52 protein-coding genes (2 of these 52 only partly in view) are annotated in these 57671 nt (G+C 64.6%); 22 read left to right on the top strand and 30 right to left on the bottom strand.

Going from position 1 to position 57671, the window contains the following annotated elements; all coding sequences use genetic code 11:
* Positions 1-407, bottom strand: partial view of a carbon-nitrogen hydrolase family protein gene (locus FHG09_RS11595; RefSeq protein WP_152347823.1) — the 5' portion only. The gene continues 391 nt to the left of window position 1, outside the view; 407 of the gene's 798 nt are visible here — the first part of the coding sequence; its start codon is at positions 405-407; its stop codon lies beyond the left edge, outside the window.
* Positions 408-613: 206 nt separating this feature from the next.
* Entirely contained in the window at positions 614-1810 is a 1197-nt protein-coding gene (locus tag FHG09_RS11590; protein WP_152347822.1) for an MFS transporter, read from the bottom strand.
* Positions 1811-1928: 118 nt separating this feature from the next.
* Between FHG09_RS11590 and FHG09_RS11585 the strand changes: the two genes are divergently transcribed.
* Positions 1929-3605, top strand: a complete 1677-nt coding sequence (locus FHG09_RS11585; protein ID WP_152347821.1) for a DUF885 domain-containing protein — start codon at positions 1929-1931, stop codon at positions 3603-3605.
* A 13-nt stretch (positions 3606-3618) separates the two neighbouring features.
* Positions 3619-4341 carry a GntR family transcriptional regulator gene (locus tag FHG09_RS11580; protein ID WP_152347820.1) on the top strand — a complete coding sequence of 241 codons (723 nt, stop codon included), beginning with the start codon at positions 3619-3621 and terminating at the stop codon, positions 4339-4341.
* Here FHG09_RS11580 and FHG09_RS11575 read toward each other — a convergent pair.
* The 5 genes from FHG09_RS11575 to FHG09_RS11555 form a co-directional block, all read right to left on the bottom strand.
* Entirely contained in the window at positions 4284-5057 is a 774-nt protein-coding gene (locus tag FHG09_RS11575) for an aspartate/glutamate racemase family protein (RefSeq protein WP_152347819.1), read from the bottom strand. The genes FHG09_RS11580 and FHG09_RS11575 overlap by 58 nt on opposite strands.
* Before the next feature lie 13 nt (positions 5058-5070).
* Positions 5071-6588: an NCS1 family nucleobase:cation symporter-1 gene (locus tag FHG09_RS11570; RefSeq protein WP_152347818.1), complete on the bottom strand. Its 1518-nt coding sequence runs from the start codon at positions 6586-6588 to the stop codon at positions 5071-5073.
* 300 nt (positions 6589-6888) lie between these two features.
* The gene (locus FHG09_RS11565; RefSeq protein WP_227492722.1) at positions 6889-8373 is read right to left on the bottom strand and encodes an MFS transporter; all 1485 of its coding nucleotides are present in this window, start codon (positions 8371-8373) and stop codon (positions 6889-6891) included.
* Between the two features lie 151 nt (positions 8374-8524).
* Positions 8525-9904, bottom strand: coding sequence for an LLM class flavin-dependent oxidoreductase (locus tag FHG09_RS11560; RefSeq protein ID WP_152347816.1), 1380 nt, complete (start codon positions 9902-9904; stop codon positions 8525-8527).
* Between the two features lie 58 nt (positions 9905-9962).
* On the bottom strand, positions 9963-11291 hold the full coding sequence (locus FHG09_RS11555) for an MFS transporter (RefSeq protein WP_152347815.1): 1329 nt from the start codon (positions 11289-11291) through the stop codon (positions 9963-9965).
* A gap of 287 nt (positions 11292-11578) precedes the next feature.
* Here FHG09_RS11555 and FHG09_RS11550 point away from each other — a divergent pair, with 287 nt between their 5' ends.
* The 3 genes from FHG09_RS11550 to FHG09_RS11540 all read left to right on the top strand — a co-directional run bounded on the left by FHG09_RS11550 (position 11579) and on the right by FHG09_RS11540 (position 14026).
* A complete protein-coding gene (locus FHG09_RS11550) occupies positions 11579-12109 on the top strand; it encodes a flavin reductase family protein (RefSeq protein WP_152347814.1) in 531 nt (176 codons plus the stop codon).
* 62 nt (positions 12110-12171) lie between these two features.
* Positions 12172-13248 (top strand): Rv2578c family radical SAM protein, encoded by a 1077-nt coding sequence (locus FHG09_RS11545; protein WP_152347813.1) that lies wholly within the window; start codon positions 12172-12174, stop codon positions 13246-13248.
* A 46-nt stretch (positions 13249-13294) separates the two neighbouring features.
* On the top strand, positions 13295-14026 hold the full coding sequence (locus tag FHG09_RS11540; protein ID WP_152347812.1) for a DsbA family protein: 732 nt from the start codon (positions 13295-13297) through the stop codon (positions 14024-14026).
* A 114-nt stretch (positions 14027-14140) separates the two neighbouring features.
* Here the strand turns inward: FHG09_RS11540 and FHG09_RS11535 are convergent, their stop codons facing one another.
* Complete coding sequence (locus tag FHG09_RS11535) at positions 14141-14797, bottom strand: TetR/AcrR family transcriptional regulator (protein ID WP_152347811.1); 657 nt, start codon at positions 14795-14797, stop codon at positions 14141-14143.
* Positions 14798-14930: 133 nt separating this feature from the next.
* Between FHG09_RS11535 and FHG09_RS11530 the strand changes: the two genes are divergently transcribed.
* Both FHG09_RS11530 and FHG09_RS11525 read left to right on the top strand, forming a co-directional pair.
* A complete protein-coding gene (locus FHG09_RS11530; protein WP_193627369.1) occupies positions 14931-17312 on the top strand; it encodes an ABC transporter permease in 2382 nt (793 codons plus the stop codon).
* 118 nt (positions 17313-17430) lie between these two features.
* The gene (locus FHG09_RS11525; RefSeq protein WP_152347810.1) at positions 17431-18177 is read left to right on the top strand and encodes an MgtC/SapB family protein; all 747 of its coding nucleotides are present in this window, start codon (positions 17431-17433) and stop codon (positions 18175-18177) included.
* A gap of 13 nt (positions 18178-18190) precedes the next feature.
* Here the strand turns inward: FHG09_RS11525 and FHG09_RS19835 are convergent, their stop codons facing one another.
* A complete protein-coding gene (locus tag FHG09_RS19835) occupies positions 18191-18760 on the bottom strand; it encodes a TetR/AcrR family transcriptional regulator (protein ID WP_193627368.1) in 570 nt (189 codons plus the stop codon).
* 124 nt (positions 18761-18884) lie between these two features.
* Between FHG09_RS19835 and FHG09_RS11515 the strand changes: the two genes are divergently transcribed.
* On the top strand, positions 18885-20084 hold the full coding sequence (locus FHG09_RS11515; RefSeq protein ID WP_152347809.1) for an ABC transporter permease: 1200 nt from the start codon (positions 18885-18887) through the stop codon (positions 20082-20084).
* 95 nt (positions 20085-20179) lie between these two features.
* On the top strand, positions 20180-21007 hold the full coding sequence (locus tag FHG09_RS11510; protein WP_152347808.1) for a hydrolase: 828 nt from the start codon (positions 20180-20182) through the stop codon (positions 21005-21007).
* Positions 21008-21050: 43 nt separating this feature from the next.
* Here the strand turns inward: FHG09_RS11510 and FHG09_RS11505 are convergent, their stop codons facing one another.
* The 4 genes from FHG09_RS11505 to FHG09_RS11490 form a co-directional block, all read right to left on the bottom strand.
* Entirely contained in the window at positions 21051-22226 is a 1176-nt protein-coding gene (locus FHG09_RS11505; RefSeq protein WP_227492721.1) for a fatty acid desaturase family protein, read from the bottom strand.
* A gap of 104 nt (positions 22227-22330) precedes the next feature.
* On the bottom strand, positions 22331-22981 hold the full coding sequence (locus FHG09_RS11500) for a response regulator (protein WP_152347807.1): 651 nt from the start codon (positions 22979-22981) through the stop codon (positions 22331-22333).
* Positions 22978-24270: a sensor histidine kinase gene (locus FHG09_RS11495; protein WP_152347806.1), complete on the bottom strand. Its 1293-nt coding sequence runs from the start codon at positions 24268-24270 to the stop codon at positions 22978-22980. The genes FHG09_RS11500 and FHG09_RS11495 overlap by 4 nt, the downstream gene beginning before the upstream one ends.
* A 122-nt stretch (positions 24271-24392) precedes the next feature.
* Complete coding sequence (locus FHG09_RS11490) at positions 24393-25766, bottom strand: purine-cytosine permease family protein (RefSeq protein ID WP_227492720.1); 1374 nt, start codon at positions 25764-25766, stop codon at positions 24393-24395.
* 306 nt (positions 25767-26072) lie between these two features.
* On the opposite strand from FHG09_RS11490, the gene FHG09_RS11485 reads away from it, so the two are divergent.
* Positions 26073-27338 (top strand): SLC13 family permease, encoded by a 1266-nt coding sequence (locus tag FHG09_RS11485; protein WP_152347805.1) that lies wholly within the window; start codon positions 26073-26075, stop codon positions 27336-27338.
* A gap of 104 nt (positions 27339-27442) precedes the next feature.
* Here the strand turns inward: FHG09_RS11485 and FHG09_RS11480 are convergent, their stop codons facing one another.
* Together FHG09_RS11480 and FHG09_RS11475 are read right to left on the bottom strand one after the other, a co-directional pair.
* Entirely contained in the window at positions 27443-28948 is a 1506-nt protein-coding gene (locus FHG09_RS11480) for an acetyl-CoA hydrolase/transferase family protein (protein ID WP_152347804.1), read from the bottom strand.
* 10 nt (positions 28949-28958) lie between these two features.
* Complete coding sequence (locus FHG09_RS11475) at positions 28959-30308, bottom strand: MFS transporter (protein WP_193627366.1); 1350 nt, start codon at positions 30306-30308, stop codon at positions 28959-28961.
* A 177-nt stretch (positions 30309-30485) separates the two neighbouring features.
* On the opposite strand from FHG09_RS11475, the gene FHG09_RS11470 reads away from it, so the two are divergent.
* The gene (locus FHG09_RS11470) at positions 30486-31418 is read left to right on the top strand and encodes a LysR family transcriptional regulator (RefSeq protein ID WP_152347802.1); all 933 of its coding nucleotides are present in this window, start codon (positions 30486-30488) and stop codon (positions 31416-31418) included.
* A gap of 2 nt (positions 31419-31420) precedes the next feature.
* Here FHG09_RS11470 and FHG09_RS11465 read toward each other — a convergent pair whose 3' ends face one another.
* Together FHG09_RS11465 and FHG09_RS19830 are read right to left on the bottom strand one after the other, a co-directional pair.
* Positions 31421-32431 carry a formylglycine-generating enzyme family protein gene (locus tag FHG09_RS11465; RefSeq protein ID WP_152347801.1) on the bottom strand — a complete coding sequence of 337 codons (1011 nt, stop codon included), beginning with the start codon at positions 32429-32431 and terminating at the stop codon, positions 31421-31423.
* A gap of 102 nt (positions 32432-32533) precedes the next feature.
* The gene (locus FHG09_RS19830; RefSeq protein WP_167443931.1) at positions 32534-32677 is read right to left on the bottom strand and encodes a GPGG-motif small membrane protein; all 144 of its coding nucleotides are present in this window, start codon (positions 32675-32677) and stop codon (positions 32534-32536) included.
* Positions 32678-32895: 218 nt separating this feature from the next.
* Here FHG09_RS19830 and FHG09_RS11460 point away from each other — a divergent pair, with 218 nt between their 5' ends.
* Positions 32896-33639, top strand: coding sequence for a 3-keto-5-aminohexanoate cleavage protein (locus FHG09_RS11460; protein WP_152347800.1), 744 nt, complete (start codon positions 32896-32898; stop codon positions 33637-33639).
* Positions 33640-33684: 45 nt separating this feature from the next.
* Positions 33685-34476, top strand: coding sequence for a fructosamine kinase family protein (locus FHG09_RS11455; protein ID WP_152347799.1), 792 nt, complete (start codon positions 33685-33687; stop codon positions 34474-34476).
* 2 nt (positions 34477-34478) lie between these two features.
* Here the strand turns inward: FHG09_RS11455 and FHG09_RS11450 are convergent, their stop codons facing one another.
* Complete coding sequence (locus FHG09_RS11450; RefSeq protein WP_152347798.1) at positions 34479-35273, bottom strand: DUF4352 domain-containing protein; 795 nt, start codon at positions 35271-35273, stop codon at positions 34479-34481.
* Between the two features lie 160 nt (positions 35274-35433).
* On the opposite strand from FHG09_RS11450, the gene FHG09_RS11445 reads away from it, so the two are divergent.
* From FHG09_RS11445 to FHG09_RS11435, 3 genes are all read left to right on the top strand, one after another.
* Positions 35434-36855 (top strand): sensor histidine kinase, encoded by a 1422-nt coding sequence (locus tag FHG09_RS11445; protein WP_227492719.1) that lies wholly within the window; start codon positions 35434-35436, stop codon positions 36853-36855.
* 100 nt (positions 36856-36955) lie between these two features.
* Positions 36956-37621: a response regulator transcription factor gene (locus tag FHG09_RS11440; protein ID WP_152347797.1), complete on the top strand. Its 666-nt coding sequence runs from the start codon at positions 36956-36958 to the stop codon at positions 37619-37621.
* 107 nt (positions 37622-37728) lie between these two features.
* Positions 37729-38463, top strand: coding sequence for a phosphatase PAP2 family protein (locus FHG09_RS11435; RefSeq protein WP_227492718.1), 735 nt, complete (start codon positions 37729-37731; stop codon positions 38461-38463).
* Positions 38464-38554: 91 nt separating this feature from the next.
* Here FHG09_RS11435 and FHG09_RS11430 read toward each other — a convergent pair whose 3' ends face one another.
* Positions 38555-40405, bottom strand: coding sequence for an acyl-CoA dehydrogenase (locus FHG09_RS11430; RefSeq protein WP_152347795.1), 1851 nt, complete (start codon positions 40403-40405; stop codon positions 38555-38557).
* 136 nt (positions 40406-40541) lie between these two features.
* Here FHG09_RS11430 and FHG09_RS11425 point away from each other — a divergent pair, with 136 nt between their 5' ends.
* From FHG09_RS11425 to rraA, 5 genes are all read left to right on the top strand, one after another.
* Entirely contained in the window at positions 40542-40811 is a 270-nt protein-coding gene (locus tag FHG09_RS11425) for a hypothetical protein (RefSeq protein ID WP_152347794.1), read from the top strand.
* A 139-nt stretch (positions 40812-40950) separates the two neighbouring features.
* Positions 40951-42258, top strand: coding sequence for a dicarboxylate/amino acid:cation symporter (locus FHG09_RS11420; RefSeq protein WP_152347793.1), 1308 nt, complete (start codon positions 40951-40953; stop codon positions 42256-42258).
* A 210-nt stretch (positions 42259-42468) separates the two neighbouring features.
* Entirely contained in the window at positions 42469-42909 is a 441-nt protein-coding gene (locus FHG09_RS11415; protein ID WP_152347792.1) for a hypothetical protein, read from the top strand.
* An 83-nt stretch (positions 42910-42992) separates the two neighbouring features.
* Positions 42993-44015, top strand: coding sequence for a D-cysteine desulfhydrase (locus FHG09_RS11410; RefSeq protein ID WP_152347791.1), 1023 nt, complete (start codon positions 42993-42995; stop codon positions 44013-44015).
* 37 nt (positions 44016-44052) lie between these two features.
* A complete protein-coding gene (gene rraA / locus FHG09_RS11405; protein WP_152347790.1) occupies positions 44053-44520 on the top strand; it encodes a ribonuclease E activity regulator RraA in 468 nt (155 codons plus the stop codon).
* 12 nt (positions 44521-44532) lie between these two features.
* On the opposite strand, the gene FHG09_RS11400 is transcribed toward rraA, so the two are convergent.
* The 10 genes from FHG09_RS11400 to FHG09_RS11355 all read right to left on the bottom strand — a co-directional run bounded on the left by FHG09_RS11400 (position 44533) and on the right by FHG09_RS11355 (position 55142).
* Complete coding sequence (locus FHG09_RS11400) at positions 44533-45048, bottom strand: hypothetical protein (protein ID WP_152347789.1); 516 nt, start codon at positions 45046-45048, stop codon at positions 44533-44535.
* Positions 45049-45126: 78 nt separating this feature from the next.
* Entirely contained in the window at positions 45127-46644 is a 1518-nt protein-coding gene (locus FHG09_RS11395) for an aldehyde dehydrogenase family protein (RefSeq protein WP_152347788.1), read from the bottom strand.
* Positions 46641-47402 carry an HD domain-containing protein gene (locus tag FHG09_RS11390; RefSeq protein ID WP_152347787.1) on the bottom strand — a complete coding sequence of 254 codons (762 nt, stop codon included), beginning with the start codon at positions 47400-47402 and terminating at the stop codon, positions 46641-46643. Before FHG09_RS11390 ends, FHG09_RS11395 begins: the two co-directional genes overlap by 4 nt.
* The gene (locus tag FHG09_RS11385; protein WP_152347786.1) at positions 47399-48715 is read right to left on the bottom strand and encodes an NAD(P)/FAD-dependent oxidoreductase; all 1317 of its coding nucleotides are present in this window, start codon (positions 48713-48715) and stop codon (positions 47399-47401) included. Before FHG09_RS11385 ends, FHG09_RS11390 begins: the two co-directional genes overlap by 4 nt.
* Before the next feature lies 1 nt (position 48716).
* A complete protein-coding gene (locus FHG09_RS11380; RefSeq protein WP_152347785.1) occupies positions 48717-49037 on the bottom strand; it encodes a 2Fe-2S iron-sulfur cluster-binding protein in 321 nt (106 codons plus the stop codon).
* Between the two features lie 63 nt (positions 49038-49100).
* Entirely contained in the window at positions 49101-49847 is a 747-nt protein-coding gene (locus FHG09_RS11375; protein ID WP_152347784.1) for an SDR family NAD(P)-dependent oxidoreductase, read from the bottom strand.
* 3 nt (positions 49848-49850) lie between these two features.
* Entirely contained in the window at positions 49851-51737 is a 1887-nt protein-coding gene (locus FHG09_RS11370; protein ID WP_152347783.1) for a PEP-utilizing enzyme, read from the bottom strand.
* A gap of 64 nt (positions 51738-51801) precedes the next feature.
* Entirely contained in the window at positions 51802-52896 is a 1095-nt protein-coding gene (locus tag FHG09_RS11365) for a PEP/pyruvate-binding domain-containing protein (protein WP_152347782.1), read from the bottom strand.
* 11 nt (positions 52897-52907) lie between these two features.
* Complete coding sequence (locus FHG09_RS11360) at positions 52908-54176, bottom strand: cytochrome P450 (RefSeq protein ID WP_152347781.1); 1269 nt, start codon at positions 54174-54176, stop codon at positions 52908-52910.
* A gap of 171 nt (positions 54177-54347) precedes the next feature.
* Positions 54348-55142, bottom strand: a complete 795-nt coding sequence (locus FHG09_RS11355; protein ID WP_152347780.1) for an IclR family transcriptional regulator — start codon at positions 55140-55142, stop codon at positions 54348-54350.
* A 160-nt stretch (positions 55143-55302) separates the two neighbouring features.
* On the opposite strand from FHG09_RS11355, the gene FHG09_RS11350 reads away from it, so the two are divergent.
* Complete coding sequence (locus FHG09_RS11350; protein WP_152347779.1) at positions 55303-56262, top strand: VOC family protein; 960 nt, start codon at positions 55303-55305, stop codon at positions 56260-56262.
* Between the two features lie 91 nt (positions 56263-56353).
* Here FHG09_RS11350 and FHG09_RS11345 read toward each other — a convergent pair whose 3' ends face one another.
* Positions 56354-57671, bottom strand: the 3' portion of a protein-coding gene (locus FHG09_RS11345) for a heavy metal translocating P-type ATPase (protein ID WP_152347778.1). Its footprint extends 860 nt past the window's final position; 1318 of the gene's 2178 nt are visible here — the last part of the coding sequence; its start codon lies beyond the right edge, outside the window; the stop codon is at positions 56354-56356.

The following is a 57671-nucleotide window of genomic DNA, read 5'->3' as shown; positions in this document are numbered from 1 at the left end:
TCCTCGCCGTCGATGGTGAAGAGCACCGGCTCCTCCCCTGCCTCGACGGTGTCGGATTCCTTGAATCCGAAGGCGTCGTAGAGGTGGATCTTCGCATACTCGCTGCGCTCACCGGTGGGAGTGTAGACGGCGAGCAGGTTGATGACCCTGGCTGAGGTGGTCGCGAACTCGCCGACGACGACGGTGATTCCGGTCTCGACGGCCAGCTCACTCAGCGCGGTCCGCCATGACTCGGTGTGCTCCTCGGCGATGGTGCGCAGTCCTGATCCGAACGCCGACATCGTGGCTTCCGGGAAGACGACGAACCGAGCTCCTGCCGCGGCCGCGTCCCGAGTATAGGCGCGGACCTTCGCGAGGTTGTCGGCGACCTCGGTGGTGGTGTTGATCTGAGCGAGCGCGAACTTCATTCTCATCCTCCGGCGGCAGACACTGGGACGGAGGACGGCGGTGCCGAACCTCCGGTCGATCCTCTCAAGGCTATCGCGATCACGCCGAACCCAAAACCGCCCTCTTGCTACCCGACGGCGGCCCAGCAACCTCGCGCGAGGTTGCTGGGCCTCCGTCGGGTAGTTCTGGGAGGGTGGGTGCCGCTTCCGCGTCCGCGACCGGAGCCTCAGCCGAGGAATTCTCCGCCGGGGCGACCGCCGCGGCGACGTCCGTGCACCACGACGTACACGCCGATGGCGACCACGACGAGTCCGGCGCAGACCAGGAACATTCCGTTTCCGCCGGTGAAGGGGTAGAGGAAGCCGAGGACGACGGGGCCGATGCCGGAACCTGCGTCGAGGAGGAGGAAGAACGACGCGGTGGCGACGGGGACACGGCTCATCGGCACGGATTTGACGGTGATGGCCTGCATGCACGGCATCAGCGAGCCGAACCCGAGGCCGATGAGCACTCCGGCCAGGACGATCCCCGTCATCGTCGGCCACAATGCCAGCAGGACATTGCCGGCGATATCGGCGATGAAGACGGGGAAGATCACCGCATTGTCACCGAGGGTGTCCTGCAGCCTGCCGACGAACAGGCGGGCGAACAGGGACGCCACAGCGAAGGCGACGAAGAACAGGGACGCAGCAGAGGCGACGCCGTGTTCGGCCGCATAGCCGGCGAGGAAGACGAGCGCTGCCGCATACGCGGTGCCGGCCAGGAGCATGACCGAGCCGATCCGCAGCCCGTCCCGGTCGACGAGCGTGCCGAGTTTGAGATGCCATTTCGTCCGCCGCTGATAGTCGCTGATCTCCTGCGCCGGCAGTCGGATGAGGAGGCAGCAGATGAGAGCGAGGACGGACATGAACGCCGAGGCTGCGAAGAGCATGACGAAGTCGAACTCACGGGGCAGGACGACTCCCAGATACGGTCCGAGCGCGGTCGACAGGGTCGTCGCGGTGCCGAAGTATCCGGTGCCCTCGCCCCGTCGGGAAGCGGGGATGATGCTCTGGATGGCGGTCATGATCGCCGTGTTCCCGGCACCGAAGGCGATTCCGTGGACGATGCGCAGAGTCAGCAGCAGGGTGAGGTCGGCTGCGGCGATATAGGCCAGGGAGGCGAGAACGGAAACCGCCATGGTGATGATGAGCAGCTTGCGCCGACCGATGAAGTCGAGATACTTCCCGGTGAGCACACGGGCGACGACGGCACCGACGACGAATGACGAGGAAGCGAAGCCGGCAGCGGCCTCACCGGCGGAGAACCGTGCCACTGCGTATCCGGCCATCGATGTCATGAGCAGGTAGAAGACCATCGACATCGAGAGGTTGAGCCCGATTCCGACGATGAAGTCCTTCGTCCACAGCTTCGCTCGTGCCACTGGAGATCGGTCTCGCTTTCTGCTGTCTGCGGGGAACAGTGACACATTAGCGGGTTCGCCGCGATTGCGTGGTCTGGTCCACCGCCGATGTGACCCAGCTCGCGATAGGGTGGTCACCATGACTGAGAAGAGAACCCCAACCGCCGTCGATGCGGTCGCTGAAGACTACGTCGATGACATGCTCGCCCTCTCCCCCTCTCTCGCCCTCTACCTCGGACTCGACGGTGCGCAGGGCTTCGATGATTTCTCACCGGCCGGACTCTCCGCGCTCAACGATGTCACCGTTCGGACTCTGGCCCGCCTCGATGAGGTCGCGGACCGCTCCGACCTCGACGAGGTCGACCTCGTGACCATCGATGCGATGCGTGATCGCCTCGGAGTCGACCGTGATCACTTCGCCGCCGGGATCAAGCACGCCAGCCTCAACGTCATCGAATCCCCGCTGCAGCAGGTCCGAGATGCCTTCGACCTCATGCCCACGGAGACTGCGGCTGATTGGGAGACGATCTCGACCACTCTGGCCGCTGTGCCCGGCTCGCTCGCCGGCTACCAGGAGTCCCTGGCGATGGCGCGCGACGACGGTCGCGTCGCCGCCCGCATCCAGGTCGAGAAGGTCATCGAACAGGCCCGTGCCCTGGCCGAACCCGGGAGCAACTTCGATCGCCTCGTCGCCGGTGCGACCGACGTTCCCGACACCCTCCGCTCGGATCTCGACACCCACGCCGAGGCGGCCCGTGAGTCCGCGGCGGGACTGGCCGATTTCCTCGGTGAACACCTGCTGCCCGCAGCCGGAGAGGACGAAGCCTGCGGTCGCGACGCCTATGCTCTGCATTCCCGGGACTTCCTCGGCGCCGAGATCGACTTCGACGAAACCTATGCCTGGGGTCTCGAAGAACTCGAACGCATCGACGCCGAACAGCGCGAGGTCGCGGCGAAGATCATCCCCGGTGCTGACCTGTTCGAGGTCATGGACGCCCTGAACAACGACCCGGACCGCACTCTCAGGGGAACCGAGGCTCTGCGCGAATGGATGCAGGGTGTGGCGGATGAGGCGATCCGCGAACTCGGCAAGTCCCATTTCGACATTCCCGAACCCGTCCGCACGATCGAGTGCATGATCGCCCCCTCGGCCACCGGCGGCATCTACTACACCGGTCCGACCGATGACTTCTCCCGCCCCGGCCGCATGTGGTGGTCGGTGCCGGAAGGTGTCACGGATTTCGCGACCTGGCAGGAGAAGACGACCGTCTACCACGAGGGGGTGCCCGGCCACCATCTGCAGATCGGTCAGGCCACCTATGTCTCCGAAACCCTCAACCGCTGGCGACGCCTCATGTGCTGGGTCTCCGGCCACGGTGAAGGCTGGGCGCTGTACGCCGAGAAGCTCATGGCCGATCTCGGATTCCTCGACGATCCCGGCGATTATCTGGGCATGCTCGATTCGCAGCGGCTGCGTGCCGCCCGCGTCGTCCTCGACATCGGCTTCCACTTGCGCCTCGAGGCTCCGCAGAGTCTCGGCGGCGGAATCTGGAACCGCGAGAAGGCCTGGCAGTTCCTCACCGACAATGTGGCCATGGACCGATCGTTCCTGGCCTTCGAACTCGACCGCTACCTCGGTTGGCCCGGACAGGCACCGAGCTACAAGATCGGCCAGCGTCTGTGGGAGCAGTACCGTGACGAGGCGAAGTCGGCGGCAGGAGCCGATTTCGACCTCAAGGACTTCCACACCCGGGCCCTGGGCCTCGGCTCGGTCGGGCTCGACACTCTGGGCCGTGCGATGAGGCGCTCACAATGAGGCAAGGGACCGAATGAAATCCGGTGAGAGCCCCCAGTCGGAGACCATGCGGGTCACCGAGGCGCTGCGCAATGAGATCATCGAAGGCCATCGTCGACCGGGCGCACGGCTTGTCGAACGCAATCTCGCCACCGAGCTCGGAGTCTCCCGAGTGCCCATCCGCGAGGCGCTGAAGAAGTTGGCTTCGGAAGGCCTGGTGACGAACCGGCCGAACACCTGGTCGACGGTCAGGGAGTTCTCCCCCAGCGACATCGCCGACCTCAACGAGGTGCGCACGGTCTTCGATGTGCTCTCCTTCGAACTCGCCGCTCAACGCCATACCCGTGAAGGGCTGGCCCGTCTGGAGGCCACGATGCTCCAGGGCCGTGAGCTCGCCGAGGCCGGAGACGTCGTCGGCGCTCATCGCTGTGCCGCGGAATTCCATGCCATCGTCACAGAACTCTCGGGCAATGAGCTGCTCGGAGAGATCGGCGTCCTGCTGGACTCACGGATGCGGTGGCAGCTGAGTCAGCATGATGATCTCGCGGTCGTCGCCACCGAGCATGCCGAGCTCTTCGATGCGATCGCCCGCCGGGATCAGGCGCTGGCCAGGTCTCTGGCCGCCCGCCATCTGGGCACGAGTCAGGAGCAGCACGACAAGCATTCGAAGCGTCTGGCCGAAGCCGGACCCGAGGAGGCTCAGGCCGATCCTGCCGCTGCCGGTCCTGACGCTGCGGATTCGGCTGTCGCCGACTGACCGAGCGGCCAGCCGCTGAGCTTCTTCTCCCGGGCGGGAGCATAGGTGCGCACCTTCGAGGTGCTCAGCCCCAGTCCGACGAGTGATTCGGCCAAGCGCACGGCCGCCGCGACCCCGTCGACGACGGGCACAGAACAGCGCCGCGTGATCGTCGCTCCGAGCTCGGCCATCCCACCGCAGCCGAGCACGATGACCTCGGCACGGTCACGGTCGACCGCCTCGGCGGCCTGATCGGTGATCGCATCGATCGCGGCCTGCGGATCCTCCTCGAGTTCGAGCACGGCCATGCCCGATGCCCGCACGGACACGCAGTGGGAATCGAGTCCGGCCAGCAGCAGCCGGTCCTCGATGAGCGGGACGGTGCGGTCGAGCGTGGTGACGACGGAGAACCGGCGGCCGAGGAACATCGCCAGGCCCGCCCCCGCCTCGGTGATGTCGATGACGGGCACATCCAGCAGCTCCTGCAGACCTTCGCGGCCGTGCTCTCCGTACCCGGCCTGGATCACGGCATCGAACTCACCGGGATGCTTCAGAACCGCGTCCATGACGCCGAGTGCCGCGAGGTGGCTCTCGACGTTGCCTTCGCAGGACTCCGCTCCGAACTCGGGGGTCAGACCGATGATCTCGGTTCCCGCCGAGGCGGCCTGCCGTGCCGCACGGGCGATGCCCTCGGTCATGGACTCGGTCGTGTTGACGTTGACGACGAGGATTCTCATGGTTCGGCTCCGATCAGTGTTGGGTCGGGACGGCGATCTCCTCGCCGTCGACCTCACGGAAGGTGAAGTCACGGCGGGCGATGACGAAGTAGATGAGCGCGGCGATCGCGGCACCGGAGAACCAGGAGAACTCGGAGAATCCGGCGAACGCGGGCACGAGGGCGAAGACAAGTGAGATCGCCGAGGCGGGGATGAAGGCTCCGATGGCTCTCCAGTTGACTCCGCGGTGGTAGAAGTACTCACCGTCACCGGCCTCGGTGTAGAGCTGGGGCACATTGACCTTCGTTCTGCGCACCACCCAGTAGTCGACCATGATCACGCCGAACAGGGGCCCGAGCAGGGCGCCGAGTCCGCCGAGGAAGTAGACGATGACCACCGGCGAGTCATACAGGTTCCAGGGCAGGATGACGAATCCGATGACGGCCGAGATGATGGCGGCACTGCGGAAGTTCAGGTGGCGCGGGAACAGGTTCGTCAGCGCATAGGTCGGGGCGACGAAGTTCGCCATGAGGTTGACCGCGACGGTGAGCAGCAGCAGCGACAGCGACGCGAGAACGAGCAGGACCGGACTGCCGATTGACTGGACGATATCGGCCGGTGAGGTGATGACGGTGCCGTCGATCCTGTACTGCGCGCCGGCCAGAGAGATGACGACGAGTCCGAAGACGAGCATGTTCACGGGGATGCCCCAGAAGTTGCCGACGACGATCGAGCCGCGCTTCTTCGCGGCCCTCGTGAAGTCGGAGAAGTTGAGGACGAAGGTCCCGTAGATCGCGACCCACAGTGAGCCGCCGCCGAGGATGTGCATCCACATCTCCCAGCCGCTGAGTGCATCGTCGGTCGACCAGGCGATGGAGAAGTCGACGCGGATGAGCATCCAGACCGCCAGGGCGAGGAAGGTGACGAGGATGATCGGTCCGGCGATGGCTTCGTAGCGACGGATCATCTCCATCCCGTAGCTGACGATGATGACTTGGACGACCCACAGCAGGGAGAAGGAGAACCAGCCGAGCCCGGAGAGCCCGAGGAACTCGACATCGGCCCAGGACTGCAGCCCCGGGAACATCGTCAGCAGCATGACGTTGAGCACGCTCGAGGCCAGGTAGGTCTGGATGCCGAACCAGGCGATGGCGACGATTCCCCGCACCGAGGCGGCCAGCTGAGCCCCGTGGATGCCGAAGGAGATCCGGCTCATCACCGGATAGGGCACTCCGGTCTTGTATCCCATGAACCCGGAGAGGGTGAGCAGGAAGAACAGCAGAGCCGCACCGACGAGGAGCGCCACCAGGATCTGCCATGCTCCGAGGCCGAGGGCGAAGAGTCCGAGCGCGAATCCGTAGTTGCCCAGAGAGTGCACATCGTTGGCCCACAGAGTGAAGACGCTGTAGGCCGTCCAGCTGCGGCCCTCCTTGCGGGCAGGGGCGAGGTCCGCATTGTAGAAGCGCGGACTGATGCGATGGGCCGCCAGCTGTTCGGGGCTGGGCCCCAGGCGTGTGGGCACCGGCGCCCCCGGCGTCTCGGTCTTCCTCATGCAGTCCGCTCCTTGGATCCGCTCATGCCAAACTGGGATACCAAAAGTGGAAACACAGCTCTGTGGCACCGATAACCTGACCAGTTCAGAGTAACCCAGCTCACACCGTGCTGGCAATGAACCGGGCTGGACGAGTTCGCTTTAGCCCGATTCGAAGCGGCCGAGCAGGGCCACGCAAGACGAGGGGTCGACCTCGGAATGCCCGATACCAGGCCTCCATCAAATGGCATACCATTCGTGCTCTGCCAGAGCGTTTCAGCTGGTCATGGGCGATGCGTCCGACAGCGGCCGTTGCGGTCCTCAGTCTTCGTGTTCGACGTCCTTGGCGGTCGGGTCCCAGGCGACGATGCCGACGGCGATCGCACCGGCCAGCGGTGCACAGGCGAAGATCCAGAACACTCCCGTGCCCAGAGAGGCCGCAAGGATCGGGAACATGATGAGCGAGACGATGGAGAAGGCACGCAGGACGGACTGGTTGAAGCCGATGCCGATTCCGCGCAGCCGCGTCGGATAGGACAGGGTCGCATAGTTCATGAGGTTCGCTCCCGGTCCGCCGGCCTGCGCGAAGACGAAGGCTGCGAGCATGGCCACGGCGACGAGGACGAGGGCCCCGTTCGGGATTCCCACGATGGCCAGCGTGCCCAGTGCCGCGGCCTGAATGGCGAATCCGGTCAGGGTGATCTTCCGGGTTCCGAAGCGGTTGATGATGCTCATGCCCAACAGTCCGCCGAGCGTGCCGAAGCCCAGATTGATGACCAGTGAGGCGATGATCGTGACCAGCGGAGTCTGGTGGAAGAGCGTGGTGATGATGAGTGGGGTGCCGTAGGCGACGGCGTTGTAGCCGAAGGTCGAGAACACGGAGACGCAGAGTGCGACGATGGTGCGCACCCGGTAACGCGGGGAGAAGAGTTCGGCGAAGCCGCTCCACCGCCCACCCCGGACCGGAGCGGCCGAGGCGTTCAGGGTCTCGCGCTCATCTGCGGGAGCGAGCTCGACATTGAGGTTGTGATGGCTGCGCATGACCTCGACGGCACCTCGCAGATCGCCCTGGTTGGCCAGCCACTCGGGTGATTCGGCGAGGTAGCGGCGGCGGACGAGGAGGACGATGAGGGCCGGGACGGCACCGAAGCCGACGACGATGCGCCACAGGATCGCATGCTGGTCGTAGGGCAGGGCGATGAAGATGATGAGCACGATGACGTAGCCCATTCCGGTGGCGAAGTACCAGGCCGGGGACCAGGCGTTGACGCGCTGTGACCGGTTTCCCTTGCCTTTGAGCTTGGAGAATTCGGCGAGGAACGCCATCGCCACCGGCAGGTCGAGCCCGACGCCGATGCCCATCACGAAGCGGAAGGCGATGAGGACCCATTCGTTCGGTGACACGGCACAGCCGATGGCGGCGACGACGAAGAAGACCATATCGGCCATGAACAGCTTGTAGCGCCCGAACCGGTCGACGAGGTAACCGCCGAAGAGAGCGCCGATGACGGCTCCGACCATGATCGAGGCGTTGACGAGCCCGGTCATGAAACCGGAGAGGCCGAACTGCTCCTGGATGGCCGTGATGCCGAAGGCCAGGGAGGAGAAGTCATAGGCATCCATGAAGATCCCGCCGAGGGCGAGGATGATGACTGCCGTCGTCTTCGTCCCCTGAGAACCGAATTCAGCGAGGGTCGAGTGGATATCGGCCGCGGAGGCCACGATGCGCGGCGCTTCTGGGCCAGAGAGCGCCTGAGCGCCGGAGGGCGTCTGAGCCGCTGACGCGGCAGGATCTGATGAAGTCACAGTCGACAAGTATCGGACTCTCGTCGCTGATCACCGATTCCCGTTGTCACACTTCGTCACCGGAGCAGAGAACGCGGTCGGCGGATCGGGACACGGCCGCAGACTCCGACGGTCTGCGGCCGTGTCCCGATGCCGGCTCACACTGGGCGAATCAGACGCGCGCACCCTCGCCGAGGCGGTACCGGGCACCCGTGTGGTCCTCGGCCAGGCGGGGGCCGGCTCCGGTGAGCTGTTCGCGCACAGTGGCATCGGCGACCGGTTCGGGCAGGAGGCCGCGGCGGCGCAGTTCCGGCGAGACGTATTTCGTGAAGCGTTCGGCATCGGCTGGGCGCACGGCCGCAGCGATGTTGAACCCGTCGATATCAGCCTCGGTCATCCAGCGTTCGAACTCGTCGACGATCGTCGCCGGTGAGCCCGTGATGACCGGTCCGCGCCCGCCGAGGGCGACGAACTCAGCGAGGTCGCGGATCGTCCACGGCTTGTCTCCGGCCATGGTGGTGAATGAGGCGAGCGCGGACTGGTTGGCTTCGGTCGACACGTATTCGAGGGTGTCCTCGGGTGAAGCTCCGGAGAGGTCGACTCCGGTCCATCCGCCGAACAGAGACAGGGCAGATTCGGTGTCGACGTAGCGACGGTAGTCAGCGAGCCGGGCCTCCGCCGCTTCATCCGTGTCATCGACGATGACGGTGGCCAGGGCGAAGATCTTCACCGCGTCACGGGCACGGCCGCGCTCTTCGAGTCCGTCGCGGACCTTGTCGACCCAGCTGCGCAGGATCTCCGGGGTCGGTCCGGAGAAGAAGATCGCCTCTGCGTGGTCGAGCGCGAATTCCTGCCCGCGCTTGGACGCGCCGGCCTGGAAGAGCAGAGGGGTGCCCTGCGGTCCGGGGACGGCGAGCGCCTGACCGGGGACGGTGAAGAACTTGCCCTCGTGGCCGATGTCGTGAACCTCGTTCGGATCGACGAAGACGTTGGCGTCGGCATCGGCCTTGAGCGCGTCCGGGGTGATCGAGCCCTCGAACAGTTTGTACATGACCTCCATGAACTCGTCGGCCCGGTCATAGCGCTCATCGTGCGGGATCTGGCCCTTGAGCCCGAGGTTGCGGGCGGCGGAGTCGACATAGCTGGTGACGATGTTCCAGGCGACACGTCCGTTGGTGAAGTGATCGAGGGTGGTCAGGGTGCGGGCGAGCAGGTAGGGCTTCTCGTAGGTCACCGAGGCGGTCACTCCGAAGCCCAGTGTCTTCGTGGCTGCGGCCATGGCGGGGACTGCCACCAGAGGGTCGAGCAGCGGGAACTGCACTCCCCCGCGGTTCGTGACATCGGCGTTGCCGCCGTAGACGTCGTAGACGCCGAGGATGTCGGCGAGGAAGAGTGAGGAGAATCCGCCGTCTTCGAGTGTCTTGGCCAGATCGGTCCAGAAGGACAGCTGGGTGAATTCGTCGACGCGTGATTCCGGGTGGCGCCACAGTCCGGGTGACTGGTGGACCGGTGTCATCATGTCGAAGGCGTTGAGCAGGATCGGTTTCGTCATGGGTGTCTCCTCTTTCAGGTGGTGCGGTGAGAATGGGCCGAAGAATCGGCAGGCGCGTTCATGCGGTGCGGGCGAGTGCTCGAGCGGGATCCTTTGCGCCGATGGCGGCGATGAGCGAGAGCAGGCACAGCAGGCTGAGGTAGCCGCAGATGAGCCAGGGCGAGTGGCCTCCGGCGACGTAGAGCAGGGCAGCGACCATCGGCATGATTCCGCCGCCGATGACGGTGCCCAGCTGGTAGCCCATGTTCACTCCGGAATAGCGGACTTCGATGGGGAACTGTTCGGCGAACCACGCGGCCTGGGGGCCGTAGACGGCGTCGTGGGCGAGATTCATGCCGAGGATGACGACCAGTGGCAGCAGTCCCAAGGGGCCCGCGTCGAGGAAGGCGAAGAAGATCCATCCGAACACGGCGATGCCGATGAGTCCGAAGATGGTCACGGGTTTGCGGCCGAGTCTGTCCGAGGCCCATCCCCAGGCAGGTCCGGTCACCAGGCCCACTGCAGAGGCGATCATCACGGCCGTGACTCCCGATGTCGAGTCGCCGCGGTTCTCTGCCAGGTAGCTGAGCATGTAGACGGTGATGAGGTAGAAGACGCTGTTCTGTGCCAGGCGCAGTCCGATCGTGACGAGCAGGACCTTCGGGTGCGCCGTGATGACCTCGCGCAGCGGGGCCTTGGCGACTTTTCCGGAGTCCTTGAGCTCTTGGAACTCGGGCGCATCGGAGACGCCGAGGCGGATCCACAGTCCCAGTGCCACGAGCAGTGCGGAGGCGAGGAAGGGGATGCGCCACCCGAACGCCTCGAACTGCTCGGCGCTCATGAGATTCTGGACGAGGAAGAAGGCGCTGGTGGCCAGCAGCATGCCCGCCGCTGATCCGATCTGTGTGAAGGATCCGAAGAGTCCGCGTTTGCGGGCAGGTGCGTGTTCGACCGACAGCAGAGCCGATCCGCCCCATTCGGCTCCGGCCGACAGGCCCTGCACAATGCGCAGGATGACGAGGGAGACCGCAGCCCACCACCCGATGGCCTCGAAGTTCGGGACCAGACCGATGAGCGTCGACGCCGTCCCCATGGACAGCAGGGATACGACGAGCAGGGCCTTGCGTCCGACCCGATCACCGAGGTGGCCGGCGACGATTCCGCCCAATGGTCGGGCGAAGAAGCCGACGGCGAGGGTGGCGAAGGAAGCGAGCCGGCTGCCGAGTTCGCTGTCGGAGGGGAAGAACTGGACGTTGAAGATCAGGGCTGCGGCGGTGCCGTAGAGGTAGAAGTCGTACCACTCGATCGTCGTCCCGGCGAAGGCCGAGGCCAGCACCCGCTTCTTTCCGGACAGGAACCGCTGCGGCGGGTCCTGGGTGCTCGGTGCGGTGACCGGCGTCTGCGTCATCTGGTGCTCCTATAGCGCGGGGTTCGGGTGACTCGCTGTCATGCGAATGCGTGTTTCGCTGAGCAATCTATGTCCGGTCCTCGCTGGCACCTGCATGCGTGCGTCACGTCCCGACTCTCGGCGTCATATGAGGTCATAAGACGTCTTCATATGACCTCGGCCACGACCTCGGCGCTTCCGCTTTGCAATGATCGAGCCCATCGGCACGAACTGACGCGCCCATCTGCTTGGTCTGCTCAACACAACAGCAGACACACAGACGATCACACGACCACAGAGGTGAAGGAATGACGCTCTTGGCAGACCCCACCGCACTATCACCGGCACCGGCGGCTCCCGCAACACCTGAGAATCTCCGCGAGGCCTTCTCGCACTTCCCTCAGGGGGTGGCCTTCATCGGCGCCGAGGTCGAGGCGGCACCGTTGGGCCTCGTCGCCTCCACACTCACCGTCGGCGTCTCTCTCGACCCGCCGCTGGTCAGCGTCGCGGTTCAGAACTCATCGACCACGTGGCCGACCCTGCGCCGGGCCCCGGAGCTCGGGATCTCCCTGCTGGGCTCCGATCAGGAGCACCTGGCCAGGCAGCTGGCGGCGAAGGATCGCAGTCGGCGCTTCACGGGCATCAGACCCGAGGTCACGGCCGGAGGCGGGCTGACGATTCCCGGCAGCTCGGCTTTCCTCTGGACCAGGCTCTACCAGGAGGTTGCGGCCGGCGATCACACCGTGGCTCTGCTCGAGATCCTCGGCACCCGAAATGACGATGGGCCCGAAGCCCTGGTCTTCCACCGCAGTGAGTTCAAGGGCCTGCGCGTCTCCTGACCCTGTCTGCCCCGTGACATGAGGCCCTTGACCTGGATTCGAACTCGTGTTCGAATGAACTCATGCGGTGGAACGAATCGAGCGACGGCACGAGCCCGAACGCCCCTGTCCTCTTCGGGACCAAGGGGCTGATCCGGTCGGTGCAGACGCCGGAGTTCTCAGGGATCACCTTCCATGAGGTGTTGGCGAAGTCGGCCTTGAACAGGGTCCCGCAGTCCAGTTCGATGCCGTTCTCCTGGACCGTCAACCCCTACCGCGGCTGCTCTCATGCATGCGTGTACTGCTTCGCCAGGAACACCCACCGCTACCTCGATCTCGGCTCCGGGACGGATTTCGATCGCCAGGTCGTCGTCAAGGTCAACATCGCCGATGTCCTCGCCGCCGAGGTGGCTCGCCCGAAGTGGACACGCGACCATGTCGCCCTGGGCACGAACACCGATCCCTATCAGCGCGCCGAAGGCCGCTACTCCCTGATGCCCGGGATCATCACCGCCTTGGCCGAACAGTCGACTCCGATGTCGATTCTGACCAAGGGCACTCTGCTGCGCCGCGATCTGCCCCTGCTGGCCCGCGCCGCCGAAGACGTCCCGGTGGAGATCAGCATGTCGATCGCGGTTCACGATGACGCCCTGCAGCAGAGCATCGAACCCGGCACGCCGACGACGAAGGCCAGGCTGGCCACCGTGCGCGCGGCCGCCGAACTCGGGTTCGCAGTCACCGTGTTCATGATGCCGATCATGCCGAAGCTCACGGACTCCCGGGATCACCTCGATTCCGCCCTCCGAGCGATCAAGGACGCCGGAGCCGCACGAGTCGTCTACGGTGCGCTGCACCTGCGCCCCGGCGCCCGCGAGTGGTTCTTCGAGTGGCTCGAACGCGAACATCCCGAGCTCCTCCCCCGCTATCGCAGGATGTACGCCCGGTCATCCTACGCATCGAAGGAGTATCGACGGTGGCTCGGCGAGCGCATCAACCCGCTCATCGACGGCTATGGTCTGCGCGGACGCAATGACGACGACTACCCGGCGACCTCCCGGTTGCGCGGCCGCAGGAACCCGAGCCGAACTCCGCAGCAGACAGGTTCGCAGGCGGCACCGGCCCAGCAGTTCGCGGCCCCGACGCAGCAGGCGCTGTTCTGAACCGGAGCCCCGGAATAACCCCGGTGTGGACGCGGTTGGCACTGATATGAGGATTGAGATCTGGTCGGACATCGCCTGCCCCTGGTGCTATATCGGAAAGCGTCGCTTCGAGGACGCCCTCGACGGCTTCGCCCACAAGGACGATGTCGACGTCCGCTGGCGCAGCTTCCAGCTCGATCCGAACCTGCCCGATCACTTCGACGGCACCGAGATCGACTACCTCAGCCAGATGAAGGGCATGCCTGTCGCACAGGTGCGGCAGATGTTCGACCACGTCACGCAGCAGGCCGCCGAAGTCGGCCTGAACTACGATTTCGACTCGATCGTCGTGGTCAACAGCTTCACCGCCCACCGCTTCCTCCACTTCGCCGAGACTCACGGACTCATGGCGGATGCGAAGGAGGCGCTGCTGTCGGGCCACTTCGAGAAGGGCCGCGACATCGGTGACATCGACTACCTCGCCGAGGTGGGCCGCGAGATCGGCCTCGACCCCGATGAGGTCCGCCGGGTTCTCGCAGCCGATGAGTACGCGAACGAGGTGCGGGCCGATATCAGCGAGGCCCGCTCCCTCGGCGCGGGCGGCGTCCCGTTCTTCGTCATCGACCGCAAGTACGGCATCTCCGGGGCACAACCGGCCGAGGTCTTCTCCCAAGCCCTCGAGACGGCCTGGGACGAAGGACAGAAGCTCACCGTGCTCGCCGGAACTCCGCAGGCTGCGGATGACTCGGCAGAGGATTTCTCCGAGGGCGCGGTCTGCGGACCGGACGGCTGCAGCTGACCAAGACAACTCNGGGCCCTTTGTTGCTACCTGACGGCGGCCCAGCAACCTCGCGCGAGGTTGCTGGGCCGCCGTCAGGTAGCAACAAAGGGCCCGGGCAGAGCTGTCTGCTCATCAGAGCAGCGGAACGCTCGGGTAGCGCACGGCGCCGTCCGGGTCGGTCACGGGTGCGCCGATCATCCCCGCCGCGGCATCGATGAGGAAGCGTCCGACCTGTTCCCAGCTGCCTTTGTTGGCATCCTCGTTCATCTTCGCCTCCTGGTCGGCGCAGACCCCGACGACCATGCTCCCCAGCAGATACGCTCGGCCGCGCAGCACCCCTTCGGGGATCCCGTCGACCGCACCGTTGATGAAGCGCAGGGCATCGGGCAGATCGGTGTCCCGGGCCACTTCTTTGGCCACTTCGACGGCGGATGGAACTGCTGAGATCTGTGACATGAACTGCGCTCTCCAACTCGGCTTCGGAAGGCTGTCGAGGAGTTCGATGAGCGGCCGCAGACGAGCCGCGACGAGTTCATGGATGTTCGGCGATTCGCCCAGCTGCGCCATCAGCTCGATCCTGCGCCGAGACATCTCGTCGTGATGCCGCTCGACGAGTGCACGCAGCAGCCCGTCACGGCCTCCGAAATGGTAGGCGATCGCCGAATGGTTCGCGGCCCCGGCGTGTTCGACGATGCGCCGATTCGACACCGCATCGATCCCATTGCGCGCGAACAGCTCTTCGGCGGCATCGAGCAGCGCATCGCGCGCCCGGTCACTCTGGATCGTCATTCCCTCATCTTTCCACTCGCCCTCGAAATCACAAGTTCTCGATTTCACAATTTTAAGTCACGTGTCTTAAACTGGCGAAGTTCACCGTGGTCGACGAGGATCACACGACTTCCGATCCTCCAGGGGGAAGACAATGTCCGATCGCCAACCACGCACGAGAAGAGAGGCCCTCGAGTCCGAGCACCCGGCCTCCGACTCCGAGGTCGGCTCGACGCTGACCGCCGAGGACCAAGCTGCAGCCAAACGTGCGAAGGCCGAATTCATCGGCCGCACCGTTGCGATCTTCCTCATGCCGCTCATCTTCGTGGGAATGATGATCACGAGCTACCTGGGAACCATGCACTCCCCAGAGGCCAATGACATGCCCATCGTCGTGGCCGGCTCATCTGCCAAGGCCGACGATGTGACGTTCGCGATCAACGGCGCTGAGCCCGACGCCTTCGACATCGAGTCCACCGACGACATCTATTCCGCACGCGAAGACGTCTACAACCGGGATGCCTCGGCAGCGATCATCGTCGAAGGCGATACGGCCACGATCGTCACAGCCAGCGGTGCCGGGGTCCAACAGGCGAGCACCGTCGAACAGCTCGTGCGTCCCGCGCTCGAGGACGACGGCCTGCAGGTCACGACCGAGGACATCGCCGAACTGCCGGATCGCGACCCGACGGGAATGGCGGCGATGTTCCTCATGACGGCCATCGTCATGGCCGGATACCTGCCCTTCAGCGTGCTGCGGTCGAATTCCCCTGAGCTGTTGAAGTTCAAACGCATCGTGCCGATCCTCGCCGGATGGTCGGCCGCCATCGCCGGCCTCGTCTGGACCGTGGCCTGCCCGATCCTCGACGTCGTCGACGTCAAGGACACGGTGGCGGTGCTCGGCATCGCCTGGCTGGGAGTCTTCGCCATATCCTCCGTCCAGCTCTTCATCACCCGCCTCGTCGGCGCTCTGGGCGTGATCCTCGGAATCCTCTTCCTCATGGTCCTCGGCATGCCGTCATCGAATATGGCGATGCCGGTGTACAGCATGCCGAAGTTCTTCCGCTTCACCCACGAATTCCTTCCGATGCCCGCGATCGGAGAGTCTCTGCGCTCCGTCCTCTACTTCGACGGCAATGGCGTCACCGGGCACCTGTTCGTCCTCGCCCTCGGTGCGGTGGCCGGCCTGCTGCTGACGAAGGTCTATGACCACTTCTACGCCAAGCGCAACTCCCATCCCGTGCCCCTGGACGTCAATGTGGCCGCGATCCACGGCGGCCGGAGGCCCGATACGAAGCTCATGCGCTACATCTCGCTGACGCTCTTCCCGCTGGCGATGGTGACCATGATGATCACATTCATGCTCGGAGCGATGCATTCCCCGACGCCGAAGGACATGCCTGTGGCGGTCGTGGGATCCTCGGTCGAGCAGGCCGAGGACACGATCAAGCAGCTCGATGAGCAGATGGACGGAAAGTTCGAGTTCACCGCGCTCGACGACAAGGGCGAGGCACGACGACTCGTGGAGAACCGCGATGAGGTCGCCGCTCTCGTCCTGCCCAGTGAGCAGAATCCGGACTTCGAGCTCCTCGCCAACCAGGCCGGCAACAACGCCTCCTACCGGGTGGCCGTGCAGGTCTTCGAGCAGGTGGCACAGGCACAGGACTCCGATCTCACTGTCGACGATCTCAAGCCTCTGCCCGATCGGGACAAGAACGGCGTGGTCGTGATGTACGTCGCGATGGGCTGGATCCTCTCCGGCTTCATGGTCATCATCGTTGCCGCCAACGCCAATCCGTGGGCCCGGCCGCTGAAACGGATGCTGCCGATCATCCTCGCCTATGCGCCGTTCATGTCCCTGGTCGTCGCGACCATCGCGGGACCGATCACCGGAGCCGTCGACGGGCACTTCGCCGCGCTGTGGGGTGTCGGCATCATCTCCATCGCCTGCATCTCCATGTTCGCCATGGTCTTCGAAAGGCTCTTGGGCATGTTCGCGATCATCCCGGTCATCGGCACGCTCATGTTCGCCGGTGTGCCGTCGTCGAACGGCGCGCTCTCGCAGTACATGGTGCCGAAGTTCTTCGCGACTCTGCACGACTTCCTGCCGATGGCGGCCTCGGTCGAGACGATCCGCTCGATCCTCTACTTCGACGGCGATGTCGTCACCGAACACCTGCAGGTGCTCGGCCTGTGGGGTCTGGTCTCGCTCGCGCTGGTCTTCCTCATCGACGGGATCAGACCGCCGCGCACGGCTCACGACTTCGGCAATCTGCACCTCGAACGCGAACGTGAGATCGCCAAGGAACAGCGCAAGCAGTCACTGGCGCTGGGCATGTCGCCCTCCCAGCAGAACACCGACGAGGCGGCCGATGACGAGTCATCACACGGCCACGGTTCGCACCAGACGGTTCAGGGCTCCGTCGTCACTGACGAATCCGACGGACAGGCATCCGACCGCAGGGCCCCGACCGCCGGTGACGGGCTCACCCGCAGCCGCGAGTCGGACGACGGAAAGATCCCCTCGACGGTCTGACCCCGCCCCCAGTTGCTACCTGACGGCGGCGCAGCTACCTCGCGCGAGGTTGCTGCGCCGCCGTCAGGTAGCAACTGGGGGTCTTATTCGGCGGGTTCGGGGCTATGGTGAAGTCACTATGATCAACTCCTCGTCGCTTGAGAACATCCTGGGCAGCACCGGCATGCTCGAGGCCGGTCTGCTGTTGGCCAGTTTCGTCCTGTGTTCGTTCATCGGCTTCGAACGACAGTTCAGGCAGAAGGCGGCCGGGTACCGCACCCATGTGCTCGTGGGCATCGGCACCTGCGCCTTCACCTTGATCTCCGCGTACGGGTTCGCGGGAGTGCTGGAGAACGATGTCCGTCTCGACCCATCACGGATCTCTGCGCAGATCGTCTCCGGGATCGGCTTCCTCGGTGCTGGAGTCATCTTCAAGGGGCGGAACATGGTCCGCGGCCTGACCACCGCCGCGACGATCTGGGTCACGGCGGCCGTCGGCATGGCCTGCGGCGCGGGAATGCTGCTCTTGGCGGCGATGCTCACGGCTCTTCACCTGTTCACGCTCTTCGTCATCGCGCCTCTGGTCCGCAAGATCCCCGACAGCGACCACCGCAAACTGCTGCGGGTGTCCTACCGCGACGGAGAGGGAGTCCTCCGGGAGATCCTCGCCCTCGCCGGCCGGATGGGGTTTGCGAACACCATCGTGGATTCGCGGCGCTTCGAGACTGCCGACGGCACGCGGATGGTGCGGGTCGAGGTGAGGTTCGACGGCAAACGGCCTCTGCCCATGCTCATGGCCCCGCTCATGGAGCTGAGCGGAGTCGACACAGTGAGCATGCGAGAAGACCGCGTCCATTCGGTCGATGACGACGGCGACTCCGTCTGAGCAGCAGACCGGCTCAGAATTCGACGCGGGAGAGCACCTCTGCGATTCCGGCCCGCACTCGCAGCCGGGAGGATTCCCCGAAAACCGTCGCCTGGACAACGGCGCCCTGGATCATGGCCAGCAGCCCCGGAACCATCACAGAGGCCCGAGCCTGGGCCGATTCGGCGTCCACGCCTCGCTGATCCTGCAGGTAGACGGCGAGGTAGGCGGCGAATTCCGTGATGAGGGATTCGAAGATCCCGCTGGCGAACTCTGCGAACTCGGCGTCGTATGAAGCCTCACCCCAGACCTGAACCATGACCGATGAGAACGGATTGTCGATGAGCAGGGAATCGATGAGTTCGACGAACACCTCGGCAGGCGCTGTCACCTCACCTGCGGACCTGGCCGTCTCGAGCACCGCCATACGCGGCTCCATCACCCTGCGGGCGACGTCGATCATGAGCTCGGCCTTCGACGCGTAGTAGACGTAGACAGCCCCGGCCGACAGCCCGGCCTCCTTGACGATGTCGGCCATCGACGCACCGGCGAATCCTCTGCGAGCGAAGCAGGCCAGAGCCGCATCCTGAATCCTGGCGCGCATGGCACTCTTGTGTTCCTCGGTGACCTTCGGCACATCTCCCCCAAAAAACGAATGACCATTCTTGATATATCGTAGCCGATGGTTTCATAATGAACGAGTATTCGTTTTCGATGATTGGACAGACATGCCGACGAAGATCCTCAGCCGTCGTGCGAGGAAGCACTCGCACCAGGCCCCCGATGAGGCGGAGCCGGACCGGAACGCACAGGAGCCATCGGCCTCCTCGCTCCAGCTGCCGCGGGCGATCCTCGTCGCCGTCCTCGCCGCCGCCGTCGTCAGCCTCGTGCTGCTGGCATTCAGCTGGCCGACCGTGACCTCGGACCCCAAGGATCTGCCGATCGCCGCGGTCGGCGACGACGAGCAGATCGACCGGATCGCTCAGAACGCCCCTGACGGCATGCTCGACCTCAAGCCCGTCGACTCCCGGGCCGATGCCGTTCGGCTCATCGAGGAGCGTGAGGTCTACGGAGCCTTCGTCCTCGAGGACGAACCGGAGATCCTCATCGCCAAGGCCGCCTCCCCTGCCGTCGCCCAGCAGCTCAGCGGAATCGGCACTCAGATGCAGCACAGCATCGACCAGCAGGCGATCTCCGGCCTCCAGGAAGGCACGAAGAAGATGCAGGAGCAGATGCAGAAGACCCTGGAGGCCGTGGCCGCCGGTCAGACCCCGCCGCAGGGCAACCCGGCAGGAGACGGCGCCGATCCGGCCGCCTCGGCGACGGAGGTGCCGCAGGTGACGATCACCGACGTCGTGCCGCTGACCGATGACGACCCCTCCGGTGCGGGACTGGCGATCGCGGGTCTGCCGCTGACCCTCGGCGGAATCGTCGGCGGTGTGCTCACCAGCATGGGAATCCGCTCCCGGCGGATGCGCCTGGTCGGCACCATCGTCTACGGGGTCGTCGGCGGACTGGCCCTGGCACTCATCATGCAGACCTGGTTCGGCATCCTGCAGGGGAGCTTCACGATCATCGCGCTGGCGATCGGACTGTCGATCGCAGCCACGGTCGGCCTGATCAACGGCTTCGTCTCTCTCATCGGTCCCGCAGGCATCGCCATCGGCGCGGTGCTCACCATGCTCATCGGCAATCCGATCGCCTCACTCAATCAGCCGAAGGAGTTCCTCGCCGGCTCCTGGGGCGATATCGGACAGTTCTTCGTCCCGGGTGCGGCGGGCACCCTGCTGCGCGACCTCTCGTACTTCCCGGACGCTCCCATGGCTCTCCAGTGGTGGGTGCTCAGCGCGTGGCTGGCCGTGGGCATCGCCCTCATCCTCGTCGGCCATGTCATCGCCCACCGGAAGGCGCACGCGGCCGCCCACTGACGAGCCGTACCGCTTAGTCGACTCCCACCGACCCTGTTCATCGTTTCCTGCGAGGACTAGGCTCGGTGGGAGTCTGTGGTTTCCGAGAGGACGACATGGTGGAATTGAGCGATGTGACGATCTGCCGAACCTGCGGGGTGGAGACGACGACACCGCCACCCGAGCTGTGTCCGATCTGCGAGGATGACCGGCAGTGGGTCCCCGCCTCCGGCCAGCAGTGGACGACTCGGGCGGAACTCGAATCCGAGGGCCATCGCATCACCACCACGGAGCGCGAACCGGGCCTATTCGCCATCCGCGTCGAACCGAAGTTCGGGATCGGGCAGACCTGTTATCTGGCATGTACCGATTCCGGCAATGTGCTCTTCGACGTGCCCGCCTACATCGACGCCGAGGCGGTCGCGGCGGTCCAAGACCTCGGCGGAGTTGCGGCCATCGCCGCCAGTCACCCGCATATGTTCGGCACCCAGATGGAATGGAGTGCCGCCTTCGACGATGCTCCCGTCTTCGTGTGCCGGGCCGACCTCGATTGGGTGCAGCGGGCCGGTCCCGCCATCTGCTCCTATTTCCACGAGGCGGTGCCGGTGCCGGGAGTGAGGCTCCGACGCACCGGCGGCCATTTCCCGGGCAGTGCGGTGGCGGTGTGGACGGGTGCCGACGGCACCGGCGTCATGCTCAGCGGCGATTCCATCGGCCCGGTGGCCCGGTCGGGGTGGGTGACGTTCATGCGCAGCTTCCCGAACTATCTGCCCCTGTCCGCAGGGGTCGTCAGGCGTATCGCCGCCTCGGTGGTCGATCTCGACTTCGACCGCATGTACGGCAACTTCGGCCAGTCGATCGGCTCCGGAGCCCACGCAGCGGTACAGACCTCGGCCGAACGCTATGCCGAATGGGTCTCCGGCGCCCACGATCACCTCACCTGAAGTTTTCCTCTGGCCAGCGGGTTCGGTACTGAATGTGTCACCGTCAGCGGGACCGGAACTGCGCAGTGACAGGGCAGTCGAAGGGATCGGCTTCGCCGAGGCCGACCCGGTTGAGGTAGGCGATGATGATCCTATAGGACTCGAGCAGAGTCGTCTCGGTGTAGGTGATGTCCTTCTGGCGGCAGTATTCGCGGACCATCGGCTGCACCCGGTGCAGGTTGACGCTCGGCATGCTCGGGAACAGATGGTGTTCGATCTGATAGTTCAGTCCGCCCATGAGGAATCCCATGAAACGACCGCCGGAGATATTGCGTGACATCAGCGTCTGGCGACGCAGGAAGTCGATCTTCACATCCTTGGGAACGATCGGCTGGCCCTTGTGGTTGGGGGCGAAGGAACCGCCCATGTGCACACCGAAGACGGCGAGCTGGACGAGGAAGAAGACGCTGCCGATGAGGGGGCCTGCCGCCCAGATGGCGAGCGCGGGAAACCCGATGAGGCGGATTCCGATGAAGACGCCTTCGATCCAACGGCGTTTGATCGACGACTGTCCCCGGGCGATGGCTTTGACGGATTCGACGTGCAGCTGCAGACCGGCCAGGGTCAGCAGGGGCAGGAAGAACCAGCCCTGACGGGCGGCGAACCATTTGGCGAACCCGGTGCGCTGCCGGGCATCCTCGGCGACGAAGACGAGGGCGCCGGGAGCGATGTCGCCGTCGACTCCGGCCTTGTTCGGATTGGCGTGGTGAAGCGCATTGTGCTTCTTCAGCCACCATCCGTAGCTGAGCCCGATGAAGAGGTTGCCGATGATGGTCGACACCCACTCCCCTGTCTTTCCGTTGGTGAAGATCTGGCGGTGGGCTGCGTCGTGGGCGACATAGGCCGTCTGCGTGAACAGTGCGCCGAAGACGACTGCGGTCGCCATCTGCCACCAGCTCTCACCGATGAGGAAGAGCATTCCGAAGGACACGATGTAACCGAGGCCGAGGAGCACGAAGCGCATCGTGTTCCAGCCCGGTCGCCTGGCCAGGAGACCCGCTTCTTTGACCTGAGCCATCAGTGCGCTGAAGTCGCTGGTGAATTCCTGTTCGGCGGTTCCCCTTCTGGCCCTCCTGCGTTCGAGCACTGCAGCCCGGGCTGCCCGATCGGGCGCCGGAGTCGACAGAGCGGTCGCGGCTGAGGTGGACGCTTCGGAGGTCATGAGGTCAGACGGGTTCATGATTCCCACCATAGGGATGTCGGACCGATCTTTCGTCACCCCTGGGAGCCGTTCTTCACCCCCTACTCGGGTAGGGGGGGCCGGCGGTGAGGAGGCGGGCGGACTCAGCTGTTGGGGATGATGAGGCCGGATTCGTAGGCGGCGATGACAGCTTGGGCGCGGTCACGGGCGTCGAGCTTGTACAGGATCCGCGAGACGTGGGTCTTCACGGTCTGCACGGCGATGTGCAGGATCGCTGCGATCTCGGTGTTCGAGGCTCCACGAGCAACCTGGATGAGGATTTCGCGTTCCCGGTCGGTGAGTTCGGGCAGGGCAGTGCGGTTGGGCTGCTGCCCGCCGGTGGCGAAGTGTTCGATGACCCGTTTGGTCACGCTCGGGGCCAGGAGCGCTTCGCCTCCGGCGACGATGCGGACCGCCTCGGCGAGTTCATCGGGTGGGGCGTCCTTGAGGAGGAACCCGCTGGCTCCGGCACGGATGGCGTCGAAGACATAGTCGTCGATATCGAAGGTGGTGAGCATGATGATCCGGGGCTCGGCTTTCGCGGCGACGATCGTGCGGGTCGCTTCGATTCCGTCCATCAGCGGCATCCGGACGTCCATGAGGACGATATCGGGGGCAAGATCGGCGACGAGGTCCACACAGTGCGCACCGTCTTCGGCCTGTCCGATGACCTCGATATCAGCATGAGCGCTCAACAGTGCGGCGAAGCCGGCGCGCACCATCGCCTGGTCATCAGCGATGACGATCCTGATCATGGGGTCTCCTCGTCCGTGGCCGGTCTGCCTGTGGTCTGATCGCTGCTGTCGGCGAGGGATTCGCGGGGCACCAGCGGCAGCACTGCTTCGACTTCGAAGCCTCCGTCGACTGTGCCTCCGCTGCGGATCTCCCCGCCCACCGAGGCTGCGCGTTCGCGCATGCCGATCAGTCCCTGTCGGCTGTGCTTGTCGTGCTTCGCCGCTTCGCCGGGGCCGTCGCCGTGGTCGTTGGTCACGCTGATCCAGACGGCTGAGCCGCCACCGCGGATGCGGATGGCGATGGCGGAGTTGCGGGCGTGGCGGATCGCATTGCTCAGGGCTTCTTGGATGATGCGATAGCCGGCGAGTCCGGTGCTGTCGCGCATGAGGTGGTCGATCGGTTCGCCGCTGCGTTCCACGGTGACATTCACTCCCGCTTGTCGGGCCTTGTCGATGAGCGGATCGATGTCGGAGAAGTTCGGCTGCGGTGCCAGTTCTCCTCCGCCTTCCTCGTTGCGCAGGACACTGAGCAGTCCGCGCATCTCGGTCAGTGCGGTGCGGGCGGAGGTGGAGATGTCTTCGAACTCTTTGGCCACCTCGGTGTCGATTCCGGCATGGCGGAACGGTGCACTGGAGGCCTGGATGTTGATGATCGACATGCTGTGGGCGACGATGTCGTGGAGTTCCCGGGCGATGCGGGCTTTCTCCTCGATGGTCACTCGTTTGGAGTGCTCCTCCGCAGTGTTCTCCTTCTCCTGAACCAGTTGGGAGCGGATGAGCTGCCACTGCTGGACGATGACTGCGGCGAGGTAGACGCCGCCGGCGATGCAGGAGTAGATGAGGATGTTGACGACCGCGCCATCGGTGCGGGTGTCTGCGACGAAGAGATGAGTGATGAGCACTGCGGCTGCCGAGCCTGCGATGCCGCCGAGCAGAGCCGCCAGCGCCACTCCCCAGTGGGCGCGGAGTCCGATGATGAGGATGATGACGATCTGAGTGATCATCATCGGGACCATCCACGGCCACGGCACCCCGGACACGTGGGGCCCCAGCAGCGGCAGCACCGTGCAGGCGGCGATCGACATGAGCGTGCCGAAGAGCGGGCGCAGCATGGACAGCGGCATGGATCCGACATGGACGATGGTGACGACGAAGGCCAGTGCGACGGGAGCATCGTTGACCGAGACGGCGATCGACGATTCCACCGCCAGCATGACGATGGCAAGAAAGATCACCGCGACCCAGGCCAGAGCCTCGGGGTTGAGTCGACGGTTCGGCGGCATGAACCTGTCGAAGACTTTTGTGACCATCACAGACACCGGGTTCCCTTCTGTGATTCCGGCCGACCGTAGCGATCATAGCGCGTGGACTGACTCATCACCTGGGAACGGCACATGGTGGTCAGCGCAGGGCCGGAACCGGGCGTTTCCCTTCAGCTTCCGCGGATCCCGTCCGCCAGGTGCGCGTGTTCTGTTCCCGCGAACTTCTCTCGGCTGCCCCAGGACAACGTGAGGTAGAGGACGAAGGAGATGGCGAAGGACGGGATCGTCGCTCCGATCGGGCTCGGATAGGCGTAGGTGAGCACATAGGAGGCCAGTGCGCCGAGGATCCACACTCCGACGGCCACCCAATTGATTCCGCGAGTGTAGGAGTAGATGCCGCCGGAGTCCTCGAGGATGTCGAGTGAGTAGGCGCGGCGTTTGATGATGTAGTAGTCGACGATGAGGATGGCGAAGACGGGGACGAAGAGGGCTCCGATCATCACCAGGAAGTCGGTGTACTGGTCCAACAGGGACAGCCAGGTCGAGCCGATGATCGAGATCGCGCCGAGGATGAGAGCCGTCGGCAGGAACTTCAGCTTCGTCCGGCTCTGTGCGCCGACGACGGAGTTGACCATTCCGTAGACCACCATCGTATTCGTAGCCATGACGGAGAGGAAGATGACGACGGCCAGTGCCCACCCGAATTCGGCGGCCAAAGCCGTCGGGTCGAATTCGGCCGGGTCTCCCCCGTCGAGCAGGATGAAGCTGAACGCGGTGAGGCCCAGCAGCATCGCCAGCGCGGTCGAGGTCAGATAGCCCAGCCCCGAACCGACGATTCCGGCCTTCTGGCTGCCGGCCAACCGGTTGAGGTCGCCGGAGAGCACCGTCCAGGAGACGGCTGTGGAGATGACGATGTCGAGTGCGAGGACCGGAGTGAAACCGAGCTCTGGGAGGCTCCCGATCTCTGCGTATTCGCGCGGTGAGTGTCCGGTGAAGGCGATGACGAAGACATAGGCCATGACCAGCAGGATGAGAAGGGCGAACCAGGGTTCGGCCTTCTCGATCCCTTCATGGCCGAGGATCGCCAATCCGACGACGAGGGCTTGGCAGAGCACGGAGAAGAGGATCGGGTTGGAGAACCCCGTCGTCTGGGCGACCACGTAGTCGACGCTGATTCCCGCCAGCATGGCCTGCACCCAGCTCCATCCCATGAGGATGACGACGTTGGCGGCGACCGGCAGAAAGCTGCCCTTGGCGCCGAAGGCTCCGCGGGTGATGGCCATGGTCGCCAGGCCCGTGCGGGTGCCGATGTTGCCGATGAGCGTGAGCACGATGGTGCCGGTGATCGTACCGACGATGATGACGATGACCGCTGTGGCGAAGTCGACGCCGGGGACGAACAGAGTTCCGGTCAGCAGGGTCGTGACGACGAGGTTCGCGGCGAGCCAGATCATGAACATCCGTCCCCCGCTCAGGGTGCCGCGGATGGCTCCGGAGTCGTGACCGGATTCCAAGCGCTGTTCGAGACGGCGGTACCAATCCACTGCGCGGCCTCCTGGGTGTCGTCTGCGCCCTCTGCGGCAGCAGGTTCAGTGTCGATGATCGTCGGCGACCAGGGCTCAATGACACACTAACGAGTCTGTGACCGGCCGCACTATCCGTGATGGACGAATTCGGTGGACCTTCGTACACGCTGGCCGGTCCGCGGTCGTTTCACCCCCGCAGACGACCTGATCAGCTCATATGCCGAATGCAGCCGATCCTTCCAGGTGACATGCACTAGCTTGATTCGCGTGCCCCAGTCACCGGCGAGAAGAGGCCGGCTGTGGATCCAAGGAGGAGCTGAGCCCATGAGTGCAGAACTGATCTGCGTAGTCGTCCTCGGACTGATGTTCGTCATCGGAACCTGGCGAGACATCAATATGGGTCTGCTCGGCTTCATTGCGGCTGCCGGCGTCGGCGGCCTCGTCCTGCACCAGGCTCCTGAAGAGTTCCTTGCGGGATTTCCCGTTGATCTCTTCCTCACACTCGTGGGCCTGACCTGCCTCTTCGGCTTCGCCCAGAACAACGGCGCGATCGAAGTGATCGTCCATTGGTGCGTGAAGCTCGTCGGCGGGCGGATCGGGCTCATGCCCTGGATCTTCTTCGCACTGACAGCGATCCTCATCTCGCTGGGGGCACTCTTCGCAGTGGCCATCATCGCCCCGCTGGCACTGTCGTTCGCACGCCGGCATCGGATCAATCAGTTCATGGTCGGCCTGCTCGTCGTGCACGGAGCGTTGGCCGGCGCGTTCTCCCCGATCAGCGTCTATGGCATCTTCATCAATGACTATCTGACGAAGAACGGCCTCACGCCTACACCGCTGACCTTGTTCCTCGCCCCGTTCGTGTTCAACATCGTCTTCGCCGTCGTTGTCTATCTCGTCCTCCGTCGCAGGCCGGGATTGCGCGCAGACGCAGACGACGCACTCGCGGAACCCGCGTCCGCCGCCGACGGCGGAACGACCATCCGGCTGACTCGTTCCCAGGTCCCCACTCTGCTCGGGCTCATCGCAATGGCACTGGCTGTGATCATATTCAGCTGGGATGTGGGCCTCGTGACCATCACGATCTCGGTTGTGCTCGCCGCCATCGATCCGGCCGCCGGCAAAGCTGCGATGTCGAAGGTCTCGTGGTCGATCGTCATCCTCATCTGCGGTGTGCTCACCTACATTGCAGTGCTGCAGGAGGCCGGAACTGTCGAATGGGTGTCGACCGGCATCTCGGCGATCGGGGCACCCCTCTTGGCTGCGCTGCTGCTGTTCTACATGTCCGGTCTGATTTCGGCTCTGGCGTCATCTCTGGCGATCATCGGAGTCGTCATCGCTCTTGCCGTGCCGTTCCTCGAATCAGGAGACGTGCATGTCGGCGGGTTCGTCGCGGCCCTGGCGATCGCCGCAACCATCGTCGACATCAGTCCGTTCTCGACCAACGGCGCGATGCTCCTGGCCAATGTTCATCCGAGCATTCGTGACCGTTTCTACAGGCAGATGATCGGCTACGCCGGTCTCATGTGTCTCATCGGTCCGGGGCTGGCTTGGGTGGTCGCTGCAGTCCCGACAGCGATGGCAGCCTGAGGAGCTGTTTCCGTGCTTCTTCGGGTGGGCTGATATCGGCAGACACGCTGTCAGCGGACGAGAGCTCGGTTCTCCCGAGCTCCGTGATCGGCTCGGCCCAATGCCTACATATGTCCGATTGTCCGGAACCTCTCGTGCCACGACAGGGCCTCGGCGAGGATGTGCGGGGTGTGACGCCCGGTCGGGTTCGCAGCGATCGCACGCTCGAGGTAGTCGGTGAGACGGTCCCGGTAGTCCGGGTGGGCGCAGTTGCCGATGATCTTCCGTGCCCTGGCCACCGGCGGCAGTCCGCGCAGATCGGCCAGGCCCTGTTCGGTGACGAGGATCTGAGTGTCGTGTTCGGTGTGGTCGATATGGCTGGCGAACGGCACGATCGCGGAGATCGCCCCCGCCTTGGCCTGTGAGTTCGACACGAAGAAGTTGAGGTAGGCGTTGCGGGCGAAGTCACCGGAGCCGCCGATGCCGTTTATGATCGACGATCCGGTCACGTGGGTGGAGTTCACGTTGCCGTAGATATCGGCCTCGACCATCCCGTTGATCGCGATGATGCCGAGGCGGCGGATGGCCTCGGGATGGTTCGACATCTCCTGAGTGCGCAGCAGGATCCGGCCTTTGTACGACTCGATCCGGTCATTGAAATCGGCAGCCCGTTCGGCCGAGAGCGAGAACGCCGTGGCCGACACCGAGGAGAGCTTCCCGCTGTCGATGAGGTCGAGCATTCCGTCCTGGATGACTTCCGTATACGCGGTCAGTCCCTCGAACTCGCTGTCGGCGAGATTGCCCATCACCGCATTGGCGACATTGCCGACGCCTGACTGCAGCGGCAGCAGCTCCGGCGGCAGACGATCTGCGGCGATCTCATGGCGGAGGAAATCAACGAGGTGGCTCGCAATCGCCTTCGAGTCCTCGTCGGCGGGTTTGAACGGCAGATTCCGGTCCGGAGCGTTCGTCTCCACCACGGCGACGACCTTCGCCGGGTCGACACGCAGGTAGGGATCACCGATGCGCTGCATCGGCTGGAGCAGCTGGATCGGCAACCGCTCGGGCGGGCGCCGGGTTCCGTAGTAGACGTCGTGGAAGCCTTCGTAACCGCGCGGATGCCAGTCGTTGACTTCGAGAATGACCTTATCGGCCAGGTCGAGCCACGTCTTCGAGTTTCCGACCGAGCTGCCGGGCACCAGCAGACCGTTGGGCAGGATCGCTGCGACTTCGACGACAGCAACATCGAGGTTGCCGTAGAAACCGAACCATGCCTGCTGAGCCGAATGGCTGAGATGAGTGTCGACATACGCGGTGTCTCCGGAGTTGATCGAGGCCCGCATCGCCGGATCGGATTGGAACGGCAGCCGCTTGCTCACTGCGTTCGCTTCGGCGAGCACTCCGTCGAGTTCAGGCGCCGTCGAGGCTCCCGTCCACAGTTCGACACGGAAGTCTTCGTCCCGATCGTGTGCGGCGCGAGCGCGTGCGGCCACTGCCCCCGGCACTGCCTTCGGGTACCCCGAACCGGTGAAACCGCTCATGGCCACGCGTTGGCCATTGTCGATGTGGCGGGCCGCTTCCGCAGCGGAGACGGTCTTCGTGCTCAGTTCGGGACAGGTGATTCTCGACATGACTCGCAGTCTATCGGGCGGCCGTGTGCTCGGCCGAGGCGGTCCCGCTGCCGCGGATCGAGGTGTCGTCTCCGTCGTCGAACCGCCCCGCCTCGACGACGCCGAGAGCAGCCTCGGGCTCGCTGTTCGTCACCGCACGCTCGCTCTTCGACTGCCGAATCACCGTCTGGGACAGACTGGGCACAGGAATCGTGACGATCGTCGCCAGCAGCAGTGCCAGGGTGAAGATCATCGTGCCGATGACCAACGGCATGCCCAGCGCCAGCACCCCGACGATGACAGCGGGCGCACCGGCCCCGGCGTAGAAGGCGAGATAGAGTGCCGCAGATATGCCGGCACGATTCTTCGGAGGAGTGAGCACGTCGATCTCCCGATTGGCTCCCCAGTAACTCAGCCCGTGCCCGACGCCCGTGGCCACGGCCGCGAACACCAGGATGACCTTCACCGCCGCGGGGCTGATCTCCGGGAGATTCGATCCCAGCAGGAGCGCCGCACCGAGCCCCATGAGCGTCAGCCCCAGGGTCTGTGCCGCCCGGGGGCGGAGCGTCGGCGCCACCAGCTGGCTCGCAGCCGACACGACCAGGACCGAGCCGACGATGATGCCGGAGGTCAGAGTTCCCGAGTTCGGAATGATCGACCGCGCCATCGACGGCAGCAGAGCGAGGAAGAGCCCGAGCGCCGTCCAGCCGATGAAACCGGTCAGCGCGGCGATGTTGAAGCTCGTGCGCATTGCGCCCGGCACGGACGGCCATGTCGGCCTCCACCGCTGCCGAGTGATCGGCCGCTGCAGCGGCATCATCGCAATGAGGACCATGACGATGACGATCAGGACCATCATGAAGAGGAAGGGCAGAACGAGCGGAGATGTCGACAACGATGAGACGACTCCCGCGAGTATCGGACCGAGCCCCGACCCCAAGACGAATGAGATCGTCGCCAGCGTCGATCCCAACCAGACCCTCCGCGCCGGTGAGGCCTCGACCATCAGGGCGATACCGGCGCCTGTGCCCAGCCCGAGTCCGATGCCGACCAGCGCCCTGCCGGTGAACAGTCCTGCGGTTCCCGCAGTCTCGAGCCCGAAGATCGCGGTGCCGAAACCGACCAGTCCGATCGCGGCCAGCAGCACCGGCTTGCGACCGAAGGCGTCTGCCGCCGATCCGAACAGCAACAGGGACGGCAGACAGCTGAAGACATAGGTCGCGTAGAGCGCAGTCATCATGGACTCGGACATTCCGTGGGCCTCTTGCAGCAGCGGATACAGAGGGCTGGCCATGTTCGCGGCGGCCGAGAGGATGAGCAGGACCAGCGCACCGAACCACAGCTGTCGCCTTGTCCCTCTGATGTGTGCGTTCTCAGCCAAACGGAACCTCCATCTCTTCGCATCATCGCCTGTGTTGTCGGGGACCACGATTGGGACCCCGAGTCTGCTCTGCGGGCCCTGGAGACCATTCGCCGAGCCCTGTCGGTTCCATGATGAGACCAAGAGAGTATTGTTGTCTATCGTAAGAAATTCCATGTAACCATTCGATAGGACCGCATGATCGACAGTCGGCTCACCATGTTGAGCATGATCCAACGACACGGCACGGTCACTGCCGCGGCGCATTCGCTGCGCTACTCGCCGTCGACGGTGTCTCATCAGGTCAAACAGCTCGCCGCGGAACTCGGAGTGCCCCTGCTCGAACAGCACGGACGCAACGTCAGGCTCACCCCCGCAGCCGAGGCTCTGCTGCGCCATGTCGATGTCATGTCGGCGGAATGGGAGATGGCGCTGGCCGATCTCGGTCGGTTCGCCGAGACGGTGTCCGGCTCGTTGGGTCTGTGTGGCTTCTCCACTGCAGCCAGCCTGCTCCTGCCGCCGACGATGCGGGCTCTCAATGAGCAGTTCCCGCATATGCAGACGCAGACGATCGAGGCCGAACCCAGTGAATGCTTCGACTACCTGCTCTCCGGAGATGCCGATGTCGGCATCGTCGTCGCTGCACCTGACATCCCCGCCGGCGGCGACGATCGATTCAGCCACCACTTCCTCATCGACGATCCGCTCGACCTCATGGTTCCTCTCGATCACCAGTTGGCAGACCGCGCATCGGTCACGATCGCCGACACCGTCGATGAGACGTGGATTCTGGGCAGGCCCGGCACCGGCTACCACCAGCTCGTCATGGCCAGCTGTGCGGCGGCCGGATTCGCGCCCCGCATCGGGCATTTCGCCGATGACTGGAACACCGGAACCGCGCTCGTCCACGGCGGCTTCGGAGTGTGTGTGGCCTCGAGGATGTCGCGGTCGCAGGATCTCCACCCGGTGCGCCGAATCCCGATCAGCGGCGACAATGCCCCGTCACGACACATCACGGCAGTGACTCGGACCGGAGCAGGTGCCCGTGAGACAGTGGCTTTCGCTCTCGAGACGCTGTCGATCGAGACGAAGCATCTGATGGGCCGCCTCGAGGCGGAACTCAGGGACTGACCTCAGAGCGCTTCTCGGACGACTCGGAAGCCGATGTTCGAGGCCGAGGAATCCGGTGTGTTCGAGGAGCGGGCGGCTGCCCGATAGCGATTGCAGTAGGAGTCGTGGCACAGGAACGACCCACCGCGCATGACCCGCTTGTCACCGGTGTCCGGGCCGCGCGGATCGGACTGCGGGGAATGCTGGTAGTAGTCGCGGGCAAACCAGTCGGCGCACCATTCCCATACATTGCCGACGGTGTTGAACAGGCCCAGACCGTTGGGGGCGAAGTGTCGGGCCGGTCCGGTGCCGACGAACCCGTCGTCGAGGGTGTTCGTTCGCGGGAATTCGCCCTGCCAGATATTGCAGTTCCACGCCCCGTCGATCAGCAGCCGGTTGCCCCACGGATAGCGACGACCCTTGAGGCCACCGCGGGAGGCGAGCTCCCACTCGGCCTCGCTCGGCAGCCGAGTGCCGGACCACACGCAATAGGCGCGGGCATCGTCCCAGCTGATGTGGACGACGGGATGGTCTCTCCGGTCGTCGATGGCGGATCCGGGTCCTTCGGGCGCTGCCCAGTTCGCGCCTGAGACTTCGACCCACCAGGGCACGCCCGGGGCCCGCCCGAGCACATGAGCTCGCACTCCCGGATTGGTCTCCAGGAGCATGGCGAACACCGCCGAGGTGCCCAGGCGTTCTGCCGTCGTGACGAAACCGGTGTCAGCGACGAACCGGGCGAAATCGTCGTTCGTCACGCTTGTCGTTCCGATCTCGAATTCGGTGAGGTCGACCCGGTGACGGGGTCCCTCGCCGTCGGCAGGATGCCCGTCACCGAAGGGATCACCCATATCGAAGGTGCCGCCGACGGGGACGAAGTCGAAGCTGAACTCAGGGCTCGACTCGGAACTCACGGCAGGACCGGCCGCAGGGTCCGTCGGATGGCTGTCCCCCGCCTCGGTGCGGTTGGTCGCCGGAGCGCAGCACGAGTGGCCGTTCTGCGCCCCGGCGATGCTGTGATCTCCGCTCTTCGTCACGTGTGAGTGCCCCTTTCGATCCGGGCCCGCCCTCGCGCGGGGCGGACTCTGGGTTCACCCTATGACTTCGGCCGACGCCGGGGACAGTCCGGGTCCTGTCGGTCAGGTGAAGAGGCTGACTCCACCGGGCCCTACGAGGCAGCCGACGACGATGAGGACGATGCCCCACAGCAGCTGTTTGCGGAAGATCGCGAAGATGCCGGAGATGACGAGGATCGCTGCGATGATCCAGAGGACGAAAGCCATGATGAGCTCCTATTTTCAATCGAGACACCTCGGTCGAGGATGGTTCATCCTTGCACGAAGTCTGCCGTCATTCAGGCTCATTCCGGACAACACGCCGTGTCGAACCGCACCATGATCGAAACGTGTCTGCGCAGTGTCCAGACGATGATTCCAGGCTGACTTCCAGGGGTTTGCCACAGGATCTGTACTCGCTGTCACGATTGCGAGACAGTGGGCAGATGAACACACTTGTTTCACACGAGCCTCTGCTGCATGCCGCCCTCAACGGTGATCGCGACCACCCGGCGACTCCACGAACACCGAAGACCATCGCCGACGAGGCGGCTGCCGCCGTGGCAGCAGGCGCTCAGGTCATCCACCTCCACCCATTCGATGCGTCGGGCCGACAGACTTTCGAAGAAGAGGCGGTCTCGGCCACTCTCCGTGAGGTGCGTGCCGTGTGCCCGGGGATTCCGATCTCCTTGAGCACCGCGGCCGAGATCGAGCCCGATCCGCAGATGCGCCTGACGCTCATTGCCGAGTGGACGGAATTGCCTGACTCAGTCAGTGCCAATCAAGGTGAGGCGGGAATTCGCGAGGTGTGCGAGCTGCTCATCGGGCGCGGCGTCCGAATCGAGGCAGGTCTGCTCAGCATCGAAGATGCAACGTCATTCGTCGACTCGGGCACGGCGGACCGCTGCGAACGCGTACTCGTCGAAACCACCGTGACCGATCCGGATTGTGCCTTGGCAGACGCCGCCGCGATCGAACGTGTCCTTGCCGAGGCGGGCATCGAACTGCCGCAGGTCCATCATGGGGAGGGCATCGCCTCCTGGGTCGTCAATGCCCGCGCCATTCGGCGCGGCCATGGTATCCGCACCGGTTTGGAAGATACTCCCGTTCTCATCGACGGCACTCAGGCAGCGGGCAATGGTGAGCTCGTCGCAGTTGCAGCCGGGCTTCTTGCCGAGCTCGGGCCCTGATCCGGAGCTCGAGGCGAACCGCACCGTCCCGGCTACCCTGGGGCTATGACTGACGACTTCATCAAACAGCGCCCAGGAGCTCCGAACGGTTTCTTCGCCACTGAGGCCGCCGGGCTGAGATGGTTGGCCGAACCGGGGGTGATCCCTGTCGTCGACGTCGTCGAACATGGTGCGGATTTTCTGCGGCTGCGCCGTCTCGACGAATCCGGTCCCTCCGCCGAGGCGGCCGCCGCCTTCGGTCGCGACCTCGCCCGGCTTCACGATGCGGGCGCTCCCGGTTTCGGTTGGTCACCGGCTCCGCAGTCGTTCTTCGGCCCCCTCGACAATCCCTTCGAGGTGCCGGCCGATTCTGTCGACGACTTCACCGACTATTGGGTCGAACAGCGCCTGCGCCCTTTGGTCACGGCGATTACCGGGGATCTCACGGGTGCGGATCGGGCGACGGTCGGCTCGGCGATCGATGCGATCGCTTCCGGAGCCTTCGCCGGGATCTGCGGCGAAGGCGAGGAAGCGTCGGCACGCGTCCACGGAGATCTGTGGGCGGGTAACCTCATGTGGGCGCGAGACGGTGTCACTCTCATCGATCCGGCCGCGCACGGCGGTCACCGACTGGAGGACCTGGCCCTGCTTGCGCTCTTCGGCACCTCGTTTCTCGAGGAGGTCTTCTCCGGCTACGAACAGGCCCATCCGATGCCGGTCGGCTGGCAGGAGGACCTGCCGGCGCACAGCTTCTTCGCTCTGCTCGCTCATATCCGTCTGTTCGGTCGCGGGTTCCTCGGGCAGACGGTCCGTGCCGCCCGGTCGATCATCGCCCGGGCGGAACACCTGGACCGGTGAGGTCACTTCAAGGAGATCTCCACCGGGTCGGAGAACAGTCCGCCGGCGAAGGTCAGCTTGTTCGGGTCGACGTCTTCGGGAACGTCGAAGACGAGGGCGCCCTCAGCTGTGTTTCCGGGATTGATCTCTTCGAGGAAGAGGATGTTGTTCTCGGCCGCATAGATACCGGCCTCTGAGTCAGCAGAGTAGGTATTGCCGGAATCATCACCGAGTTTGATGTCGTCTTCGTAGAAGAAGTTCGGTTCCGATCCGGTGTTCTTCACCGACAGTTCGATCTGGACGAACTGTCCCTGTGCCTGGGCATTGAGGAATTCGTCGCCGACCTGTGAGACACCGTCTTCGACCTTTGCGACGGTGATCTCCCAGTCATCGGCAGCTACCGTATCTCCGATTCCGTACGAAGCTTCCTCAGCAGGTTTGTCGGCGGACTCCTTCTCCGCGGCCTCCCCCGACTGCTGAGAGTCGGACGAGCCGCCCTCCGAGGTGCTGGTGTCTTCTCCCCCGCCTCCGAGCGCGCTGGCAATGGCAATGATGACGATGACGACAAGCAGCCAGAACCACCAGCGCTTCAGCAGCGGCTTCTCCTGTTTCGGCGGCTTCTGGCCGTAAGGATGCTGCGGGTAGCTGCCTCCGGCACCGTAGGCCGCTGGGTTCTGTGCAGAGTCCCACTGCTGGGGATCGTAGTTCCGGGGCGCTTGCTGGTGATGGGTGCCGTGAGGGGTCTGGTGCTGCGGGGACCAATGAGGCAGTGGAGATTGCTGCTGCGGGGTGTTCTGGGGATTCTGCGGGTGGGACATGACGCTCCTTCGAGGCTGGATCTGACTGACTGCTCCAGGTTCGTCCCATCTGCACCCCCGGCACGTCCGCAATCGGGCTCGACCCCGCCAGCCGAACGGTTGACCGCTTCCAGCCGGAAGGTGGACTACGCGTGTCAGGCCCCGCGGTTACGATTCTCTTGTGTCAGAACAATCCGTCCCGCGCCGAAGGATCCCGCGCGCCGTGCGCATCGCCGGCAGCATCCTCGTCGGCGTCATTCTCTACCTCATCGGGTTCTTCATCTCGGCGATGGCGCTGACGGCGAACACCTGGGCCTTCTCCGACGGGGAGCTCAACGACACCGGGATAGTGGCCGTCCTGCTGCTGTTCCTCGCGTGGGGACTCGTCTTCCTCCGACACAGGTGGCCGTGGGTGCCCTTCGTCGTCGGCGGACTGCTCACAGCAGGATGGGGCGATGCGCTTATGCTCCTCATTGCGGTCTTCCACCTCGTCATCCGAGCACCCCGACGACTGGCGATCACCGCCTCGGCGGTGGCCACCGGACTGATTGTGTTCTCCACGTTGAGGATGTGTCTGGCACCGGCTGAGCACAATCCCTTCAGCATCTTCTTCCTGCCCGACCCGGCACAGGTCACGGGCCTCGAGGCGACCATCCCGCCGGAGGATTCGCACTTGGCGATCCGAATCATCACGATCGCGGCCGCCGTCATCGGATTGTGCACGGCTCTGGGAGTCGGCGCGCTTCTGCGTCGCACGCGGAGGATGAGAGCGGTCGAATCCATCGCCGAACGTGAAGCGCTGCGCAATGAGTCGCTCACGGCTGAGATCGCCCGGCAGTCCGAACGAGAGCTCTTGGCGCGCGAGCTCCACGACACTCTCTCCCACCGACTGTCGGTGATCTCGCTGCATACCGGTGCCCTGGAGGTCGGGGCACGGACAGACCCCGAGGTCGCTGCGACGGCGTCTGCTCTGCGCGAGGAGGCCCGCGCGTCATTGGAGGATCTGCGGCATCTGGTGGGTGGTGTGAGGAACGGCGAACTGGCTGATCGGCGACCAGACCAGGGGACCTCGGCACCGCCGAGTCGAGCGACGATGTCAGCGATTCCCGAGCTGATCTCCTCTGTGGAGTCCACCGGTACGGTCGTCCGTCCTCTCGTCGTCATCCAGGACGTGGGCTCCTGCCCGCCCGCGCTCGACCGGGCGGTCTATCGCATTGTTCAGGAGGCTCTGACGAACGCGATGAAACATGCACCGAATCTGCCGGTGACGGTGGACGTCGCGGTCTCGGCGGCCCGCGGAATCCAGATCTCGGTGCGCAATCCGCTCCCCCGCGGAGCGGGCCCGCTCGATGTTCCGCCACGCCCACGATACGCACCGGATTCGATGCGCGAACTCGGTGCCCTCACGCCCGCTCACGGATGGGGACCCGCCGGGAGCACGTTCGGCCCGCACGAAACTCACTTGGCGTCGACCGGGTCGGGAGCCGGGCTGGTCGGCATTCGCGAGCGCACCGAGATGTTCGGCGGAGAGGCGTCGATCGGAGTGTTCGGCGAGGAGTTCCAGGTGCAGGTGAGATTTCGACCCTTCTCTCCCCAGAACTGAGGCGCATCCTCAAGGACCGTCCGCCCACCTCTGAACGATCGTTGTGAGACAGGGACTCCTTCGACGAACTGTGTCATGGGCCTCGGGTAATGTGACACACATGAACCAATCCGCCCCGATCCGCGTCATGGTCGTCGACGACGATCCGATGGTCATCACCGGAATCCGGGGAATCCTCCAGGCTGCCGATGGCATCGACGTCGTCGGCTCTGCGACCAGCGGTGAGGACGCTGTTGAAGCAGCGGCTCTGCACTATCCCGACGTCGTCCTCATGGACATCAGAATGCCCGGAATCGGTGGGATCGAAGCCACGCAGCGCCTGCTCAACAGCGTGCGGCCGCCGAAAGTGGTGTCCCTGACGAGCATGAGCGGCGACGATCACCTCTTCAGGGCACTTGAGGCGGGAGCCGCCGGATACCTGCTCAAGGACATCGGCCCGGTGGATCTCGCCGTCGCGGTCCGCAAGGTCCACGCCGGGGAACCCATTCTCGCCCCGCAGTCCATGCGGCAGGTCATCGCCAAGGTCACGTCGAACACCGATCAGCGTCTGCAGCGAGAGGCAGTGGCGCTGCTGGCCGGACTGACCGACCGCGAGCGGCAGATCGCAGAACTCGTGGCCGAAGGACTGTCGAATCAGGAGATCGCAGAGGAGACGTTCATGAGCCTGGCCACGGTCAAGACACACCTCAACCGAATCAACATCAAACTCGACACGAACAATCGGGTGCGCATCGCCACGATGGTCGTGCGGGCCCGAGGACACTGAGCTCAAGTGGCGATTCGGCCGCCCGGCGGTCGACTCCGGAAAGAATTCACCGTTTCTTTATCACCCACAGCAGAAGTGATTGTCGACTCCGTCTAAAATCGAACCTGATGGTTGCTGAGTCCTACGTCGAATCCGAGAAAATGATCAGCAGCCCCTCAGATCGCAGTCATTGGACAGTTCGAGCACAGGGGTTGCTGTCCTGGGCAACCTCGATCTGGGTCTTGGCGATCGCTTTCGTCGTCGTCACACTCGCCGCGGCCGGTCCCCTGCGGGTCTGGGACTACAAGCTCAACCGACGTTGGCTCTACCTCTTCGACCCCGACCTGGTGTGGTTCACCCAGCACATCCTCGATCCCATCGCAGGTCAGGCCGTCGTTCTTCCCGTGTTGGCGATCACCGCGATCGTTCTTTCACGAAAACGCCGGTCCTGGCGACCGGTCGTCTTCGCTATCGCCGTCGAAGCGGCCTTCTACCTCGGTGTCGGCTCGCTGAAGATCCTCCTCGCCCGACCGGCGACCACCCTGCACGACCCGCGGTTCTTCCAGGGCGGTCTGATCGAGATCGGCGGTCGTGGAATCAGCTACCCGTCCGGGCACGCTGCCGAAGCAGTGCTCATCTACGGTGCGGTCGCCTACCTCATCGCCACCTACAGCAGCGTCTCCACCAGAACCGTGCGACTCCTGTGGTGGGGTGTCGCCGCGGTCAGCGTGAACTCGGTCATCGTGTCCTTCGCCCTCGGCTGGCATTGGGCCACCGATCTCATCGGCGGTCTGCTCATCGGCGGAGTCTTCCTGCGACTGCTCATCATCGCCGACAGGCGAATACCCGACCTCAGCGCTTAGGAACACCTCGAGCGACAGAGTTGCGGGTGCATTGAGCGCGCGCCCGGAGCTCCTGCAGTCAGAGATGTCTGCCGGCGACGGCTGAGAATCATCACAGCCAGGAGTCGTCGAGATCGGCGAAAGTCGTCGACCGGCTTTCGACGAGATCGAACCATGAACCGGTCTGCGGCAGTTCGTGAGCGAAGAAGTACCGTGCCGCAGCGATCTTGCCGTTGAGGAAGGCCGAATCGCCACGGTCGTCGGCGGTTGTCTCGGCGGCCATCCCCTGCTGCAGCCACAACCACGCCATCACCGTGTGGCCGACTGCTTCGAGGTAGGTCCATGCGTTGTCGAGAGCCACCGCAGGATCCCCGCTCGACCACACTGCGGCAGTCACAGATTCGATACGGTCGACGGCTGTCTGCAGCGCTGTGGTCTCGGCGGACCATGCGGCACGGTCGGCCGCCTCGGCGAGGGTCTCCCGCATCTGCTCCAGCAGCACCTGCAGGCCGGCTCCGCCCTTCATGACGACTTTGCGCCCGAGCAGATCCTTGGCCTGAATGCCGTGTGTGCCCTCGTGGATCGGGTTGAGCCGGTTGTCACGGTAGAGCTGTTCGACATCGTGATCACGGGTGTACCCGGCTCCGCCGAGCACCTGAATGGCATGATCATTGGCCTTCAGGCACCATACGCTCGGCCAGGTCTTGACGATCGGGGTGAGCACATCGAGCAGCAGTGCGGCTCGGTCACGCTCGGCCGCGGTATCGGCGGTTTCGGACTCGTCGAGCACTCGCGCGGCATAGAGGACGAGCCCGAGTCCGCCCTCGACGTAGCTCTTCGACGACAGCAGCATCCGCCGGACATCGGAGTGCTCAGCGATCGGGACCGGCGAACCATCGGACCCCTTGGCACCGTCGGGACGGCCCTGACGGCGGTCGCGGGCATAGCGCAGCGCATCGAGGTACCCGTGGTAGCCCAGTCCGACTGCACCGGCGCCGACACCGATTCGAGCCTCGTTCATCATGTGGAACATGCAGGCCAGACCCTTGCCCCGCTCCCCCACGAGATAGCCGACCGCACCGGCGGAACCGGCCGGAGTGTGTGCGCCCTCACCGAAGTTCAGCAGCGTGTTCGTCGTTCCGCGCCACCCCATCTTGTGGTTGAGCCCGGACAGGACGACGTCATTGCGCTCGCCGAGGCTGCCGTCATCGTTGACGAGCCGTTTCGGAACGAGGAACAGGCTCAGGCCCTTGACACCCGGCTGGTCGCCTTCGGCGCGGGCGAGGACGAGGTGGACGATGTTCTCAGAGAGTTCGTGGTCGCCGCCGGAGATCCACATCTTCGTCCCGTGGATGCGGAAGGCATCGTCGCCTCCGCCAGGGTCACGAACAGCCTTCGTCGTGACGTCGCCGAGGGAGGAGCCGACCTCGGGTTCGGACAGGCACATGGTGCCGAAGAAGCGGCCGTCGAGCTCGGGCAGGACGTACTTCTCGATCTGCTCCTCGGTGCCGTATTCGAGCAGGAGACCGGCGTTGGCCATGGTCAGCATCGGGTAGCTGGCTGTACCGATATTGGCCGCCTGGAACCAGGCGAAGCAGGCCTTCGCGACCGTCTGCGGCAGCTGAATGCCGCCGACGCTCTCATCCATCGTCGCCGAGAGCAGACCGACGCCGGCGAACTGGTCAAGCGCAGATTTGATCTCGGGGATCAGCGTCACCGCAGTGCCGTCGAAAGTCGGTTCATTGAGGTCGGACTTCCGCGCATGAGTGGCGAACCGCTCCTTGGCAAGCTCCTCGCTGGCTTCGAGCACAGAGTCGAAGACCTCCCGCGAATGCTCGGAGAAGCGCTGCCTCGAGCAGAGCTCGTCGACCTCGAGCCAGTCATAGAGTTGGAACTCGATGTCCTTGGCGGAGAGGACGGATTCCGTCGCCGAGACGCCATTGCCTGTGTTCTTTTCGCTCACGAGACCAAATTAAGGCTAATCGTTCGTTAAGTAAAGCTCGACTCAGCGTCTGCACGGGAGGCATCCCCCTGGACGAATCCATGAAAACAGCTATGGTCACAGGTACACCGTCTTCGAATCAGTGAGGTGCTGGAAGATGACCGATCGAAAAGATCCACAGGGCAAGATCGACAGGATCAACGACAAGCTCGACGAATTCGCGGCCAAGGCCAGCGGGCCCGATGTCGCCTACGGGTCGACCCCCGGATATGCCGAAGACCCGTCCGAAGAGGAGCTGAAGAAGGCCGCCGAGGCGGAAGGCGTGACTCTCCATCGCCGCCCGGACGGCTCGCACGAGGCAATCGACGAGTCCGCAGCGACTCCGCTCGGGGGCTCCGAGGATTCCGAGACGTCGACCGAGAGCTGATTCGTCTGCTCGACCGAAGAACCCGGTCCGCGGCCATCCGCGTGCCGGGTTCCGCTGTGTCACGGGTACTATCGCCAGGGCAACGACGCCTCGCCGCGCTGTCGGCGGAACAATGATGCTGATATGAAAGGCAGAGCCTATGCCCTCCCCCGCTGCCTCGGCTGCGCAGACCTCGGACTCGAAGACTCAGTCGTCGGGATTCCTCCGGATTCTCCGCAATTACCGTTTCCCGCTCTTCATCCTCGCCGGGGTGGTCATCGGAGCGGTCATCGGCCTCGTCTTCGGTGAACGCGCCACCGTCATCAAGCCGTTCGGCACTCTGTTCATCAACATGATGTTCACCCTCGTCGTGCCGCTCGTGTTCTTCTCCATCGCCTCCGCGGTCGCGGGAATGTCCTCGGCCGCGCGACTGGGCAAGATCATGGGCAGCATGCTCGGCGTCTTCGCCGTCACCGGCATCATCGCTTCCATCATCATGGTCGCCGCGCTGCGCATCTTCAACGCCACCGACGGAGTCCAGGTGGAGATGCAGGAACCGGAGAACGTCGAGGAGGTCGGGTCCATCGGCGATCAGCTCGTCCAGACCGTCGTCGTCGACGACTTCTCGAAGATCCTGTCCGCCGAGCATATGCTCGCCCTCATCGTATTCGCCGTCATCGTCGGATTCGCCACCAGCAAGACCGGCGACGCGGGCCGGCCGTTCGCCCGGTTCCTGAACTCCGGCACCGAAGTGTTCCTCAAATTCACCTCGATCGTCATGTACTACGCCCCGATCGGTCTCGGCGCCTACTTCGCCGCTCTCATCGGTGACCTCGGCTCCCAGCTCGTCGGAGACTATGTTCGCGCCTTCCTCGTCTACTACCCGGTGGCGATCGCCTACTTCATCCTCGCGTTCACGTTCTACTCCTTCCTCGCCGGCGGCCGCCGAGGCGTCTCTCGGTTCTGGGGCAATATCCTCGAACCCACCGCGATCTCCTTGGGCACGTCCTCCTCGGTGGCGGCGATCCCGGCGAACCTGCGTGCGGGAGAGAGGATCGGAGTCCCCCGGGACATCCGTGAGACGATCGTGCCGATCGGTGCCACGATCCATATGGAAGGGTCGAGTCTGTCCGCGATCCTCAAGATCGCGTTCCTCTTCGCGGTGTTCCAGCGCGACTTCTTCACCCTGGAGAACATCGTCATCGCCATCGCGGTGGCACTGCTGGCCGGAATGGTCATGGCGGGGATCCCGTCCGGAGGCTTCATCGGTGAGCTAATGATCATCACCCTCTACGGCTTCCCGGCGGCAGCACTGCCGATCATCCAGATCATCGGGACCGTCATCGATCCCCCGGCCACCACGGTCAATGCGGTCGGCGATCAGGCGAGTTCGATGATGGTCGCCCGCATCCTCGACGGAAAGGACTGGATGGATCAGGCAGAGGATGATCACGATCTGATTCCGTAAGCTCGGTGAATCCGTCACACTTCCGGGTCCACAGATGCGGACAAGCCCCCTTCCAGTCGAATGTCTCGGAGATGTCATAGGAACGCAATAGAACGTCTGCAATCGCGGCTCCGCGATTCAGCTTCTGTTCAGACTCCGGGAATCGGTTCTCACCTGCGCTGACGATACTCGTGTGCAGCAATGACCGTGATCTGGAAGAGGAGATGTCACATGCCCGCCACCGTCCGCACCCACGCCGCAATGTGGGGAGTCACCGCCCTAGCCGGTCTCGCCTCTCTGGGGACCGTCGCCGGGCCGGCATCGGCTTCCACCGAGACCGTATCCGCGGCCAGCGCTGCTCAGGCACCCCAAAGCTCGGGCTATCCGATCAGTGCCGTCGAGTACGCAGACAGACTGGTCACTGCCTACGGCATCGGTGACGACCTGGTCATGGACCGTCTTGCCACACAGAACGTCGTCGATGCCCTCACCGAGGCCGACGACGGGCACGTCAAACGCTGGCATCGCACGTCAGCCGATTCCGGCAAGGGGTACACCTGGGTGTCCTACACGAATCTGGATACCCATGACGTCATGAACCTGACGGTGAGAAACGCGATCGCCGCGGACAAGGGCGGCGACGCTGTTCGAGAGGGCGAGTTCGTCAGCTGAGGACAACCGGATATCATCCCGTTGACCAGATTCTGGTCGGCGTCTTGTCAGCACAGCTGACCAGCTCGGTAGACTCGAGAACCATGGTCACCCTGAACGAAATCCCACGTCGCCGCTACACCGAAGGACCGACACCTCTCCAGCCTCTGCAGCGCCTGTCAGCCGAACTCGGCGGACCGCAGATCTGGATCAAACGCGATGACCGGCTGGGACTGACCCAGGGTGGGAACAAGACGCGCAAACTCGAGTTCCTCATCGCCGATGCCCTGAACCAGGACGCGGACACACTCATCACCGTCGGCGGGGTCCAGTCCAATCACTGCCGACTGACCCTGTCCGCCGCACGCGTCGAAGGCCTCGGCTGCCACCTCATCGTCGAGGAGGATCTCGGTCCAAAGGGCACGGCCCTCGGTCCGGCAGGGGCGAACCCGCCCGAGAACACGGGCAATTTCCTGCTCTTCGACCTCCTCGGCGCGGATTCGGTCACGATGCTCGGCCATGGGGCCGACCTCCTCGGCGAGGCTGAGAAGCTGGCCGAAAAGTTGCGCGCCGAGGGCAGGAAGCCCTATGTCATCCCGGTCGGCGGTTCGAATCCGGTCGGTGCGCTCGGCTACGTCGACTGTGCCCTCGAGATGCTCGACCAAATCGCCGAGACGGGGGTGGAGTCCCCCACGATCGTGGCACCCAGCGGCTCGACCGGGATGCAGGCCGGCCTCATCGTCGGACTTCACAGCGCGGGAAGCGAGATCCCGGTCATCGGCATCAACGTCAGCCGGACACAGGCGGAACAGGAACCGAAGATCGTCGACCTCGTCGACTCCACGGCACGGTTCCTCGATCTGCCCTCGGTTCCTCGCGAAGCCACAGTGGGACTCGGCGACTATTTCGGGATCGGATATGCTCTGCCGTCTCTCGAGATGGTCGAGGCTGTGCGTCTCTTCGCTCGCACCGAGGGGATCCTCCTCGACCCCGTCTACACCGGCAAGGCCGCGGCCGGCCTCATTGATCTCATCCGCATCGGCCGCTTCTCCTCCGAGGACGCGGTCGTCTTCGTCCACTCCGGCGGAGTCCCCGGACTCTATGCCCGCACCCAGGCATTCGCCTGACCGACTCCGGATCACACCACCAACGGAAGGCAGACAGATGACAGTTTCGACAGCAGACCTGTGGGACGAACGCGGTGAGGACCTGTATTCGATCGCCCTGGACTTCGGCGACTTCGGAGCCAAGACCTCGTTCTCGGGGCCGGCTCGCACGATCCGCTGCTTCCAGGACAACGGCCTGGTCAAGCAGACCCTCAATCAGCCTGGCGACGGCGCCGTGCTCGTCATCGACGGTGACGGTTCGATCGCCACTGCCCTCATGGGAGACATGATCGCCGAGGCGGGGGTCCGAAACGGCTGGAACGGTGTCGTCATCAATGGCGCCGTCCGCGACCGTGAGGCTCTGGCGGAGATGGAGTTCGGGATCAAGGCACTGGCCAGCAATCCGCGCAAGAGTGCGAAGGACGGCGCCGGTGAGATCGACGTGGCTGTGGAGATGGGCGGCGCGACGATCCGCCCCGGAGCGATGGTCTTCGCCGACGCCGACGGCGTCGCCGTCGAGAAGTAGGGCGGCAGAGCCTCAGCGGTGGATGGTGTCGAAGCTCTGTTCGGCCGAGTCCCAGATGTCGGCGACGACGATGTGGCCGCCGCCGGTGAGCTCTTCGACGGTCGACCGATCGTAGAGGTACGACCACTCCCCAGCCGACACGTCGCCGGTGACCATGAGGATGTCATAGTCGAAGGCCGCCTGTGAGGTCGCCTGGACGATCAGTGCGGTGGCCTCCATGTCCTGTGCCCTGTTCTCATCCGAGGCGAAGTCGACATGGAGGCGCTCGGGTTCGGTCTCCTCGTTGAAGTCGGGGTTCGTCTCGGATTCGAGACTCACCTCGACCCCGTCCAAGGACTGCGCCACATAGTCCGAGAGCTCGGCGAGGGAATCGAAGCCCTGCGCCACGACGTCCAGGGTTGCTGTCGGTGTCGACTCGGGCTCCGGTGCGGAGTCAGTGTCGCTGCCGCAGCCGCTGAGACCGATGAGTGCGGCCGTCAGGAGCCCCGCGACAGCGAGCGCAGGGGTGGACTTCGAAACGAACCTCATGGCACCAGCCTATCGGCGAGAGTCGACTGGTGCCGCATCGCCTCGGTCACACAGCGCCTGGCCACACCGTACGCGGTCTCACCGCTTCCGGTGGATCGACTGGTAGGTGATGTACTGGCTGAGACCTTCGATGCCGTATTCGACCCCCAGTCCGGAGTCATGCCGCCCGCCGAAGGGGGCCGAATGGTTCGACCCGAAGAAGTTCACTCCCACCGAACCGGAATCGACCCTCTCGGCCACCTCTTGCGCGGCGTCGGCATCGCTTCCGAAGACGATCCCACCGAGTCCGAACTCCGTGTTGTTGGCCAAGGCGATGGCGTCGTCGGGTCCGTGCGAATCGTCGTAGCGCAGGATGGAGATGACGGGGCCGAAGATCTCCTCCCGGGCGATGCGCATCTGCGGGGTCGCCTCGGCGAAGACGGTCGGTCGGATGAACAGTCCGACCTTTCCGTCGATTTCGATCTCGGCGGCGGCTCCCCCGGTGACCGCCCGCGCTCCTTCCTCGTGCGCGGAGGCAATGAAGTCCATGACGGTGTTGTACTGGGACCGCGAGGCCACAGGCCCGAACACTGTGTCCTCGGCCAGAGGATCACCCTGCCGGCCCTCGGCTATCGTCCGGCCCACCAGCTCGACGACTTCGTCGTACCGGGATGCCGGTGCGATGATCCGGGTGGAGATATAACAGGTCTGCCCCGTGTTGCGCATGCACGATCGCACGAGCACCCGCCCCATCGTCTCCAGATCGGCATCGGGCAGCACGATCGCCGAGGATTTGCCGCCGAGTTCCAGTGTCACCGGACGCAGCAGCTCACCGCAGGCAGCGGCGATCCGGCGCCCCACCGGGGTCGAACCGGTGAACGCCACCTTGCTGATTCCCGGGTGTCGGACGAGGGCGTCGCCGAATCGTCCGGGCCCTGTGAGCAGATTGACCACACCAGCAGGCACTCCCGCAGCGGCAATGGCATCGACGATGAAGCGGATGGACAGCGGGGTCACCGATGCGGGTTTGATGACCACGGCGCAGCCGGCCAAGAGCGCCGGAGCGAGCTTGACGACGACGAGGTTGATCGGAAAATTCCACGGAGCGATGAGTGCGCAGACACCGATCGGGTCCTTGCGCACCACCGAATAGGAGTCGGTCGCGGCAGGGAAATCGCGGACGTCCTCATCATCGATCCATCCGGACAAGGTGGCGAAATGGCGGAAGATTCCGGCCGCATTCGCCGCGGCTCCCCGGGTCTCGGAGATCGGGGTGCCGTTCTCCAGGGTGTTCGTCCGTGCCAGGTCTTCTGCTCGCGCTTCGATCTCCTCGGCGATCCGCACCAGGTATTCCGCCCGCGCTCCCGCCGTCAGACCCGCCCATGCGGTCATCGACGCCTGTGCGGCGGCCACGGCCCGGTCGAGCTCCGCCGAGGTGGCGGCCGGCACCGAGCCCCACACTTCGTCCGTCGCCGGATCGATGACAGGGTTGCGTTCGGTATCGGCTGCCTTGGTCCAGACTCCGTCGATGAAATGGTCATCGACGTGGCTGTAGGGCAGGTCGCTGCGCAGATCGGCCCGGGTGAGTGTCGCAGACACTGTGTCGACGGTGCTCATCGGATGACCTCGGTGCGCAGCAGATCCCGTTGACGACGCAGGTCTGCTTCGGCCATGGTCACTGCGGCTTCGGTGATGAGTTCGGGAACGATCTCTCTCTGCAGCCGGTCGGTGTAGGTGGCCATATCCATATCGAACCAGGACGCGGACAAGGCGATTCCGGCCCGGTCGAAGCGCCACTGACGGTCGGCGTCACGGACCAGTGCGTCTTCGAGACTGTAGGCGACCGGGCGGGTGTCGTGACCGTCGATGATCTCGCAGACGCGTTCGACGAAGTCCTCGGAATAGTCGAGATCCGGCAGAACCCGGCGAGCGACCAGACAGCCTTCTCGTTCGTGTTCGAAGCGGATCGTGGCCTTGCGCCAGTCACCGCCGAAGCCTTCGGAGATGATCCGGGATTCGTCGACATGCGCCCAGCCGGTGTCGTGCAGGATGATCGCGACGAGCACGAGCTCACGGTCGGCCGCAGGGTAGGCGTCACAGAGACGCTCGGCATAGGCGGCCGAGATCGGCAGGTGCACATCGTTGCCGCGGGTACGCGTCTCGGGTTCGATCTGCTTCCACAGCGCCTCGAATCCGCTGCCCGGGGTCGAACAGATCGGCTGAGTGTCGACCGTCCCTTCCACCGGGATGGGGCGGACCGGGTAGTCGGCGGCAAAGCGGACGGCTCGGGGGTCGGCTGCGGTGTCACCGGATTCTGCTGCCGCCCAGCTCGGATAGTCCTGTTCGCGGCGGCTGCTGTCGGTTCGGGTGTTCATCGGGGATCCTCTCGGTCGACGGCGATGGATTTGAGCATGACGCTCATATCGCCGGCCTGGTCGGCAGGTATCTGCTGGTTCTTGGCCAGAGCGGTGCGCACGGCCATGAAGTCCAGGGGAGCATTGACACAGTCGGCTGCGATGATCTGGCCGTCGCGGTAGTACAGCACGCTGAACTTGCCCTTCTCGTCGTCGCGACGAACCACGGTGGAGTCGAACCCCATGGACAGTCCGGCGATCTGCAGCTTCATATCGGCCTGGTTCGACCAGAACCAGGGAATGCCGGCATATTCTTCACGTCGGCCGGAGACGGAATAGGCGGCGACCTTCGCATGTTCGATCGCGTTATTCACGCTCTCGAGGCGGATCCGCTCCCCTTCCGGCGCGTCCGGCAGCGGGTTGGGCATGTTCGCCACGTCCCCCACGGCGATGGTCGTGCCGTCGGAGGCGAGCGCATAGCGGTCGACGACGATTCCGTTGTCGGTCTCCAGGCCCATCTGTTCGGCCAGACCGGTGTTCGGGATGACGCCGATGCCGACGATGACCAGCTGGGCCGGGACCACGGTCCCATCGGCCAGTGCCACTCCGGACACGCGTCCGCTGCCGTCATCGATCAGTGTTTCGACCCGCGAGTTGAGGACGATGTCGAGCTGGCGTTCCCGGTGCGCCCGGTAGAAGTACTCGGAGGTCTCCTCCCCGACGGCGCGCCCGATGAGTCGGGGGCCGTGTTCGAGCACGGTGGCGTTCTTGCCCATCCCGTGCAGGGAGCAGGCGACTTCGAGACCGATGAATCCGCCGCCGATGACGACGACATCGGAGAAGTCATCGAGGCTGCCCTTCAGCGACAGCGCGTCATCGGCGCTGCGCAGATAGGTCACTCCCGCGAGGTCGGCACCGGGAACCTCGAGCGGTCTGGCTCGCGCTCCGACGGCCAGGGCCAGTCGGGCGAAGGGGTATTCCTCCCCGTCGGCGGCGACCGCGACTCCGGAGCCATCGGGGTTCTTGTCGATCTTCTCGATGCGCGTGTTCCTGACGAGTTCGATGTTGTGCTCGTCCCAGTATTCGGCGCTGCGGAAGATGAGGTTCTCCTTGTCGACCGTGCCTTGGAGGAACTCCTTCGACAGGGCCGGGCGCTGGTACGGCCGGTGGTCCTCCTCGCCGAGGAGGGTGATCGATTCGGTGAATCCGGTCCCCCGCAGCGAGATCGCCAGCTGCACTCCGGCCTGGGAGGCTCCGATGATGAGCATCCCGGTCTGTGTGCGGGCCGGTCGATCCTGTGTCTCGGCCGGGGGTGTCTGCGTTGTCGTCGTCATGTCACACCTGGGTTTCCGGAGTGGTCACGTGCAGGTCGGTGTCATCGGTGATCTTGAGCTGGCAGGACAGGCGGGAGTTGTCTTCCCGGTCTTCGGTCGTGCCCCACAGCATCTCGTCTTCCATCTCCGACATCTCGGACAGATCGTCGAGGTCGGATTCGTCGACGAAGACGTGACAGGTGGCGCATGAGAGGGACCCGCCGCATTCGGCGACGATGCCGGGCACTCCGTTGCGCACAGCGGTCTCCATCACGGAGTCGCCGACTTTCGCGTCGATGTCGCGGGTGGTGCCTTCGGAATCGGTGAAATGTACGGTCGGCATGTCATTCCCTTTCCTACAGTGGTGCTGGTCGTCTGTGGTCGTGGTGTCGTGGAGGGCGGAGATTCAGATGAACTGTCGGCCGCCGTCGACGACGAGTGTCTGGCCGGTGATGTATCCGGCTTCGGGCGAGGCGAGGAACATCGTGGCGCCCACGATGTCATCGGGTTGGCTGGCGCGCCGGATGGCGCCGCGGTCGACTCCGTAGGTCGCTGCATCGTCCATGAGCTCATAGCTGGCTTCGGTGAGCGTGAACCCGGGAGCGATCGCGTTGACGGTGATGTCCCTGGTGCCCAGTTCCTTCGCCAGCACTCGGGTGAGGGCGATGACCCCGCCTTTGGACGCCACATAGTGCGCCCAGCGGGTGGATCCGGACATCACCGTCGCCGAGGACAGGTTGACGACTCTTCCTCCCGCGGGCAGGTAGGGGCTGACTGACCGTGTCACCTGCCAGGGGCCCTTGAGGTTGACGCCCATCACGAGGTCCCATTCGTCGTCGGCGATGTCCTCGAAGGGTGAACGGGTGATCCCCGCATAGATCGCGGCGTTGTTGATGACGACGTCGATGCTGCCGCCGCCGAAGTCCGCGGCCGCCTCGGCGAGTCTCACCGTCGATTCGCGGTCAGTGACGTCGACCTCGCAGGCCAGGGTCTCCGCCGAGGCGGCGCGCAGAGCCGTGGCCGTCTCCTCCGCCCCGGCGAGGTTGATGTCGGCGACGACCACCCGGTCGCCGGCCGCCGCGAATCCTTCGGCGAAGGCGCGTCCCAGTCCCCCGGCTGCGCCGGTGATGAGCACCGTGCGTGGATCGCTCATCGTTCAGCTCACGACCGTGGCGTGGGCGTGGCTGTGGGCACCGGGACCGCTGACTTCGGCGACGGCGTCCTCGAGGTCGAGGATCTCCACCGTGCCGCGGGTGCCGTCCACGCGCAGACGCTGACCGGTCTGGATGGTCGTCGACGCGTTGCCTGTGCCGGTCACGGCCGGCAGCGCGTACTCACGGCAGACGATGGCGGCGTGACTCATCATTCCGCCGATGTCGGTGACAGTGGCCTTGAGTTTGCCGAAGATCGGCCCCCAGCTGGGTGCGGTGACCGGGGCGACGAGGATCTCGTCCTGTTCGATCTCATGGATCTGTGAGGCATCCATGACGACACGGGCCATGCCCTCGACGACACCGGGTGAGGCAGCCATTCCGCGCAGACCGGTGACGTTGTCCGAATCGGCCTCGAGCCAGGACTGGACCTGTTCGGTGGTGATGCCCCACAGCATCCGGGTGAACGGCTCGGTGATGGCTTCCGGCGGGGTGTTCAGCGCCGGCTGCGGGCGAGCGGTCTTGAGAGCTGCGACGATCTTCTTGCGCTCTTCGATGATCGGCGGCCAGTAGGCCGGGGCGATCGGCCCCTGCGGTGCGCCCACGCCCCAGGCGGTGACGAGGTCGAAGAGGACGTCTCGGACTTCGTTGCGGTTGAGGTAGAGGAAGTCGCCTGCCTCGGCGAAGACTCCGTGCTCGACGAGGGTGGCAGCGAGTTCGCGGACCTTGCGCCAGAACACTCCCATCGTCCAGTGCTCGATGTAGAAGTTGTGGTTCTCCACGTACGGGTAGGCGGTGGCGGCCAGCTGCCGTTTGGCTTCGAAGGTCGCACCCTGTTCGTCGTCGAGGAGCTCGCGATACTCTTCGACGATGCGTTCCTTCTCGTCGATGAGTGCTGCGGTGGGGCGCATGATCGTCTGCCCCTCATCGAGGCGGCGGATGTAATCGGCGATGAAGCCGAGCGGGATCGAGAAGTTCTCTTTCCAGTACTCGTCATGGGCGTAGAAGCCGTTGCCGGTGGTGAAGTTGAACCAGGGGTCCTGAGCCTTCTCCCACTGGGCCAGCCAGGCGGTTCCCCCATCGGCTGCGGCGATGGCCTCGAGCGTCGCCTCGGCGTCATCGGTGTTGGCGAACGCCGACTGCAGGCCGAGTTCGACGGCCGTGGTGGCCAGCTGTTTGAGCTCGTCGTCGGGGCGGAAGAGCTCCATGTCCACGCCCTGGACCATCGTCGCAATCGACTGGTCGGGAATGTCGGGGAAGATCTCCTTGCAGTAGTTGAAGAAGTCGAGGTAGGCGATGTAGCCGAGGTTGAGGAACTCGAAGTGGTACTGCCAGTTCTGGTAGGCGAGCTGGATGAGCCTGTCGAAGTTCTCGAGCAGTCGCTCGGATCCGTCCTTGGCCTTGCCGGAGAGGATGTCATCCATGGGGACCATGTCGGGAAGCTTCGAGAAGTCGAGCTCTTCCATCTCATCGATGGTTCCGCGCACCTTCGTCCTCCACTGTTCCAGGAGCGGTTCCCAATTGGCGAAGTAGTGGCCGATGCGTGCCTGGAACTCCGGCAGTCGAGCCTCGATCTGGTCCTCGGGCACGGGGATGGGCGACATGTAGAGGTAGCCCTGGTGGATGCGGAAATCGATGCCGTTGGCATTGGGGATCATCAGGTGGCGGGCGTTGTACTGGCCCAGGCATTTGACGGCGAACTCTCCGCCGATGGTCTCGAACGGTTTGAACACGGTCGGCCAGTGCTGCGAATCGCAGAACCAGAACTTCTCGTCTTCGATCTCCTTCAGGCTGTCCTGGAACACGAGATAGTAGGGATAGATCTTCTCCCAGCCTTCGGCTCCGGCGGGAACCGGAAGATCAGAGGGACGAGGAAACGACTTCATTGACATTGTCTGCTCCATTGCATCGGTGGTTTGTGAGTTCGGTGGTCTGTGAGGTTGGCGGCGGCCGGGTTCAGCCGCTCTTCTTCATCAGGGAGGCAGTGATCGATCCGAGGTCGATTCCACCGGTGGGTGCCGCCGTCGCTGGAGGCTTCACCGCCGCGGCGGGTTCCTTCTCGGTCTTCTTCTCCGCAGAGGAGTGCACCGTCTCGGGCCGGGACTGCAGCAGGAGCAGGTTCTCGCCTTCCGGCAGGTCCCGATCGAGTGCCCATTCGATGTCCTGCGGGCATCTGTAGTGCTTCTCCGCCCGCTTGGCCAGGGTCGCCACTTCGGTCAGCTCCTCATCGGACAGGCACCGGACATCGGCGCGGTCGGACGGGACCTCGCGTTCGGCGAGTTCACCCTCGGTGGGGACGAGTTCGATGTGCTTGTCGCCGATGTGTTCGTGGACGACCTGCAGGGTGATCTTGTCCAGGAGAATGTTGTCGGGGGTGACGAGCCCGGAGACGACGGTCTCTCCGACTCCCCAGGAGGCGTCGACGGCGATCTTCGACCGGTCGCCGTTGGCGGGGTTCATCGTGATCGCCACTCCCGCGGTCTTCGCGTTCACCATCTTCTGCACGACGACGGCCATGGACAGGCCTTCGTCGGGGATGTTGTTCTTCAGGCGGTAGATGATGGCTCGGGAGGTGTAGAGGGAGGCCCAGCATCGGCGGATGTGTTCGGTCACCGCCGCATATCCGGTCAGCCACAGGTAGGTGTCCTGCTGGCCGGCGAAGCTGGCGTCGGGCAGATCTTCTGCTGTGGCCGAGGACCGCACGGCCGTGGGCACTTCGCCGCCGCAGGCGGCAGCGAGCTCGTCGTAGGCGGCCTTCGTCGCGGTCCGGACCGCTTCGGGCACCTCGGAGTCGGTGAGTCGACGGCGGATGCGCGCGGAGATCTCGTCCACCTCGGCGACGTCATCGGGATTGAGCGCCCCGAGTTCGGTCACGATCTCCTCGGCGATGCCCGATTCGGAGACGAAGGTGTCGAAGGATTCGGTCGTTACGACGAATCCGGGTGGCACAGGCATTCCTGCCTGCGTCATGGTCACCAGCGAGGCCCCTTTGCCGCCGAGGTCGGCCAGCCGGGGTTCGGCCGTGGAGTCGAATGATTGTACGAGGCTCATGGTCTTCTCCTTCACCAGGTCACCGGGACGGATTTCGGCACACGGAATGAGAGGTTTTCGCGGAAGTCGATTTCCTCGTCGCCGGCGAGTTTCAGGTTCGGTGCCAAGCGGGTGATCTCTTGGAGGCAGATCTTCGCTTGGAGTTTCGCGAGCATATTGCCCAGGCAGTAGTGGATTCCGAAACCGAAGGACAGGTGTTCGCGGGCGTTGGATCGACCGATGTCGAAGTCCTCTCCTCCGTCGAAACGGGATTCGTCGCGGTTGGCCGAACCCATCAGCAGCAGCAGTTCCTCGCCTTCGGCGATCTTCACTCCTCCCACCTCGGTGTCCTTCAGGGCTTTGCGGCGCCAGCCGACGATCGAACCGGAGTACCTGAGGACCTCGTCGACCGCTGCGGGGATCTTCTTCTCGTCGTCGATGAGCGCCTGCCACTGGTCCGGGTGGGCCAGCAGCACCCGCAGGGTGTTGCCGATCAGCGTCGTCGTGGTTTCGTGACCGGCGAAGAGGAGGGAGTAGAGGACGGAGGCGATCTCATGATCGCTGATCTCCGCCCCTTCGGACTGTGCCTTGACGAGGTCGGCGGTCATCGAATCCCCGCCGTGCTCATGAGCATCGGCGACGAGGCTCAGGCATTCCTGCCAATACTCGACGAGGTTGTGGGCATGTGGGATCTGCTCCTCATCCGACAGGTCGCCCCACGTCATGGCGGCGCGCGAGTCGGACCAGCGCTTATAGGTGTCGACCTTGCTGATATCGGCGCCGATGAGGGTCAGGATGGTGATGGTCGGGATGTCGTAGGCGAGGTCGCGGATGATCTCGCCGTCCCTGTCGGGACGTTCGAGCATCGCCTCGATTCGGCTGACGACGTTGTCGCGGATCTCCGGTTCGAGCTTCTTGAAGCGTCGCGGGGTGAAGGCCTTCTGCACGATCTCACGGATGCGGGTGTGCTCCGGCGGGATCCGTGCCGAGAGTCCGGAGTAGGCGGTGAAGCCTCCGTCGTTCATGATCTTCGTGGCCTGCGGGCCGCGTCTGCGCACCGGAGCCTGCGCGTTCTCGGAGGAGAAGGTCTCCCAGTCTTCGAAGACCGCCTTGATGTCGTCGTAGCGTGTGATCACCCAGTAGCCGACCCGCTCGTCGAACATCACGGGTTCTTCCTTGCGCAATTCGGCGTAGGCGGGGAAGGGATTCTTCATGTCGAAGGGTTCGTACCCGTGGTGAGATCCCTGTGCCGCGTCGCTGTAGGGGCACTTGCCGGTCTCTGCTGCGGATTGCAAAGTCATTCCATCTCCTGTGATGCGGGTCACTGCTGACAGTGATGATCACACTACAGCCACGGCCTCGATTCGCAATGGCGCGGCTTCCATTCACCGGAAGCGAGTTGGACGCGTCGAGATAGTCGCGCCACGCTGCGTCGACTGCGCTTCTGTCGAGGTCAGCGACCCACCCGGGAATCAGCGATGGGAACCCAGCAGAGTCTCGAGCGGAATCCTCGCGGTTGCCGCCTCGATGCGCTCACTGATCCCTTTGAGAGTCGCCAGATGCCGAGTCAATGTACCGGCTTTCTCGGATGCGACGACGAGGCCGATGCTCGAACCGATGCGTCCGGTGTGGAAGACAGGAACCGCAATCGAGCACGCACCTGGTCTCTGCTCCTCATTGGTCACCGCAAATCCCTCGGCGCGGATATGCTCGAGCTGCTCGGCAAGCAGACCGGGATTCGTCACGGTCCGCGGTGCCACCTGATCCAGCGGCTGCCGCAGGTAGGCCGCGGAGAGCCAGTCTTCCTCGAAGGCGAGAAGCACCTTGCCGACAGCGGTGGAATGCATCGGGAGGCGTCCGCCGACCCGCGAGGCGCGCGGGACCCGTTCTGTCCCGTAGACCCGGTCGATATAGAGCACCTCACGGCCGTCGCGGATCGCGAGCTGGGATGTCTCACCCGTGAAGGAATAGAGATCCTGGATGAATGGTCGAGCCGTCTCCCGCAGCTGCCGACCGACGTTCTGCCCCATCTCCCACAGCCGCAGCCCCAGCTGATATCGGCCCTGCGGAGTGCGGGAGAGAAACTCCCATTCGACGAGCTCATTGACCAGTCGGTGCGCGGTGCTCAGAGGAATCTGCGCCGCCTCGGCGAGCTCGGTGAGTGTGAAGCTGCGCCGCGGCTCTTCGAAGGTCGTCAGCAGACTGAGGACCTTATGCGTGACGGTGCGGCCCGCCTTCGGCGCCTCCGGGCGCTGATTGTGCTCCATGACCGAGAATCTATCGGACCTGTCAACGCCTGCGTCGGCGCAATCATGGACGACGGCCGCCTCTGCGCAGCTCGGGAATACATCCGTCAAGCACATAGTTGAACCTTAAACTAGTTTGCTCTACACTGAGATCAACAGCCCATCCGCTCAGGAGGACAGCATGACCACCACCCCCACCCAGGCACCGATTTACACCGACTTGCAGACACCCGCCGTCGACGAGAGGCACCTCAGCGCGGCCACCGGGATGGACGCGGTGACCCTGCGCGTCGGCGACCTCGAGAAGATGTCGACCTACTACTCGAACGCCCTGGCGATGGAACCGCTCGAGGAGACCGCGCGCGACGGCGAGGTCCACCGTGTGCTCGGCCGCGGCACCGTTCCCCTGGTCAAGCTCGTGTCCACCCCGGGCCTGCCCGGCGTCGACCCCAAGCAGGCAGGCCTGTTCCACACCGCCTTCCTGTTCGACACCAAGGAGGCCCTGGCCGCCACGGTCGCCCATGCCGCGCAGAACACGAACAGCACCTTCGTCGGCTCCAGCGACCACCTGGTCAGCCAGGCCTTCTACTTCACCGATCCCGAGGGCAACGGCATCGAACTCTATGTCGACCGTGCCCGTTCGGAATGGACGCACTCACTCGACGGTGAGGTCCAGATGGACACGCTCTATCTCGACCCGAACCGTTTCCTCGAACGCCACCTCGACCAGGACGTCCTCGCGAACGCCTCCGCCGAGCCCGGCATCGTGGGCCACGTCCACCTGCAGGTCGGCAACATTCCGCAGGCCCGCGAGTTCTACGTCGACGCACTCGGCTTCGAGCCGTCGCTGTCATCGATGCCCGGAGTCCTCTTCGCGGCGGCCGGCGGATACCACCACCACGTCGCCATGAACACCTGGAACAGCCGCGGCGCCGGTCCCCGAGCGGCCGGCCTCGGCCTCGGCGACGTCGCGATCACCGTTCCCGGCCGCGAGGACCTCGATGCCCTCGTCGCTCGCCTGCGTGCGCACGATCTCGATTTCGCTGATGACGGACGTTCGGTTCGCGTCGTCGATCCGTGGGGAACGCAGGTCACGCTGGCCATCGGAACCAGCTCGATCGGCGAGACACTGGCGCGCTGACGCTCTGCCGACAAGAATGACTCTGTCGGCATGAACGGACTGAGGCGGGTGATGCCGAGAGCATCGCCCGCCTCAGTCGTGCCCGCTGCGATCAGCGCTGGCTCCGCACTCGCTCGACCGCCGCCTGCGGGTGCAGGTCGAGTCGGCGCAGCAGCTGAGCGTTGAGGGCGACGACGATCGTCGAGATCGACATCAGGATCGCGCCCACGCTCATCGGCAGGACGAACCCGATGGGGGCGAGGACTCCGGCCGCCAACGGCACCGACAGCAGGTTGTATCCCGCTGCCCACCACAGGTTCTGCTTCATCTTCCGGTAGGTCGCCCGAGAGAGTTCGACGACCGAGAGCACGGAACGCGGGTCGTCGGAGGCGAGGATGACCCCGGCAGAGCCGATGGCCACATCGGTTCCGGCGCCGATGGCGATGCCGACATCGGCCTGCGCCAGAGCAGGGGCATCGTTGACACCGTCACCGACCATTGCCACACGGCGTCCTTCATCCTGCAGTTCGGCGACCTTCGCCGCCTTGTCAGCGGGATGAACACCGGCAAAGACACGGTCGATGCCGAGTTCGGAGGCCACGGACTGCGCGACCGCCTCGGCGTCTCCGGTGATCATCACGACCTGCGCACCGACGTCATGGAGGGCATCGACGGCATCGCGAGATTCCGGCCGGATCTCGTCGGCCAGACGCAGGGCACCCACAACGGCTCCTGCGACGAGCACATGGAGGATGATGGCGCCTTCGGCTCGCCAGGACTCCGCGGCCTCGGCTTCGGGAGCATCGCGCGCCTCGAGCAGCCTGGGACCACCGACCTCGACCGTCTCTCCCGCGATCACGGCCCTGACTCCGACCGCGGGTGACGAGGAGAAGTCGGATACTCGCGGCACATCGACGCCCCGTTCGGCCGCAGCCCGGACGATGGCGGCGGCCAACGGGTGCTCGCTGTCGGATTCGACCGCGGCAGCCAGACCGAGCACCTCGCCCTCGGTCCGGTGGGGCCCTGCACTCGGGACCACCTCGATGCCGGTGACCGTCGGCTCGCCCTTCGTCAGGGTGCCCGTCTTGTCGAAGAGCACGGAATCGACCGTGCGCATCGTCTCGAGTGCGAGACGGTCCTTGACGAGGACTCCGGCTCGGGCGGCCCGCTCGGTGGCGATGGAGACGACCAGCGGAATGGCCAGGCCCAGAGCGTGAGGACAGGCGATGACGAGCACGGTGATCGTGCGCACGACCGCCGAATCCGGCAGACCGATGAGCGACCAGACGGCCGCAGTGATCACGGCAGACCCGAGAGCGAACCAGAACAGCCAGGCCGAAGCCCGATCGGCGATTCGCTGGGCGCGCGATGAGGAGTTCTGGGCATCGGAGACCAGCTTTTGGATTCCGGCCAGCGCGGTGTCGTCACCG

The organism is Brevibacterium sp. CFH 10365, assembly GCF_009299785.1.
Taxonomy (GTDB): Bacteria; Actinomycetota; Actinomycetes; order Actinomycetales; family Brevibacteriaceae; genus Brevibacterium; species Brevibacterium limosum.
The sequence above is the reverse complement of the archived record's forward strand: the minus strand, read 5'-3'. Positions and strand labels throughout refer to the sequence as shown.

What these genes read in the sequence shown, in the direction of transcription:
- FHG09_RS11585 (WP_152347821.1), top strand. Translation starts at nt 1,929, where the DNA reads ATGACTGAGAAGAGAACCCCAACCGCCGTCGATGCGGTCGCTGAAGAC.
- FHG09_RS11580 (WP_152347820.1), top strand. Translation starts at nt 3,619, where the DNA reads ATGAAATCCGGTGAGAGCCCCCAGTCGGAGACCATGCGGGTCACCGAG.
- FHG09_RS11575 (WP_152347819.1), bottom strand. Translation starts at nt 5,057, where the DNA reads ATGAGAATCCTCGTCGTCAACGTCAACACGACCGAGTCCATGACCGAG.
- FHG09_RS11570 (WP_152347818.1), bottom strand. Translation starts at nt 6,588, where the DNA reads ATGAGGAAGACCGAGACGCCGGGGGCGCCGGTGCCCACACGCCTGGGG.
- FHG09_RS11560 (WP_152347816.1), bottom strand. Translation starts at nt 9,904, where the DNA reads ATGACGAAACCGATCCTGCTCAACGCCTTCGACATGATGACACCGGTC.
- FHG09_RS11555 (WP_152347815.1), bottom strand. Translation starts at nt 11,291, where the DNA reads ATGACGCAGACGCCGGTCACCGCACCGAGCACCCAGGACCCGCCGCAG.
- FHG09_RS11550 (WP_152347814.1), top strand. Translation starts at nt 11,579, where the DNA reads ATGACGCTCTTGGCAGACCCCACCGCACTATCACCGGCACCGGCGGCT.
- FHG09_RS11545 (WP_152347813.1), top strand. Translation starts at nt 12,172, where the DNA reads ATGCGGTGGAACGAATCGAGCGACGGCACGAGCCCGAACGCCCCTGTC.
- FHG09_RS11540 (WP_152347812.1), top strand. Translation starts at nt 13,295, where the DNA reads ATGAGGATTGAGATCTGGTCGGACATCGCCTGCCCCTGGTGCTATATC.
- FHG09_RS11535 (WP_152347811.1), bottom strand. Translation starts at nt 14,797, where the DNA reads ATGACGATCCAGAGTGACCGGGCGCGCGATGCGCTGCTCGATGCCGCC.
- FHG09_RS11530 (WP_193627369.1), top strand. Translation starts at nt 14,931, where the DNA reads ATGTCCGATCGCCAACCACGCACGAGAAGAGAGGCCCTCGAGTCCGAG.
- FHG09_RS11525 (WP_152347810.1), top strand. Translation starts at nt 17,431, where the DNA reads ATGATCAACTCCTCGTCGCTTGAGAACATCCTGGGCAGCACCGGCATG.
- FHG09_RS19835 (WP_193627368.1), bottom strand. Translation starts at nt 18,760, where the DNA reads ATGCGCGCCAGGATTCAGGATGCGGCTCTGGCCTGCTTCGCTCGCAGA.
- FHG09_RS11515 (WP_152347809.1), top strand. Translation starts at nt 18,885, where the DNA reads ATGCCGACGAAGATCCTCAGCCGTCGTGCGAGGAAGCACTCGCACCAG.
- FHG09_RS11510 (WP_152347808.1), top strand. Translation starts at nt 20,180, where the DNA reads ATGGTGGAATTGAGCGATGTGACGATCTGCCGAACCTGCGGGGTGGAG.
- FHG09_RS11505 (WP_227492721.1), bottom strand. Translation starts at nt 22,226, where the DNA reads ATGAACCCGTCTGACCTCATGACCTCCGAAGCGTCCACCTCAGCCGCG.
- FHG09_RS11500 (WP_152347807.1), bottom strand. Translation starts at nt 22,981, where the DNA reads ATGATCAGGATCGTCATCGCTGATGACCAGGCGATGGTGCGCGCCGGC.
- FHG09_RS11495 (WP_152347806.1), bottom strand. Translation starts at nt 24,270, where the DNA reads ATGGTCACAAAAGTCTTCGACAGGTTCATGCCGCCGAACCGTCGACTC.
- FHG09_RS11485 (WP_152347805.1), top strand. Translation starts at nt 26,073, where the DNA reads ATGAGTGCAGAACTGATCTGCGTAGTCGTCCTCGGACTGATGTTCGTC.
- FHG09_RS11480 (WP_152347804.1), bottom strand. Translation starts at nt 28,948, where the DNA reads ATGTCGAGAATCACCTGTCCCGAACTGAGCACGAAGACCGTCTCCGCT.
- FHG09_RS11470 (WP_152347802.1), top strand. Translation starts at nt 30,486, where the DNA reads ATGATCGACAGTCGGCTCACCATGTTGAGCATGATCCAACGACACGGC.
- FHG09_RS19830 (WP_167443931.1), bottom strand. Translation starts at nt 32,677, where the DNA reads ATGGCTTTCGTCCTCTGGATCATCGCAGCGATCCTCGTCATCTCCGGC.
- FHG09_RS11460 (WP_152347800.1), top strand. Translation starts at nt 32,896, where the DNA reads ATGAACACACTTGTTTCACACGAGCCTCTGCTGCATGCCGCCCTCAAC.
- FHG09_RS11455 (WP_152347799.1), top strand. Translation starts at nt 33,685, where the DNA reads ATGACTGACGACTTCATCAAACAGCGCCCAGGAGCTCCGAACGGTTTC.
- FHG09_RS11450 (WP_152347798.1), bottom strand. Translation starts at nt 35,273, where the DNA reads ATGTCCCACCCGCAGAATCCCCAGAACACCCCGCAGCAGCAATCTCCA.
- FHG09_RS11440 (WP_152347797.1), top strand. Translation starts at nt 36,956, where the DNA reads ATGAACCAATCCGCCCCGATCCGCGTCATGGTCGTCGACGACGATCCG.
- FHG09_RS11435 (WP_227492718.1), top strand. Translation starts at nt 37,729, where the DNA reads ATGGTTGCTGAGTCCTACGTCGAATCCGAGAAAATGATCAGCAGCCCC.
- FHG09_RS11425 (WP_152347794.1), top strand. Translation starts at nt 40,542, where the DNA reads ATGACCGATCGAAAAGATCCACAGGGCAAGATCGACAGGATCAACGAC.
- FHG09_RS11420 (WP_152347793.1), top strand. Translation starts at nt 40,951, where the DNA reads ATGCCCTCCCCCGCTGCCTCGGCTGCGCAGACCTCGGACTCGAAGACT.
- FHG09_RS11415 (WP_152347792.1), top strand. Translation starts at nt 42,469, where the DNA reads ATGCCCGCCACCGTCCGCACCCACGCCGCAATGTGGGGAGTCACCGCC.
- FHG09_RS11410 (WP_152347791.1), top strand. Translation starts at nt 42,993, where the DNA reads ATGGTCACCCTGAACGAAATCCCACGTCGCCGCTACACCGAAGGACCG.
- rraA (WP_152347790.1), top strand. Translation starts at nt 44,053, where the DNA reads ATGACAGTTTCGACAGCAGACCTGTGGGACGAACGCGGTGAGGACCTG.
- FHG09_RS11400 (WP_152347789.1), bottom strand. Translation starts at nt 45,048, where the DNA reads ATGAGGTTCGTTTCGAAGTCCACCCCTGCGCTCGCTGTCGCGGGGCTC.
- FHG09_RS11395 (WP_152347788.1), bottom strand. Translation starts at nt 46,644, where the DNA reads ATGAGCACCGTCGACACAGTGTCTGCGACACTCACCCGGGCCGATCTG.
- FHG09_RS11390 (WP_152347787.1), bottom strand. Translation starts at nt 47,402, where the DNA reads ATGAACACCCGAACCGACAGCAGCCGCCGCGAACAGGACTATCCGAGC.
- FHG09_RS11385 (WP_152347786.1), bottom strand. Translation starts at nt 48,715, where the DNA reads ATGACGACGACAACGCAGACACCCCCGGCCGAGACACAGGATCGACCG.
- FHG09_RS11380 (WP_152347785.1), bottom strand. Translation starts at nt 49,037, where the DNA reads ATGCCGACCGTACATTTCACCGATTCCGAAGGCACCACCCGCGACATC.
- FHG09_RS11375 (WP_152347784.1), bottom strand. Translation starts at nt 49,847, where the DNA reads ATGAGCGATCCACGCACGGTGCTCATCACCGGCGCAGCCGGGGGACTG.
- FHG09_RS11370 (WP_152347783.1), bottom strand. Translation starts at nt 51,737, where the DNA reads ATGTCAATGAAGTCGTTTCCTCGTCCCTCTGATCTTCCGGTTCCCGCC.
- FHG09_RS11365 (WP_152347782.1), bottom strand. Translation starts at nt 52,896, where the DNA reads ATGAGCCTCGTACAATCATTCGACTCCACGGCCGAACCCCGGCTGGCC.
- FHG09_RS11360 (WP_152347781.1), bottom strand. Translation starts at nt 54,176, where the DNA reads ATGACTTTGCAATCCGCAGCAGAGACCGGCAAGTGCCCCTACAGCGAC.
- FHG09_RS11355 (WP_152347780.1), bottom strand. Translation starts at nt 55,142, where the DNA reads ATGGAGCACAATCAGCGCCCGGAGGCGCCGAAGGCGGGCCGCACCGTC.
- FHG09_RS11350 (WP_152347779.1), top strand. Translation starts at nt 55,303, where the DNA reads ATGACCACCACCCCCACCCAGGCACCGATTTACACCGACTTGCAGACA.